Origin of the sequence: Hymenobacter sp. BT491 (assembly GCF_014349165.1) — a bacterium.
Lineage (GTDB): Bacteria > Bacteroidota > Bacteroidia > Cytophagales > Hymenobacteraceae > Hymenobacter > Hymenobacter jejuensis.
In genome coordinates this window covers 574,498-632,168 of sequence record NZ_JACSJJ010000003.1, presented here as the reverse complement: position 1 = coordinate 632,168, position 57,671 = coordinate 574,498, and the positions used below count along the sequence as shown (strand labels likewise).

Annotated in this window: 51 protein-coding genes (2 of these 51 only partly in view); 44 read left to right on the top strand and 7 right to left on the bottom strand. The window is 56.0% G+C overall.

Going from position 1 to position 57,671, the window contains the following annotated elements; genetic code table 11:
* The 11 genes from map to H9I52_RS14180 form a co-directional block, all read left to right on the top strand.
* Positions 1-91: the 3' end of a type I methionyl aminopeptidase gene (gene map / locus H9I52_RS14230; protein WP_139515923.1), read on the top strand. The gene continues 680 nt to the left of window position 1, outside the view; only the last 91 of its 771 coding nucleotides appear in the window; its start codon lies beyond the left edge, outside the window; it ends in the stop codon at positions 89-91.
* Positions 92-95: 4 nt separating this feature from the next.
* On the top strand, positions 96-314 hold the full coding sequence (infA, locus tag H9I52_RS14225) for a translation initiation factor IF-1 (RefSeq protein WP_059072189.1): 219 nt from the start codon (positions 96-98) through the stop codon (positions 312-314).
* Positions 315-323: 9 nt separating this feature from the next.
* Positions 324-440 (top strand): 50S ribosomal protein L36, encoded by a 117-nt coding sequence (rpmJ, locus tag H9I52_RS14220; protein ID WP_071890035.1) that lies wholly within the window; start codon positions 324-326, stop codon positions 438-440.
* A 25-nt stretch (positions 441-465) separates the two neighbouring features.
* Positions 466-843, top strand: coding sequence for a 30S ribosomal protein S13 (gene rpsM, locus H9I52_RS14215; protein ID WP_187454401.1), 378 nt, complete (start codon positions 466-468; stop codon positions 841-843).
* A 68-nt stretch (positions 844-911) separates the two neighbouring features.
* Positions 912-1,304, top strand: a complete 393-nt coding sequence (rpsK, locus tag H9I52_RS14210) for a 30S ribosomal protein S11 (RefSeq protein WP_139515926.1) — start codon at positions 912-914, stop codon at positions 1,302-1,304.
* 144 nt (positions 1,305-1,448) lie between these two features.
* Positions 1,449-2,054, top strand: a complete 606-nt coding sequence (gene rpsD / locus H9I52_RS14205) for a 30S ribosomal protein S4 (RefSeq protein WP_139515927.1) — start codon at positions 1,449-1,451, stop codon at positions 2,052-2,054.
* Positions 2,055-2,121: 67 nt separating this feature from the next.
* Positions 2,122-3,111, top strand: a complete 990-nt coding sequence (locus H9I52_RS14200; RefSeq protein WP_139515928.1) for a DNA-directed RNA polymerase subunit alpha — start codon at positions 2,122-2,124, stop codon at positions 3,109-3,111.
* Positions 3,112-3,299: 188 nt separating this feature from the next.
* Positions 3,300-3,887 carry a 50S ribosomal protein L17 gene (rplQ, locus tag H9I52_RS14195; protein ID WP_187454400.1) on the top strand — a complete coding sequence of 196 codons (588 nt, stop codon included), beginning with the start codon at positions 3,300-3,302 and terminating at the stop codon, positions 3,885-3,887.
* Positions 3,888-4,095: 208 nt separating this feature from the next.
* Entirely contained in the window at positions 4,096-5,367 is a 1,272-nt protein-coding gene (gene eno / locus H9I52_RS14190) for a phosphopyruvate hydratase (RefSeq protein WP_187454399.1), read from the top strand.
* Between the two features lie 74 nt (positions 5,368-5,441).
* Positions 5,442-5,756 (top strand): FtsB family cell division protein, encoded by a 315-nt coding sequence (locus tag H9I52_RS14185; protein WP_139515931.1) that lies wholly within the window; start codon positions 5,442-5,444, stop codon positions 5,754-5,756.
* 70 nt (positions 5,757-5,826) lie between these two features.
* Positions 5,827-6,297 (top strand): hypothetical protein, encoded by a 471-nt coding sequence (locus tag H9I52_RS14180; protein ID WP_187454398.1) that lies wholly within the window; start codon positions 5,827-5,829, stop codon positions 6,295-6,297.
* 85 nt (positions 6,298-6,382) lie between these two features.
* Here H9I52_RS14180 and hscA read toward each other — a convergent pair whose 3' ends face one another.
* Positions 6,383-8,242, bottom strand: a complete 1,860-nt coding sequence (gene hscA / locus H9I52_RS14175) for a Fe-S protein assembly chaperone HscA (protein WP_187454397.1) — start codon at positions 8,240-8,242, stop codon at positions 6,383-6,385.
* Positions 8,243-8,843: 601 nt separating this feature from the next.
* On the opposite strand from hscA, the gene H9I52_RS14170 reads away from it, so the two are divergent.
* Entirely contained in the window at positions 8,844-9,581 is a 738-nt protein-coding gene (locus H9I52_RS14170; RefSeq protein WP_262386079.1) for a murein L,D-transpeptidase catalytic domain family protein, read from the top strand.
* 84 nt (positions 9,582-9,665) lie between these two features.
* On the opposite strand, the gene H9I52_RS14165 is transcribed toward H9I52_RS14170, so the two are convergent.
* The 3 genes from H9I52_RS14165 to H9I52_RS14155 all read right to left on the bottom strand — a co-directional run bounded on the left by H9I52_RS14165 (position 9,666) and on the right by H9I52_RS14155 (position 12,798).
* On the bottom strand, positions 9,666-10,727 hold the full coding sequence (locus H9I52_RS14165) for an Ldh family oxidoreductase (protein WP_139515938.1): 1,062 nt from the start codon (positions 10,725-10,727) through the stop codon (positions 9,666-9,668).
* Between the two features lie 72 nt (positions 10,728-10,799).
* Positions 10,800-11,756 carry a phosphatase gene (locus H9I52_RS14160; RefSeq protein ID WP_187454395.1) on the bottom strand — a complete coding sequence of 319 codons (957 nt, stop codon included), beginning with the start codon at positions 11,754-11,756 and terminating at the stop codon, positions 10,800-10,802.
* A 154-nt stretch (positions 11,757-11,910) separates the two neighbouring features.
* Positions 11,911-12,798, bottom strand: coding sequence for a class I SAM-dependent methyltransferase (locus H9I52_RS14155; RefSeq protein WP_187454394.1), 888 nt, complete (start codon positions 12,796-12,798; stop codon positions 11,911-11,913).
* 109 nt (positions 12,799-12,907) lie between these two features.
* On the opposite strand from H9I52_RS14155, the gene H9I52_RS14150 reads away from it, so the two are divergent.
* From H9I52_RS14150 to H9I52_RS14040, 24 genes are all read left to right on the top strand, one after another.
* Positions 12,908-13,396: a DinB family protein gene (locus tag H9I52_RS14150; RefSeq protein WP_187454393.1), complete on the top strand. Its 489-nt coding sequence runs from the start codon at positions 12,908-12,910 to the stop codon at positions 13,394-13,396.
* A 57-nt stretch (positions 13,397-13,453) separates the two neighbouring features.
* Positions 13,454-14,248 carry a diaminopimelate epimerase gene (dapF, locus tag H9I52_RS14145; RefSeq protein WP_187454392.1) on the top strand — a complete coding sequence of 265 codons (795 nt, stop codon included), beginning with the start codon at positions 13,454-13,456 and terminating at the stop codon, positions 14,246-14,248.
* 75 nt (positions 14,249-14,323) lie between these two features.
* Entirely contained in the window at positions 14,324-14,839 is a 516-nt protein-coding gene (locus H9I52_RS14140) for a GNAT family N-acetyltransferase (RefSeq protein WP_187454391.1), read from the top strand.
* A gap of 211 nt (positions 14,840-15,050) precedes the next feature.
* A complete protein-coding gene (locus tag H9I52_RS22860; protein ID WP_222940506.1) occupies positions 15,051-16,313 on the top strand; it encodes a glycosyltransferase family 1 protein in 1,263 nt (420 codons plus the stop codon).
* Positions 16,314-16,361: 48 nt separating this feature from the next.
* Positions 16,362-17,537, top strand: coding sequence for a UDP-galactopyranose mutase (gene glf, locus H9I52_RS22855; protein WP_139515945.1), 1,176 nt, complete (start codon positions 16,362-16,364; stop codon positions 17,535-17,537).
* 338 nt (positions 17,538-17,875) lie between these two features.
* The gene (gene secA, locus H9I52_RS14130) at positions 17,876-21,274 is read left to right on the top strand and encodes a preprotein translocase subunit SecA (RefSeq protein ID WP_187454390.1); all 3,399 of its coding nucleotides are present in this window, start codon (positions 17,876-17,878) and stop codon (positions 21,272-21,274) included.
* Positions 21,275-21,449: 175 nt separating this feature from the next.
* Positions 21,450-22,130 (top strand): deoxyribose-phosphate aldolase, encoded by a 681-nt coding sequence (deoC, locus tag H9I52_RS14125; RefSeq protein ID WP_187454389.1) that lies wholly within the window; start codon positions 21,450-21,452, stop codon positions 22,128-22,130.
* Positions 22,111-22,668, top strand: a complete 558-nt coding sequence (locus H9I52_RS14120) for a sporulation protein (RefSeq protein ID WP_187454388.1) — start codon at positions 22,111-22,113, stop codon at positions 22,666-22,668. The genes deoC and H9I52_RS14120 overlap by 20 nt, the downstream gene beginning before the upstream one ends.
* 20 nt (positions 22,669-22,688) lie before the next feature.
* Positions 22,689-23,921 carry a M20 family metallopeptidase gene (locus tag H9I52_RS14115; RefSeq protein ID WP_187454387.1) on the top strand — a complete coding sequence of 411 codons (1,233 nt, stop codon included), beginning with the start codon at positions 22,689-22,691 and terminating at the stop codon, positions 23,919-23,921.
* A gap of 21 nt (positions 23,922-23,942) precedes the next feature.
* On the top strand, positions 23,943-24,755 hold the full coding sequence (locus tag H9I52_RS14110) for a hypothetical protein (RefSeq protein WP_187454386.1): 813 nt from the start codon (positions 23,943-23,945) through the stop codon (positions 24,753-24,755).
* Positions 24,756-24,981: 226 nt separating this feature from the next.
* Positions 24,982-25,425, top strand: coding sequence for an Hsp20/alpha crystallin family protein (locus H9I52_RS14105; RefSeq protein WP_187454385.1), 444 nt, complete (start codon positions 24,982-24,984; stop codon positions 25,423-25,425).
* A gap of 186 nt (positions 25,426-25,611) precedes the next feature.
* Positions 25,612-27,114, top strand: coding sequence for a Do family serine endopeptidase (locus H9I52_RS14100; RefSeq protein ID WP_262386078.1), 1,503 nt, complete (start codon positions 25,612-25,614; stop codon positions 27,112-27,114).
* 137 nt (positions 27,115-27,251) lie between these two features.
* Positions 27,252-28,850, top strand: coding sequence for an aldehyde dehydrogenase family protein (locus H9I52_RS14095; protein WP_187454384.1), 1,599 nt, complete (start codon positions 27,252-27,254; stop codon positions 28,848-28,850).
* 132 nt (positions 28,851-28,982) lie between these two features.
* Positions 28,983-30,923, top strand: a complete 1,941-nt coding sequence (locus H9I52_RS14090; protein ID WP_187454383.1) for an LIC_10190 family membrane protein — start codon at positions 28,983-28,985, stop codon at positions 30,921-30,923.
* A 337-nt stretch (positions 30,924-31,260) separates the two neighbouring features.
* A complete protein-coding gene (locus H9I52_RS14085; RefSeq protein ID WP_187454382.1) occupies positions 31,261-31,827 on the top strand; it encodes an RNA polymerase sigma factor in 567 nt (188 codons plus the stop codon).
* 92 nt (positions 31,828-31,919) lie between these two features.
* Positions 31,920-32,660 carry a hypothetical protein gene (locus tag H9I52_RS14080; RefSeq protein ID WP_187454381.1) on the top strand — a complete coding sequence of 247 codons (741 nt, stop codon included), beginning with the start codon at positions 31,920-31,922 and terminating at the stop codon, positions 32,658-32,660.
* 5 nt (positions 32,661-32,665) lie between these two features.
* Entirely contained in the window at positions 32,666-33,928 is a 1,263-nt protein-coding gene (locus H9I52_RS14075; RefSeq protein ID WP_187454380.1) for a hypothetical protein, read from the top strand.
* A 244-nt stretch (positions 33,929-34,172) separates the two neighbouring features.
* A complete protein-coding gene (locus H9I52_RS14070) occupies positions 34,173-34,643 on the top strand; it encodes a PPC domain-containing DNA-binding protein (protein ID WP_262386077.1) in 471 nt (156 codons plus the stop codon).
* Positions 34,644-34,704: 61 nt separating this feature from the next.
* Positions 34,705-35,202, top strand: coding sequence for a PaaI family thioesterase (locus tag H9I52_RS14065; RefSeq protein ID WP_262386076.1), 498 nt, complete (start codon positions 34,705-34,707; stop codon positions 35,200-35,202).
* Between the two features lie 26 nt (positions 35,203-35,228).
* Entirely contained in the window at positions 35,229-36,656 is a 1,428-nt protein-coding gene (locus H9I52_RS14060) for a glycoside hydrolase family 125 protein (RefSeq protein ID WP_187454379.1), read from the top strand.
* Between the two features lie 131 nt (positions 36,657-36,787).
* Positions 36,788-38,287: an NADP-dependent phosphogluconate dehydrogenase gene (gndA, locus tag H9I52_RS14055; RefSeq protein ID WP_187454378.1), complete on the top strand. Its 1,500-nt coding sequence runs from the start codon at positions 36,788-36,790 to the stop codon at positions 38,285-38,287.
* A 38-nt stretch (positions 38,288-38,325) separates the two neighbouring features.
* Positions 38,326-39,834 (top strand): glucose-6-phosphate dehydrogenase, encoded by a 1,509-nt coding sequence (gene zwf, locus H9I52_RS14050; RefSeq protein ID WP_187454377.1) that lies wholly within the window; start codon positions 38,326-38,328, stop codon positions 39,832-39,834.
* Between the two features lie 6 nt (positions 39,835-39,840).
* A complete protein-coding gene (gene pgl, locus H9I52_RS14045) occupies positions 39,841-40,578 on the top strand; it encodes a 6-phosphogluconolactonase (protein ID WP_187454376.1) in 738 nt (245 codons plus the stop codon).
* Positions 40,579-40,646: 68 nt separating this feature from the next.
* The gene (locus H9I52_RS14040; RefSeq protein ID WP_187454375.1) at positions 40,647-41,705 is read left to right on the top strand and encodes an NAD(P)H-dependent flavin oxidoreductase; all 1,059 of its coding nucleotides are present in this window, start codon (positions 40,647-40,649) and stop codon (positions 41,703-41,705) included.
* Positions 41,706-41,743: 38 nt separating this feature from the next.
* Here H9I52_RS14040 and H9I52_RS14035 read toward each other — a convergent pair whose 3' ends face one another.
* Both H9I52_RS14035 and H9I52_RS14030 read right to left on the bottom strand, forming a co-directional pair.
* Entirely contained in the window at positions 41,744-43,312 is a 1,569-nt protein-coding gene (locus H9I52_RS14035; protein WP_187454374.1) for a DNA integrity scanning protein DisA nucleotide-binding domain protein, read from the bottom strand.
* 147 nt (positions 43,313-43,459) lie between these two features.
* Positions 43,460-44,251 carry an energy transducer TonB gene (locus H9I52_RS14030; RefSeq protein ID WP_187454373.1) on the bottom strand — a complete coding sequence of 264 codons (792 nt, stop codon included), beginning with the start codon at positions 44,249-44,251 and terminating at the stop codon, positions 43,460-43,462.
* Positions 44,252-44,377: 126 nt separating this feature from the next.
* On the opposite strand from H9I52_RS14030, the gene H9I52_RS14025 reads away from it, so the two are divergent.
* The 8 genes from H9I52_RS14025 to H9I52_RS13990 all read left to right on the top strand — a co-directional run bounded on the left by H9I52_RS14025 (position 44,378) and on the right by H9I52_RS13990 (position 55,636).
* Entirely contained in the window at positions 44,378-44,812 is a 435-nt protein-coding gene (locus H9I52_RS14025; RefSeq protein ID WP_187454372.1) for a RidA family protein, read from the top strand.
* A gap of 70 nt (positions 44,813-44,882) precedes the next feature.
* On the top strand, positions 44,883-46,718 hold the full coding sequence (locus H9I52_RS23260; RefSeq protein WP_187454371.1) for a MutS-related protein: 1,836 nt from the start codon (positions 44,883-44,885) through the stop codon (positions 46,716-46,718).
* Between the two features lie 84 nt (positions 46,719-46,802).
* Positions 46,803-48,014, top strand: coding sequence for a vWA domain-containing protein (locus H9I52_RS14015; RefSeq protein WP_187454370.1), 1,212 nt, complete (start codon positions 46,803-46,805; stop codon positions 48,012-48,014).
* A gap of 155 nt (positions 48,015-48,169) precedes the next feature.
* Positions 48,170-49,138 (top strand): bestrophin family protein, encoded by a 969-nt coding sequence (locus H9I52_RS14010; RefSeq protein WP_187454369.1) that lies wholly within the window; start codon positions 48,170-48,172, stop codon positions 49,136-49,138.
* Between the two features lie 200 nt (positions 49,139-49,338).
* Positions 49,339-50,910, top strand: a complete 1,572-nt coding sequence (locus H9I52_RS14005; RefSeq protein WP_187454368.1) for an FAD-dependent oxidoreductase — start codon at positions 49,339-49,341, stop codon at positions 50,908-50,910.
* 76 nt (positions 50,911-50,986) lie between these two features.
* Positions 50,987-51,877 carry a cyanophycinase gene (locus H9I52_RS14000; protein ID WP_187454367.1) on the top strand — a complete coding sequence of 297 codons (891 nt, stop codon included), beginning with the start codon at positions 50,987-50,989 and terminating at the stop codon, positions 51,875-51,877.
* Positions 51,878-52,131: 254 nt separating this feature from the next.
* Entirely contained in the window at positions 52,132-54,276 is a 2,145-nt protein-coding gene (locus H9I52_RS13995) for an FUSC family membrane protein (RefSeq protein WP_187454366.1), read from the top strand.
* 79 nt (positions 54,277-54,355) lie between these two features.
* Entirely contained in the window at positions 54,356-55,636 is a 1,281-nt protein-coding gene (locus H9I52_RS13990) for an MFS transporter (protein ID WP_316248040.1), read from the top strand.
* 54 nt (positions 55,637-55,690) lie between these two features.
* Here the strand turns inward: H9I52_RS13990 and H9I52_RS13985 are convergent, their stop codons facing one another.
* Positions 55,691-57,671, bottom strand: the 3' portion of a protein-coding gene (locus H9I52_RS13985) for a prolyl oligopeptidase family serine peptidase (RefSeq protein ID WP_187454364.1). 80 nt of this gene lie beyond the right edge of the window; 1,981 of the gene's 2,061 nt are visible here — the last part of the coding sequence; its start codon lies off the right edge, out of view; it ends in the stop codon at positions 55,691-55,693.

Sequence of the window (57,671 nt, the reverse complement as noted above, 5' to 3'; positions counted from 1 at the left end):
TTCAGCTCACTTTGAACATACAGTAGTAGTACGTAAAGACAAAGCTGAAATTCTGACGTCTTTCGAATACATAGAAAAAGCCTTACAGTAGCCATATGGCAAAACAATCCTCCATTGAGCAGGACGGTACGATTCTAGAAGCCCTTTCTAATGCGATGTTTCGTGTTGAACTGGAAAATGGACACCAAGTCATTGCTCACATTTCAGGCAAGATGCGAATGCATTATATCAAAATCCTGCCGGGGGACAAGGTGAAGCTAGAAATGTCGCCCTATGACTTGTCAAAAGGCCGAATTGTTTATCGTTACAAATAACCCGACGACATGAAAGTCAAAGCGTCCGTAAAGAAGCGCAGCGTTGACTGTAAAGTAATTCGCCGCAAAGGCAAGCTTTACGTCATCAACAAAAAGAACCCACGTTATAAGCAACGTCAGGGTTAGTAGCACCAGACTTTTTAAAAAGCACATGGCTCGTATTGCAGGGGTAGACATCCCAGATAACAAGCGCGGTGAAATCGCGTTAACCTACATTTTCGGCATCGGTCGTTCTGCAGCTCAGAAAATTCTGAATCAAGCTGACGTTGATCTGAACAAGAAAGTGAAAGACTGGACGGAAGCTGAGGCTGGTGAAATCCGTAGCATAATTGCTGCAGAACACAAGACTGAAGGCGTTTTGCGTTCGGAAGTACAATTGAACATCAAACGTTTGATGGACATTGGTTGCTACCGTGGTTTGCGTCACCGCAAAGGCCTCCCCGTTCGTGGCCAGCGTACTAAGAATAATTCTCGTACGCGCAAAGGCAAACGGAAAACCGTTGCCAATAAGAAGAAGGCTACTAAATAAACTGTAGCGGAAATCGGCTCTTGTTAATAACATGGAGCCAACAACTTCCGTGGTTTCGCGATAACTAAATGGCACAAAAAAGAAAAGACAAAGCCAAAAAGCGCGTTGTTGTAGTTGAGCAAGTAGGTCAAGTACACATCAAGGCTTCATTCAATAATATTATTATCTCTATTACCAACAACAATGGCCAAGTAATTTCTTGGGCCTCTGCTGGTAAGATGGGATTCCGGGGTTCTAAAAAGAATACCCCATATGCAGCTCAGATGGCTGCTACAGATTGCGCGAAAGTGGCCCATGACCTGGGCATGCGGAAGGCTGAAGTATTTGTAAAAGGTCCAGGTGCTGGCCGTGAGTCAGCAATCCGTACACTTCAAAACGTGGGCATTGAGGTAACTACCATCCGCGACGTAACGCCGTTGCCACACAACGGCTGCCGCCCACCTAAGCGTCGTCGCGTCTGATATAATGAACTGGTGAACTACCTGCTGAGCAGGTGGGTTTGCCCAAGGTGTCGGGTTTCTGATGTGGCTTACATTAAATTGTATGTTACATCCAAGAGGCCCGACACGTCTAGTTCAACCCCTTCAAAACTCAATATCCCTGAAATGGCACGTTATACCGGTCCAAAAACCAAAATCGCTCGTCGCTTCGCAGAGCCGATTTTCGGTCCAAGCAAAGCGCTTAACAAAAAGAATTATCCTCCGGGTCAACATGGCCGTGGCCGCCGTAAAAAGCAGTCGGAGTATGCTATCCAGTTGATGGAGAAGCAAAAAGTGAAGTACATGTATGGTGTGCTTGAAAAACAGTTTGAAAACCTGTTCCATAAAGCAGCAACTTTACCTGGCATTACAGGTGACAACTTGCTGGCTTTGCTAGAGTCACGTCTTGATAATACGGTTTATCGTCTTGGCGTAGCTCCTACTCGCCGTGCAGCCCGTCAACTTGTATTGCACAAGCATATCACGGTTAACGGTGAGGTAGTTAATATTGCCTCTTATAAGCTGCGCGCTGGCGATATAGTCGGCGTACGTGAGAAGTCGAAGTCGCTTGAAGCTATCACTACGAGCTTAAGCGCTCGCAATGCGCGTGCTTTCTCTTGGTTAGAGTGGGATGGCAAGGAAATGATAGGCAAGTTCTTGAACGCTCCCTCACGCGAACTGATCCCTGAGAAAATCACGGAACAGCTCATCGTAGAGCTTTACTCGAAGTAATAACGAGCCCAATAGATATTGGGCCGTTTCTTCGTTTTTTCCTTGTTGAATATTTAACGCCCCACTTATGTCAATCTTAGCTTTTCAGATGCCGGAGAAAGTTGTGATGGAGAAATCCGACGACTTCTACGGAACATTTGAATTTAAACCGCTGGAGAAAGGCTACGGCGTCACGATCGGCAATGCATTACGCCGAATCCTGCTGTCGTCGCTGGAGGGCTACGCCATTACGTCTGTCCGCACGCCTAGCGTATTGCACGAATTTTCGACCATCGAAGGGGTGATCGAGGATATGTCCGAAATCATTCTGAACCTGAAGATGGTTCGCTTCAAGAAAGTAAGCGATGCTATCGAAGATAAGATCACGGTTCGCGTTAAAGGTCAGGAGACATTCACAGCCGGTGATATCGATAAGTTTACCAACGGGTTTCAGGTTTTGAACCCAGAATTGGTAATCTGTAATGTAGATCCCAGCATCGAACTGGAATTTGAATTTACTCTTCAGAAGGGACGTGGTTACGTACCTGCAGAAGAAAATAAGCCTGCCGATCAGGTTTTCGGCCAGATTGCAATTGATGCCATCTTCACGCCTATAAAGAATGTGAAGTACAGCATTGAAAATACTCGGGTAGAACAGAAGACCGACTATGAAAAGCTGCTGATTGAAATTCAGACTGATGGTTCAATTCATCCTGAAGAGGCACTAAAAGGCGCTGCTAACATTCTTATCCAACACTTCATGTTGTTTTCGGACAACACGATGACCTTCGAAACAGCCAAGGCTGAAGAAGAGGAGACGGTAGATGAGGAGACGCTACACATGCGCAAAGTCCTAAAGACGCCTCTTGCGGATATGGATTTGTCAGTGCGTGCTTACAATTGCCTCAAAGCTGCTGATATCAAGACCCTTGGGGACTTAGTACAGTTGGATATGAGCGACATGATGAAGTTCCGCAACTTTGGTAAGAAGTCTTTGACTGAACTAGAAAATCTAGTGGAAGAAAAGGGTTTGACCTTTGGAATGGATTTGGGCAAATACAAGCTCGAAGAGGATTAATATTATGTGCTGATTATCAGTTGGTTGATACAGCTTAATACCAGCAACCAACTGATAATCAGCGCTTTGTTTTTTAGCATTTCTTAATCGTTATGCCCAAGATGTTGCGGTTCTAATGTGACGACATCGCTTTGTCATCCGCCGTGGTCGCAACATGCAAGCATACATTTTACATTTAGTACAACATCATGAGACACGGTAAAACAATTAACCACTTAGGCCGCACCGCTGCACACCGCAACGCTATGCTGTCGAATATGGCTTCTTCGTTGATTCTGCACAAGCGTATTTCAACGACAGTAGCAAAAGCTAAAGCTTTGCGCAAGTTTGTAGAGCCTTTGCTTACTAAATCGAAAAACGACACTACGCATTCGCGTCGTTTAGTATTCTCGACTCTTCAGAACAAAGAGTCGATAAAAGAGCTGTTTGGTAACGTAGCTGCTAAAATTGCTAATCGCCCGGGTGGCTATACGCGTATTTTGAAGCTAAGCGAGAATCGTCTTGGTGACAACGCCGAGATGTGCATCATTGAGTTGGTTGATTACAACGAAACGATGTTGGAAGCAAAAACTGCGAGCGAAGCTAAGGCTACTACTCGCCGTTCACGTGGTCGTAAGAAGGCCTCAGCTTCTACCGAAGCTGCTCCAGTTGGTGAAGCAGTAGCTCCTGCTGCAGTAATTGAAACTTCTGCTCCAGAAGATACAGCTACCACCACTCTGCATAACGAGGAAACTCGTGACGAAGCGAAGGCTGCCGACGAAGAAGCTGCTTCTTAGTCTACAAATTGTATCCAAACAAAAAGGACGTGCTGTGAGGCACGTCCTTTTTGTTTTTACTGGTTCTCAAACTGCGATTTTACGTTATACAAAGGGTGGCAAATCGGAAATGAGTACCTTGCTGCCCTCGAAACGGCAGTTTCTAGCTAACCAGAAACCAATGCTGTCTGAACTATAACATTCATCTTTCACCTCATTCTTTCTCAACATGAGCATTATCTCAGCCATCCATGCCCGGCAAATTTTTGATTCACGCGGTAATCCTACTGTGGAAGTGGATGTAACCACTGAAAACGGCGTAGTAGGACGTGCAGCAGTGCCATCAGGCGCTTCTACTGGCAAACACGAAGCCGTTGAGTTGCGGGATGACGATAAGTCGAAATTCATGGGCAAGGGCGTTCTCAACGCTGTAGAGAACGTGAACAGCAAAATCGCCGAGGAACTTGTTGGTTTTTCGGTATTTGAGCAAGGATTGCTTGATAAGATAATGCTGGAGTTGGATGGTACTCCCAACAAAGCTAACCTCGGGGCCAATGCTATTCTGGGAGCTTCATTAGCGATAGCTCGTGCGGCAGCCCAAGAAGCGGGTATGCCTTTATACCGTTATGTAGGGGGCGTGGGTGCTACTACTATGCCGGTACCGATGATGAACATTCTCAACGGTGGTTCGCATGCCGATAACTCCATTGATTTCCAGGAATTCATGATCATGCCCGTAGGGGCACCTTCTTTTTCAGAAGCGTTGCGTTGGGGTACGGAAATTTTTCACCACCTCAAAAACGTACTCAAGAAGCAAGGGCTTAGCACCAACGTAGGTGACGAAGGTGGCTTTGCCCCCAACATTAAGTCGAACGAGGAAGCTATTAAGGTGGTATTGCAGGCTATCGAAACGGCTGGGTACAAGCCGGGCGATGATGTGATGATCGCTATGGATGCTGCCACATCGGAGTTCTATGAAAATGGTCATTACCACTTCAAAAAGAGCACTGGTGACAAGCTGACCTCTTCGGAGATGGCTTCTTTCTGGCAGGACTGGGCCAAAAAATACCCCATCATCAGCATTGAAGATGGCATGGACGAAGACGACTGGAGCGGTTGGAAACAACTCACCGATAGCATTGGCTCGAAGGTACAGCTGGTAGGCGATGACCTGTTTGTGACGAACGTAACCCGCTTGCAGCGTGGCATCGACGAGAAGATTGCCAATGCCATCCTAATCAAAGTAAACCAGATCGGTACGCTGACCGAAACCATCGACGCCGTTAACCTAGGCCGTCGCAATGGGTACAAGAGCATCATGTCGCACCGCTCGGGCGAAACGGAAGACAATACCATTGCTGACTTAGCAGTGGCTTTGAATACGGGACAGATTAAGACGGGCTCCGCATCGCGCTCCGACCGTATGGCTAAGTACAACCAGCTTCTTCGCATCGAAGAAGAGCTGGGCGAGGTAGCTTACTTTCCCGGCAAGAAAATGTAGGCAATAGTTGCCTGCACTATGAAAAAGGGCCGACTCTGCTACGCAGGGCCGGCCCTTTTGCTATCTTTGGCATTATGCGAGCAGTTGATGTCTTTGATCGTATTCCCCGCTTTCTGCGCAGTTTCTACTTCCTGACCGGAGCTGGTTTCCTGTTGTGGATGTTTGTGTTCGATGCCAACGACTTCGTGAAGCAGTACGACATGTACGACAAGTGGCATGAACTGCAAGGACAGAAAGAATATTACCTGCAAGAAATTGAGAAGGTAAAAAAGGACCGCGCCGAACTGCTGAGCAGTCCGGAACTCCTCGAAAAATTTGCCCGCGAGAAATATATCATGAAACGGCCTGGCGAAGATGTATTCGTCTTAGTGCCGAAAGAAGCCGAATAACGGCTTACTCACCATAATTACGAAAGCCACGGACAGCCGTCCGTGGCTTTGTTTTTGATACAGACTGCCAATGACTACGACGTCACACACGCCCCGCGGAGTATTATGCAAACGCCACAAAGCTCTGATGCTCACGGCCTTGCTATGCATTTTGCTAGTACTGCCTGTTGCGGCTTCGCAGCCCTCGCAAGTGCAAGTAGCTCGGCAGTTCCTGATAGCCATTTTGCGCGGGGATTATCCCAAGGCGTATGCCTTGCTCGCACCTGAAGTAGTTGCAGCGGTATCTCCAGCGCAGTTTCGGTCGGCGGCTTTGCCTTTGCACGAACAGGGACGTCGCTACGGACAGCCTATTGATCTCTACAAGCTGGGCGTACGGATCGAAGACAGCGGCAACACACGCTTTTTCTACTCCTTCCTGTTCAAAAGCGATACGCTGAAGCCCGTGCCCAAAGTACAGCTCGACGTAACGTTCCGCGATTCGACCGCTACGCGCGTGCTTAGCTTCGGCATGATTCCCGCGTTACAGACAACAAGCAAGTAGGCTGCAAGCGCAAGTCCCGTATACAAGTGATTTATTGTCAATCACTTGTATACGGGACTTGCGCTTGCTATCAAATCAAAAGTACCTACTCGATTTTCTTGCCGGCCATAGCTTGCTTGATGGAAATATTCATCACGCGCTCGGCAAAAGGACGAGTGAGTTCCTCAAGCTCATCGACAGCTTTCAAGATGGTATCCTTGTCGTTGCTCGCGAGGGCGTCCTTTAAGTTTTGCGAGTAAGCCGCAGTCTGGGTGATTTCGTCTTCGGTGAGGTACTGAGAATTCTTATCGACAAAGCGCTCCACCTGATACACCATCTGCTCGGCTACGGTGCGGGCTTCCACTACCATACGGGCTGCTACGTCTTCCTTGGCGTGTATCAGCGAATCCATGAGCATCTGCTCTACTTGCTCGTCGGTGAGGCCGTATTGGGGCTTGATTTCAACGGCCTGCTGCGTATTGGAGCGCAACTCGATCGCTTCAACTTTCAGAATGCCGTCGGCATTGAGAATGAAGTTCACGTCTACTTTGGGCAAGCCCGCCGGCATGGCCGGAATGCCGCGCAGATCAAACTCGGCCAGCTTGCGGTTCTCTTTTACCAAATCTCGTTCGCCCTGATAAACCGAGATTTTCAGATTGACTTGTCCGTCGACGCTCGTCGTGTATTGGCGCCCGGCTTTGGTAGGAATCTTGGAATTACGCGGGATGATAGGGTCCATTAGGCCCCCCATGGTTTCGATGCCGAGCGTGAGCGGCGTTACGTCCAAGAGAAGAACGTCGCGGCGATTGCCCGCCAAAATATCGGCCTGAATAGCCGCTCCCAGGGCCACTACTTCGTCGGGGTTGAGGGAGTTGTTAGCGGGTTGTTGAAAGAATGCCGAAACGCTGTCGTACACAAGCGGCACGCGAGTAGAACCGCCTACTAGCAGCACAGCATCCAGGTCTTGGGCGGTGAGCTTGGCATCGGCCAGCGCTTGGCGGCACGAAGCAATGGTGCGATCGACCAAGGGCTGAATCAGGGCGTTAAACTTCTCCTTTGTGAGCGGAAGCTCATTGCCGTTGAGTACCGCCAGAAAATCGTCGTGCTCGCTTAAGTGCCGCTTGGCTTGCTCAGCCAGCAAGCGAAGCTGTTGCTGACCAGCCTGATTATCGTGGAGAGCAGTGGCTAATCCATAATCGCTTGTCCAGTAGTCAATTATGGCTCGGTCGAGGTCGTCGCCACCCAGAAACGTGTCGCCGTTTGTACTGAGGACTTCAAAAATCCCCTGCTGAATGCGCAGAATACTGATGTCGAAAGTGCCGCCGCCGAGGTCGTATACCGCCACGGTTTTCTCTTCATCCGGACTAAGGCCGATGCCATAGGCCAGCGCGGCGGCAGTGGGTTCGTTAACGATGCGGAGCACTTCAAGGCCCGCCAGCCGGCCGGCGTCGCGGGTAGCTTGGCGCTGCGAATCGTTAAAATACGCCGGCACCGTAATAACAGCGCGGTTGACGGGCGTTTTGAGCGCATGCTCGGCCCGGGCCCGCAGTTCCTTCAGGATTTCTGCTGAAAGCTCAATAGGGGAGTAGAAGCGGTCGCCAACCCGGATTTTGACCAAGCCTTCCGTGTTGTCGTCGATGATCTTATAGCCAAACTGCTCGGCGTGCGTGCCCAAGTCCTTGTAGGATTTGCCCAGCAGGCGCTTCACCGAGTAAATGGTGTTGTGCGGATCGGTCAGGAGGTATTCTTTGGCGTCGTTGCCTACAAGGGGCTCATTGCCGTCGGGCGAGAAGTACACCACGGAAGGCACGATCGTGCCCCGGCCCTGATCGTTGATCGCGACTGGGTACCGGCCATCCGGATGGATGTAAGCGACCAGGCTGTTGGTGGTGCCCAAGTCGATGCCCACAATGATTTCTTCCTGCTGAATGCTCCCGGTGGAGAGGTTGATTGCGACTTTAGCCATGGTAAGTAACTAGCTGCGCCAGCGCAGCGCAACGGGGTGTAGAACAGTGCATACGGCTAGTAACAGCCAAACCGTCCGGAAAGCGCAAAAATAGCGAAGAAAAGCCGGTCAGCCGGACCTGCCCCTGTGCGACCCCACAAGGAAGGCCGACACACAGGCGCGCGTTTTGAGAGATGACGCGCTGGTGCGCCGGATAAAGTTGTTACTGTGGATAAGGTCTGTATAAATTATTGTCAATCAGATGATTGTAAAAGAGGCCTTTGGCCGCTCAAAAAGCTCTTGGACAAGAGCAAAGCAGGAGGAAAGCAAAAAAAATTCTAGGATCATATCAGGGAGAAAACGTTCAGGAGGCTTCATGGTTAGGGAATTAATTATACATTGTAAATGTTGAATGCTTTCCTACCCGTCAGGATTGCATCATCTGACATTTGAGTTACGTATAGTCGTTCAGCGGTTTAAGTCTGCGCGGCCAACCGTATTTTCTTACGCCTTGAAACATTCGTGATAGATGGAAAAGCCAAATGTAGTTCACCGTCAGCGCCTCAAGCGCCGTGCCCGTCGAGCCATGCGGCGTCTTCTGCCTTTTGTAGCCTCCTTGTTTATGGCAACGCCCCTGGCGACGCCCGTGGGCAAGACGATGGCCAACACGACAGGAGTGGAGATGAAGATGCCGACGGCGAAGCAAATGCAGGAGTCGTTTTTCGACCAGCGCATGCACGATCTTTACCGCAACCTCAATGTAGAAGCCCAAGGCTTACGGTACGAGGTGTTTGCAAAAGCCGTGACTGGCTACCTCAACCTGAAGCAGGACAACAAGCTGGGTGACAAGCAGTTGCTGACAGTTGTTGACTTTGAGCTGCCTTCCACCGAAAAGCGTCTGTGGGTCTTGGACCTTGCCCAAAAGCAAGTGCTCTTCCACACGCTGGTTGCCCACGGGCACAACTCAGGCGAAAATGTAGCGACTAACTTCTCAAACGAGAACGAGTCGAACATGAGCAGCCTGGGCTTTTACGTGACGCGCGACGAGTATCGTGGCAAGCACGGCCGTTCGCTTAAGCTGGACGGTGTTGACGAAGGATTCAATACCAACGCGCTAGAGCGGTCGGTGGTCATGCACGGCGCCGATTACGTGAGCGAAGATTTTATTCGTCAGTACGGACGTTTGGGTCGTAGCCTCGGCTGCCCAGCGCTGCCCATGGACCAGTACGAGCAGATCATCGATACCGTAAACGGCGGTACCTGTTTGTATCTCAACGGTTCGAACCCAGAGTATTCTTCGAAATACCTGAACGAAGACGTGGCCATGACGGCTGTGTTGGGTAGTAACCAACTGATCTAGACATACATAACACCCAGTAAAAAGCCCGGCCGCAACATAGCGGCCGGGCTTTTTACTTTATCCGGCGGGCAGTTTTGATGCCGACTAGAGCGACAAACCAAATTTCTTTCCTACAGTTTCCAGATCCTTCACTACCGGCTCCAGCAACGGAATGCCATCGAGCAAGCGGTGTTGCGACGTCTCGCGTTCCGGATCACCGGGAATCAGCACCCGATGGCCCTCGATGGCGTTGGCGTTGCGGAACGTGGTGATCCAGTTGTCCATGTGAGCTTTGAACTCGGCGGCGGGGCGGAAGGCATCGACCCGCATCGCGCCGAAGAAGTGACCAATGCCCTGCCCCACCGGATCGGCAGGCGGCTGCAAAAAAGCCACGAAAGGCGGCACCCACGGCCCATAGTTTGCTCCTGACAGCACGGCCGAGAAAATATCGACGATGCTGCCCAAGCAATAGCCTTTGTGAGAGCCGGTTTCGCCGCCCAGCGGCAGCAGCGCCCCGCCGTCTTTCAACTCATTGGGGTTGGTCGAAACGTTGCCGTCGCGGTCCTGAATCCAGCCGATGGGAGCGGGTAGTTGCTTGCGCTGCAACATTTCCAGCTTGCCATTGGCTGCCGTAGTCGTGGCAAAGTCAGCCACAAAATCGGGTTGATCGCCGGCCGGCACTGCTACCGCAATGGGATTGGTACCCAGCAAGCGATCGAGCGAGTAAGTGGGCGCCACCAGCGGACTGGCGTTGGTCATGGCCATTCCGATCATGTCGTGGGCCAGCGCTTTCATGGCGTGGTAGCCTGCAATACCGAAGTGGTTGGAGTTCTTCACCGAAACCCACCCGGTACCCGCCACTCGGGCTTTCTCGATGGCTACGTTCATGGCTTTGGGTGCCACGACTAGGCCCAGCCCGCCATCGCCGTCCACGACGGCCGTACTCGGCGTTTCGTACACCACGCCTACGCGCGGGGTGGGGTTGATGCGCCCCGCTTCCCACAGCCGCACGTAGCCGATGAGCCGGGCCACACCATGCGAATCGATGCCCCGCAGATCGGCCGCAAGCAGGGTTTCTGTTGCGAGGGTGGCGTCGGCATCGGGGCAGCCGATGCTTTTAAACACAGACTCCGTGAAGGCGAATAAGGTATTGTAGGGAAAAAGCACGCAGCAAAATGTTAAATGGTTATTACATAAATACTTTATAATCAAGTTTTTATGTAATTGGCTGATTCTTCATTAACTGTTGTTCCTAGTCAGAATTTCAGCCAGTAGGCCTTCCTTCAAGGCAAAAGCCGAAGCGCGGATGCTCGTAAAGCCATAAGCCTTTAGCACGTAGTCGATCAGGACGCAGGCCACCACAATCATATCCGCCCGCAGTGGCGTCATGCCGGGCATGCTTAGGCGTTGCTCGTGGGTACTGTGCAGCAGTTGCTCGTAGCTCAGGTAAAAGCTCTCGACCGTGATGGTGGTTTCGGGCGGAATATTGGGGCCGCGCTCGGCGCCGGCGCGAGCCGCCTGCAAGTCGCCAAGCGTATCGAAGGTGCCCGATGCCCCGACTAGTCCAACCGGCTTGTACTGCTTCACCGCCGCCGCAAGCGGCTCCAGCACCGTGGCCAGGTATTCTTGTTCGGCCTGTACATCGGCGGGCAGGAGCGGATCTTGGTGGAAAAACATATCCAGCAAGCGCTGCGCCCCGATCTCAAAGCTTCGCTTCCAGAAGATGGTAGCCTCGTCGGCAATGATAAACTCCACGCTGCCGCCCCCAATGTCCATGAGCAGATGGGGCTGCGGGCCCAGCGGCACGGCCGTCCGAATGCCTTGGCAGATCAATTCGGCTTCGCGCTCGCCCGGAATGACATCGACCTTGATGCCCGTTTGCTCAAAAATATCCTTCACCAGCTCCGGCCCGTTGCTGGCGCTGCGTACGGCGCTGGTGGCCGTGGCGCGCACTTCCGTTGCCTGATGCAGCTCGATTTCCTCCTGAAAAGCCGCCAGCGTGTGCAGCGCCCGTGTGTAGGCCTCTGGCGCGATCTCGCCCCGACTGATGCCGCCTTCGCCCAGCTTTACCCCAATTTTGGTACGCAGCAGCACCGCCGGCTCGGTGTGCCGGGCTTCTGGCAGCTCCACAATCAGCAGGTGGAACGTATTGGTACCCATGTCGATGAGGGCGAGGCGTTTATGTTTCGTCGTCATAGCTGGGAGGCGAGGCTTATGGCAGTAGATAAGAACCTACAATATGGAAAGGATATGAAGCTTAACAAGTGTTGGTTGCGGGCAACGTAACGGGCTTATAATCAATGCATTGATTATAAGCCCGTTACGTCCGGTCAAAAGTTGCTGAGCGGCGCTACCCGCCCGTGCTGAACCGGCAGAAGGTGCCCAGCGGCAACTTGCGCTGCCCTTGGTCGTGCAGGTATATCTCGCCGATTTCGCGCTGGCCTTGGCTTTGAGGGAAGATTTCGGAAACGAGGTTTTCCAGGATCAGCGCCGAGAAACCAAGCGAATACAGGTTGATCAGGAAGAAATGATCCTCGGGGTCGAGTAGCTCTTTGCAAAGTTTGAGCATTTCGTTTAGCTCATCTTCCAGCTGCCATTTCTCGCCGTTGGGACCGCGGCCGTAAGCGGGCGGATCGAGGATGAGGCCTTGGTATTTGCTGCCGCGCTTTACTTCGCGCCGCACGTATTTCATGGCGTCTTCCACAAGCCAACGCACGCCGTCGAGGTTGCTGGCTTCCATGTTGTCGCGGGCCCAGAAGTTGACTTGCTTCACCGAATCGAGGTGCGTTACGTCGGCGCCGGCGGCTCGGGCCGCCAGCGTGGCGGCGCCCGTATAGGCAAACAGGTTTAGCACGCGCGGGGCGGTGGCTTGGCGTCGTTTGGTTTGCTCGTAAATAAACTGCCAGTTGGGGTCTTGCTCTGGAAACAGCCCGACGTGCTTAAACGACGACAGCCCTAGCCGGAAGCGCAGGCGCAGGCCGGCTTGGTCGTAGTTGATGAGCCATTGCTCGGGCATGCCGGGCTTCAGCTTCCATTGGCCACGCTCCTGGCTGCCTTTCTCGCGGGTGAAGGTGGCGTGGGCGCGCTGCCATTCGCTGGCGGGCAGGTGCGGGTCCCAAATGGCTTGGGGCTCGGGCCGGGCCAAGATGTAGCGACCAAAACGTTCGAGCTTTTCAAAATTGCCGGCATCCAACAACTCGTAATCGGGCCAGTTTCCGGTGGTCAGGAAGGAATACATAACTTTCAGAAAAACCGCCGCCGGGCGGGCAGCCAAAGGTAGGACATTGAAGCTGAACGCGGCGCGCCTGCTTAGGGCAAGGTAGTAAGCGTCACATAACCAATTGTTTATGCACGAGATAGAGATTACCCGCATGCTCGATCAGCTCCGGCGCGCCTTCGATGGCGAAGCGTGGTCGGGGCCTTCTCTGATGGATACGCTCGCCGATATTAAGGCTGAGCAGGCTGCCGCCCGGCCCATTCCGCAGGCCCACAGCATTTGGGAGATCGTGCTGCACGTTACGGCTTGGGTCCGGACGGTGGAGCGCCGCATTGCTCAAAATGAGAAGATCGATTTGCCCGCTTCCGAAAACTGGCCGCCGGTGCCGAGTCCGGCCGACGATGCTGCTTGGCAACAGACGCTCGAACACCTGCAAGAAGCCCACCGCGAGCTAACCGGCACCGTAGCCGGCCTCTACGACAACGACCTGAACCGTCAGCTCGCTTCCGACTGGGATCGGCCGCAAGGCCCGTCGTATTACGTTCTGATTCATGGGGTTGTGCAGCACAACCTTTACCACGTCGGACAAATTTCGCTGCTCAAAAAAGCGTTTACCTAATTGGCTGGCCGCCGCAAAAGCGGCGGCGCGGCGTACCTTTGTGCTTTCGTTACTTCCATGAGGCTTCCTTTTCACAAATACCAAGGCACCGGCAACGATTTCGTCATGATCGACGATCGCGCGCACCAGTTCGATGCTACGAATCACGCGTTGGTGCGCTTTCTCTGCGACCGCCGCCGCGGCATCGGCGCCGACGGCCTGATTCTGCTGCGCAAGCACGCCGATTTCGATTTCGAGATGGTGTATTTCAACGCCGATGGCTATTTAGGCTCAATGTGCGGCAACGGCGGGCGGTGCACCGTAGCGTTTGCGCATCGGCTGGGGGCAATTCAGGCAGAAACCAAGTTTCTGGCCGCCGATGGTCCCCACGAAGCCCATATCGAAGCCGACGGCACCGTGCACCTGCGGATGCAGGACGTGGCGGGCCAGCAAGAGATCGAAAAGGACGACATCTTCCTCGACACGGGCTCGCCGCACTTGGTGCGCTTTCTGCCGTCGAGCCGATTGGCCGAGCTCAACGTGTTTGCCGAAGGCCGTGCCGTGCGCTACAGCGAGCGCTTTCGCGAAAAAGGCACCAACGTCAATTTCGTCGAGATACCGCTCGTGGCCGGACAGCCTTGGCAGGTGCGCACCTACGAGCGCGGAGTAGAAGACGAAACACTGTCGTGCGGCACCGGCGTCACGGCCGTGGCACTGGCGGCCTCGCGCCGTGGCGCGGCCAGCCCCGTGCAGCTGCGCACGCCCGGCGGTGACTTGCAAGTGGCCTTTAAGGTACGCCCCGACGGCTCTTTCACCCAAGTATATCTGAGCGGCCCGGCTACCAAAGTCTTCGAAGGAAATATTGAGTTGTAAGCTGTTTATTCTATTTCATAAATAATTGATTATCAATTGTTTATGAAATAGAATCGTTGTTAATTATTTTAAAATTTGCTTCAATCCGACACCATTCTGCTCAGAGCGCTCGAAGACACCGATCTGGAGTTTTTGTATGCGCTGGAGAATGACCCCGCCATCTGGGGGGTGTCGGATACGATGGCGCCCATTTCGCGCTACACGCTGCGGCAATATCTGGATCATGCCGGGGCCGATTTGCAGGAAGTGCGGCAACTGCGCTTGGTTATCTGCGCCACCCACGACGGGCACCCGGTCGGCACCATCGACTTATTTAACTACGAGCCGCTGCATCAGCGAGCAGGCGTGGGCATCACCGTGCTAGCGAGCGAGCAACGACGCGGCTACGCCCGCGCTGCGCTGGCACTTCTGCTACAGTACGGCCGCGACCACCTGCGTTTGCACCAGCTCTACTGCACAGTAGCAAGCCGTAACGAAGCCAGCGCCCGGCTTTTTCGGGCGGCGGGGTTTCGGCGGGTCGGTACGCGCCGCCAATGGCTGCGCACGGCCTCCGGCTGGGATGATGCCATTGAATTCCAGTGCTTGCTGTGAGTTGAGCGCCGAATAGCAAGTTTTTGGAAAAGAGGCATTTATCTCTTATTTTAGCTTGCTTCCGACCTGCTGGGTATGCGCTGCATGTCGTGATCTGAGGCGCTCAGTATCCTTTTCAGGGCAACCTGCGTATACAATAAGCGCTGCGGAACCGGAAGCCTGCCTAAACGGGTGTTTTCCGGTTCAGACCTTACTTTCTACCTTCTTTGATATGCCGCTCTCCAACTCGGCGGAGGCACCACCGCGTACCTCCTCCAGCACTACAGCCAAAGACCTACTCTCTACTACGACCGATTCTACTACCGCAGCACCTATTCATAACCTGCCCGATTTGGTGTGTTTCGCACACTTGCATTGGGACTTCGTGTGGCAGCGTCCACAGCACTTATTATCCCGCTTTGCGCAGCAAGGCCGCGTATTTTACGTTGAAGAGCCCTTTATCCACCACGACCAGACGGCACCTGATTTCGCCCACATCGAAGTCAAAAACCGTCAGCACGATCTGAAAGTAGTGGTGGCCCATTTGCCGGCAGGCTTGTCGGAAGACGACGCCAACCAGTTGCAGGCCGAATTGCTGTCGCGGTATTTTGCCGAGAATAAAATTGACCAGTTCGTAGCATGGTACTATACGCCCATGGCATTGCCCAAATCGCGGCATTTGCGGGCGGCGGTCACCGTCTATGATTGCATGGATGAGTTGGCAAACTTCAAGTTTGCCCCGCCCAAGCTGCGCGAACTGGAGCAAGAGTTGTTTGAACGTGCCGATCTCGTGTTTACGGGAGGCCAGAGCTTGTACGAAGCCAAAAGCAAGCAGCACAACGATGCGCACGCTTTCCCGAGTAGCATCGACAAAGATCATTTTGGCTTAGCGCGCACCGAAATCGCCGAGCCCGCCGATCAGGCTTCCATTCCAAGCCCGCGCGTGGGATTCTTTGGAGTAGTCGACGAACGCCTTGATATTGAGTTGCTTGGCCAGCTAGCTGAGGCGCACCCCGAGTGGCAGTTTGTGGTAATTGGGCCTGTCGTTAAGATTGATCCGGCTACTTTGCCCAGTTTCACCAACATCCATTATCTGGGTGGCAAGGATTATAAGGAACTGCCTTCGTACTTACGGGGTTGGGATGTAGCAACGTTGCTATTCGCTGATAACGAGAGCACTAAGTTTATCTCGCCCACCAAGACGCCGGAGTATCTGGCAGCCGGCAAGCCCGTAGTGAGCACACCCATTCGGGACGTAGTGCGGCCCTACGGCGACCTGAATTTGGTGCAGATAGCAGCAACCGCCGAGGAGTTTGGCAAGGCCATCGAAAAGGCCTTGGAGCAGCGCCACGATACCGACTGGCGTAGTCGCACCGACGCCTACTTGGATACCATTTCATGGGATCTGACGTGGCAGGGAATGGTGGACTTGATGCAGAAGAAGTTGAATTCTAACCCCAGCGGCCTGAACGGAGCCGGTGCGGACCAGGCTTAACATATCCGTTCGGATCGCTCTTTTCTCACTACCAAGACAGGCTTAGCTATGTTTGATTATCTCATCGTCGGAGCCGGGTTTGCCGGCAGCGTACTGGCCGAGCGTTTGGCCACCCGCTCTAATAAGAAAGTCCTCATTGTGGACAAGCGTAACCACATCGCTGGCAACGCCTACGACCATTACAACGAAGAAGGCGTGCTCGTACACAAGTACGGTCCGCATATTTTCCACACCAACTCCAAAGACGTATTCGAATACCTCTCCAATTTTACCGACTGGCGCCCTTACGAGCACCGCGTACTGGCATCCGTCGATGGCCAATATTTGCCCATTCCTATTAATCTGGATACCATCAACAAACTCTACGGCCTGAGCCTGAACAGCTTTGAGGTAGAGCAGTTTCTGGAGTCGTTGGCCGAAGAAATTCCGGTTATTAAAACTTCTGAGGATGTGGTAGTTAGCAAAGTAGGCCGCGAATTGTACGAGAAATTCTTCCGCAACTACACGCGCAAGCAGTGGGGCCTCGACCCGTCGGAGCTGGATAAGTCGGTGACCTCGCGCGTGCCTACCCGCACCAACCGCGACGGTCGCTACTTCACCGATACCTACCAAGCCATGCCGCTGCACGGCTACACGCGTATGTTTGAGCGCATGCTGGACCATCCCAACATCAGCATCATGCTCAATACCGACTACCACGACATCATGGATTTCATTCCGTTCAAGGAAATGATCTTCACGGGTCCGGTTGACGAGTATTTTGATTTCAAATTTGGCAAGCTGCCATACCGCTCGCTCGAGTTTAAGCACGAAACGCTTAATACCGAGCAGTTTCTGCCGGCCCCGGTAGTCAACTACCCCAACGAGCATTTGTACACTCGCATCACGGAGTTTAAAGCCCTGACCGGCCAGCAACACCCCAAAACGAGCATCGTGTACGAATATCCCAAAGCCGAAGGCGATCCGTACTATCCAGTGCCGCAGCCCGAAAACGCGGAACTCTACAACAAGTACAAAAAGCTGGCGGATTCCACCCCCAACGTTCATTTTGTAGGCCGTTTGGCTACCTACAAGTATTACAACATGGACCAAGTGGTGGCGCAAGCCCTGACTTTGTACAAAAAACTGACCGACAAAGTGGAGAAGGCTGCCGAAAAACCTTCAATTACGGGTTCTACCTCCATCATGGAGAAACTCGTGCCGCGCGATCCGGCTAAAGAATAATTATCAAGCATAACTATCGGTATTACTGATGGTTATGTTAGGTGCTGATCTTGGGCTTGTGCTCTGCTTGCTAAATGGTAACGCCTTCGTGCCAACATCCTACAAAAGGCGTTACGGCTTGGAATGACAGAAAAAAATTTAGCCGTGAGAGCTTGTTCATTCTGGCTCCAACTTCTCCGCTGACCTGTCAATAGGTCTTATTTGCGAAACCCTGCACACTCTTTGAGGTAGCAGGGTTTCGTCGTTTCGGGGGCCGGGGCGTCGATATGGCCGGGAGTTTCCCGAAAAACGCCGTAAATTTGAGGTGCGCCCCGGCGTTTCAATTAAGAAAGACCAGCATGTTTGATTTTCTAGGGAAGACCGTCGCCAAGATCTTCGGCTCCAAATCGGAGCGGGACTTGAAGGAGATTATCCCGTACGTGGCGCTCATAAACGCCGAATATGCCAAACTGGCACAACTCTCCGATGATGAGTTGCGCCAGCGCACAGAGGAAGTACGTGGCCGCATTGATGCCCATTTGAAAGGCATCGACGACCAGATTGCGAGCCTGCACCAGCAGATCACCGATCAGCCGAATCTGGATGTAACGCAGAAAGAGAAGATTTTCGATCAGATCGACGAGCTTGAAAAGCAGCGCAACAAAGATCTCGAAGTTGTGCTGCTGGAAGTGCTGCCGGTGTCTTTTGCAATCGTGAAAGAAACGGCTCGTCGCTACAAAGAGAACGGCCAGTTGGTCGTGAGGGCTACGGACTACGACCGTGCGTATGCTGCCACCAAGCCCAACGTTCGCATCGAAGGCGACAAAGCTATTTGGGCCAACAAGTGGATCGCCGGCGGTGCCGAAATCACTTGGGACATGGTGCATTACGACGTGCAACTAATTGGCGGCGTTGTGCTCCACCAAGGCAAAATTGCGGAGATGGCCACGGGTGAGGGCAAAACGTTGGTATCGACGTTGCCTGCCTTCCTCAACGCTTTATCGCGGCGGGGTGTACACGTAGTAACCGTCAACGATTACTTGGCCAAGCGTGACTCGGAGTGGAATGCTCCGTTGTTCGAGTTTCACGGCATCAGCGTCGATTGCATCGACAAGCACCAGCCCAACACGGATGCTCGGCGCAAGGCCTACTTGGCCGATATCACCTACGGCACCAACAACGAGTTCGGCTTCGACTACCTGCGCGACAACATGGCGCGCGACCCCGAAGAGTTGGTGCAGCGCAAGCACCACTACGCCATGGTCGACGAGGTGGACTCCGTGCTCATCGACGATGCCCGGACGCCGTTGATCATTTCCGGCCCGGTACCGCGCGGCGACATCCACGAGTTTTATCAGCTGAAGCCCCGCATCCAGATGCTGGTCGATGCCCAGAAAAAGCTGGTGCAGGACTACTTGGTGCAAGCGCGTAAGCTCATCAAAGAGGGAAAAGATGGTCCGAAAGAAGGCGAAGGCGGCTTGATGCTGTTCCGTGCTTATCGGGGTTTGCCCAAGAGCAAGCCACTGATCAAATTCCTGTCGGAAACAGGGATGCGTGCCATTCTGCAGAAGACGGAGAACTACTATTTGCAGGACAACTCGCGGCAGATGCCCGAAGCCGATATGCCGTTGTACTTCACCATCGACGAGAAGAACAACCAAATCGAGCTTACCGAAAAAGGCATTGACCTGATTACGGCACAGGGCGAAGATCCGCACCTGTTCATCATGCCCGATATTGGGGCCGAGATTGCTAACATCGAGAACAGCAAGACGTTAGGTAACGAAGACAAGCTGCATCAGAAAGAACATCTAATGCAGGAATACCAGGAGAAGTCGGAGCGGGTGCACACCGTAAACCAGCTCCTGAAAGCGTATACGCTGTTTGAACGCGACGACCAATACATCCTGACCGACGACGGCAAGGTGAAGATCGTGGACGAGCAAACGGGGCGCGTGATGGAAGGCCGGCGGTATTCCGACGGTTTGCACCAAGCCATCGAAGCCAAGGAAAACGTGCGCGTCGAAGACGCTACGCAAACCTACGCTACCGTAACGCTGCAAAACTACTTCCGCATGTACCACAAGCTGTCCGGCATGACCGGTACGGCCGAAACGGAAGCGGGCGAATTCTGGGAAATCTATAAGCTCGACGTGGTGGTAATTCCCACGAACAGGAACATTTCCCGCAAGGACGAGCACGATAAGGTATACAAGACGGTGCGTGAGAAATACAACGCCGTGGCTGAAGAAATCCAGACGCTGGTGCAAGCCGGTCGGCCAGTACTCGTCGGTACGACGTCGGTAGAAATCTCCGAGCTGGTGAGCCGCATGCTGAAGCTGCGCGGCATCCAACACCAAGTCCTGAATGCCAAGCAAAACCAGCGGGAAGCCGAAATCGTGGCCAACGCCGGCTACCCCGGCACCGTAACCATTGCTACCAACATGGCTGGTCGGGGTACTGACATCAAGCTGAAGGAAACTTCGCGCGAGTCGGGTGGTCTGGCCATCATTGGTACCGAGCGCCACGAATCGCGCCGCGTCGACCGCCAGTTGCGTGGTCGTGCCGGTCGCCAGGGCGACCCAGGTTCTTCCCAGTTCTTTGTGTCGCTGGAAGACAACCTGATGCGTTTGTTCGGTTCTGATCGCATCGCCAAGCTCATGGACCGCATGGGTCTGGAAGAAGGCGAAGTGATTCAGCACTCCATGATTACTTCGTCCATCGAGCGGGCGCAGAAGAAAGTGGAAGAGAACAACTTCGGCACCCGGAAGCGTCTGCTGGAGTACGATGACGTGATGAACGCCCAGCGCGAAGTAGTGTACAAGCGCCGCCGCAATGCCCTGTTTGGCGAGCGTCTGGAGCTGGACATCTGGAACATGATCTATGACGTGTGCGAAGACATCGCAACGGGTCATAAGCTCACCAACGACTTCGAGGACTTCAAGCTGGCTGTGATTCGTGTGTTCGGCTACGATACGCACCTCACGGCACAGGATCTCAGCAACTTACAAGCGCCTGCGCTCACGCAAAGACTTTATGATGAGGCACTTGGCTATTACGAAAGTAAAAACGACCACATCGCTGGCAACACGCTGCCGCTCGTCAACGATTTGCTCTCGCAGAATGCCCCGTACGAGAACATCGCCATTCCTTTCACAGATGGTCGCAAGCAGGTAACGGCCGTAGCCAATTTGCGCAAAGCGCAGGCCAACGGTGGTCACGAGGCGCTGCGGGCGATGGAAAAGGTTGTGGTTCTGTCGGTTATCGATCAGGCCTGGACGCAGCACCTGCGCTCCATGGACGACCTGAAGCAAGTGGTACAGAATGCCGTGTACGAGCAGAAAGACCCGCTTTTGGTGTACAAGTTCGAGTCGTTTGAGCTGTTCAAAAACATGATTGGCAAGGTGAACGAGGAAACGGTTTCGTTCCTGTTTCACGCCGATATTCCGGTGCAGCAAAGCCAGGACGGCTACGCTGAGCCCGAATACTTTATGGAAGATGAAATGCCCAAGCCTGCGCCGGCTCCCAAGCTGAAAGCGCAAAAGGAAGTCTCTTCGGTATCACTTGGGGCGGGCCCTGAAGACATAGCGCCGGAAGCGCCGGTGCTGGAAAAGCAAGTGCCCATCCGAGCTCATAAAATTGCCAACCGCAATGAAAAAGTGAGCGTGCAGTACATGGACGGCCGTATCGTGCGCGATGTGAAGTACAAAACCGTGGAAGACGACGTGCTTAACAACCGTTGCGTGCTGGTAGACTAGCATTTTGGCTTCGCGAGAAACCAACTTTTAAAGGTGGCAGGCAGATTCCTCAGGATTTCTGCCTGCCACTACTAGTTTTAAAACGATTGATTAGCGTATAAGCCTGAGCTTACGTAGGTTGGGAAATTATTGCTCACGCTCTCCTGGCCACCTTATTGCTAACCACCCTCTTCCCATGATTCCATCGTTTACGGACCTCGCCTCGCGCATCGACCACACGCTACTACGACCTGATGCCACCCGCTCGCAGATCGTGCAGTTGTGCGCCGAAGCCGCTTCCGCCCAGTTTGCTACGGTATGCGTGCCGCCTTGCTACGTACGCTTCGCCGCCGACGAACTCCGCGAAACGAGCGTGCTGGTGTGTACGGTAGTTGGGTTTCCGCTAGGGTATCAGATCACGAAAGTGAAGTTCTTCGAGGCTCACCAAGCGCTGACGGACGGAGCCAAAGAGCTGGACATGGTCATGAACATTGCCGCGTTCAAATCGGGACGGCTGGAGGAAGTAGAGGAGGAGATCGGGCAGTTGGCGGAGCTTTGTCATTTCAAGAATGCCCTTCTCAAGGTCATCATCGAAACGGCTCTGCTGAGTGAAGAAGAAATTGTAACGGCCTGTAAACTATGCGCTTCGGCCGGCGCCGATTTCGTGAAAACGTCCACGGGCTTTGCCAGTCGGGGTGCGTCGCTGGCCGACATCGAGCTGATGCGCCGCAGCTTGCCCTCCAACATTCGTATCAAAGCGGCCGGGGGCATCCGTACCCGCGTGGCCGCGCTGGCCTTGCTGGCGGCCGGTGCCGACCGTCTGGGTTCGTCCAATAGCCTAGCTTTGCTGGAAGAAAATGAAACACCTGCTTTGTAAATTGCTGACTATCTGCATATTGTATTCTTTGTCGGCCTGCGCGGCATCCGCTCCGAGTGCTTCTTCGCGTAGCACTGCATCCGGCGATACCACCAAAAGCCGCCCAGCCCAGCAAGCGGCACCCGCGGAGGATCTGAGCCGTTACCGGCCTGTGTTTACGCAGCCGAAAACTACGGTTGCGGCGAGCGCCGCTGCCAAACCATTGGTGGTGCCCACCAACCACGTAAACGCCCAGATTGAGCAGCGTCTGCGCGACCAAGCCTACACCAATCAGAACGTGAAGTATGCCCGGGGTTTCCGTATTCTGGCGTATGTAGGGCTGGAGCGCGAGCAGGCTATGGCGACGCGCCGGGCCATCATTAGTCGGTACCCGGAAGAGACTGATTATATGACGTTTAAGCAACCCGTGTTTCGCCTGTGGATTGGCGATTACCTAACCCGCCTCGAAGCCGAGCAAGCCATGGTGCGCATCCGGCCGTTTGCACCCAAAGCCGAGCTGCAACCGGCGCAGGTAGTATTAAACAAAACGACGTTTTAGCGTCCGATTCCCCTAATTTCGTGGAGCACCTCATTCCTCGCATTCACCAATTGGCTACCCAGGTGGCGGCCGATGTTGTGGCGTTGCGCCACCACCTGCACGCGCACCCCGAGCTTTCGTTTCAGGAATTTCAAACGGCTGCTTTCGTCACGGAACAACTTCAGAATCTTGGGCTTAAGCCGCAAGCTATGGCCACAACCGGCGTGGTGGCCCTGATTGAAGGGCGCAACCCCGAAAGCCGCGTGGTGGCCTTGCGCGCCGACATGGATGCGCTGCCCATTCAGGAGCAAAATGAAGTGCCGTACCGGTCGCAAAACGCCGGGGTGATGCACGCCTGCGGCCACGACGTACACACGTCGTCGTTGCTGGGCACGGCGCGCATCCTGTCGCAGCTACGCGACGAATTTGAAGGCACGGTGAAGCTTATTTTTCAGCCCGGCGAAGAAATCGTGCCCGGTGGCGCTTCCATCATGATCAAGGAGGGCGTGCTGGAAAATCCGGTGCCAGACAGCGTGTTCGGGCAACACGTATTTCCGATGCTGCCTGCTGGCAAAATCGGCTTGCGCAGTGGCCGCTACATGGCCAGCGCCGACGAACTGTACCTGACCATTCGCGGCAAAGGCGGCCACGGCGCCATGCCCGACATCAACATCGATCCGGTATTGGTCACGGCCCACCTGATCGTGGCCATGCAACAGATTGTCAGCCGGCGCGCCAATCCCAAAATTGCGTCGGTGCTGTCGTTTGGAAAAGTGATTGCCAACGGCGCTACCAACGTGATTCCCAACGAGGTATACGTAGAAGGTACCTTCCGCACGCTCGATGAGAAATGGCGTGAAGAAGCCCATGTGCACCTTCGCAAGCTGGCCGAAGGCTTGGCTGAATCGATGGGCGCTACCTGCGAGCTCGAAATCCGGCGCGGTTACCCGTGCCTCGACAACGAGCCCGAGTTGACGGCCCGCGTAAAAGCCGCTGCCGAGGAATATCTGGGTGCCGAAAATGTCATCGAGATTGATCAGTGGATGGCAGCCGAAGACTTCGCATATTATTCGCAAAGCGCCAATTCGTGCTTCTACCGTCTCGGCACCCGCGCCGACGACGGTCGCTTTGCCTCATCGGTGCATACACCCACCTTCGACGTCGACAGCAAGGCCTTGGAAACCGGGCCGGGCCTGATGGCGTGGCTGGCTGTGCGCGAACTGGCGGCTCCAGCCCAAGTAGAGCCAAGTAACGCCGAAAAGGCTTCTTTATAAGTATTTGTATATCAATTGGTTGTGAATTATTCGTTTCTAATTCCGTTTCTCGTTATTGGCAGCTGTTTCACTTGCGTTGAGCGCAGCCAGGCGCAAACCCGGCGAGCTGTAAACGAAACGCAACTCCAACCGGAAGCACAGGCAGAAATAGCGCTGGAAGGCGACGATTATGTGTACGGCGCAGTAAACCTGTTGCACTCGACCGGCAACAACGCCTCCAATAAGTTCGAGCAAGCGCAGTTGCACTTTGGCTACGAGCACTTTTGGAACGACCGCTGGAGCTGGGGCGCTACGCTACGCGGCGTGTCCTATGGTAGCGGAAGCAACGGATTGGATGGTGCAGTACTACCCGAGTTGCTGATCCGACACTGGAACGCCTTGGGTGGCTTTAACTTCCGCCAGCGGCTGGGGCTGCGTTATCTGGTGCCTTTTCAATCGGGATCGAGTCGGGCACAAACGGCACTGCGCTTCGACCTGGATCGGCTGGTGCCCTTGGGGGAGCACGTGGCATTACGGCCCCGGCTGGCATATGAAGGAGTCGTGTACCTGCGTTTGCAGCGCGACCTCGACGTGCCCAAGGAACGCTTCATCGACTTCTCAAACTGGCGGGCCGAACTGGGCGTGCGGCTATCCGATCACGTTGATTTTACGCCTTGGTTTGGCCACCAAACCACCTACGCCTTCGCCCTGCCCCAAACCGACGGCACCGGCAAAGTAGTGGTTCCCGGCGGCCGCCTGAATCTGGTAACACCAGTCGTGGGCCTGGATGCGCGTTTTACTATTTTCTCGGGTGCGCTAAACGCAGAACGACGTCAGTTACCTACCCAACACTAACAGTATACGCCATTTTGACATAGATGTGAGGTGGTGAAATATGGCGTTTAAAGATAATGGGCTGACAAAATCGCGCTTGAGGTTGTTAGTCTAATTTCGCAATTTGAAATTTTAAGACTTAATGGCAGTTGTTAGAGTCTGTTTTTGCCTTGGTACAGATTTTATAGAAGTAGGGCGTACCGACAACGGTACACTCAACTTCTGACTTTGAAATCTGCTTATCACCATGGCAACTCTTCTGTATAACAACCGTCCTGCTCTTCGCCCTTCGCGCGCTTTCAATTCTGTGCTAAACGAGCTACTCCGCGACACCTTACCAGCCGTCAACGAACCCGACAAAAGCTTTGTGCCACAAGCCGACGTACTCGAATCGGCTCAAGGTTTTGAACTGCAATTAGCTGTGCCCGGCGTAGCTAAAGAAGACGTTAAAATCGACTTTCAGGAAGGCCGCCTCGTTATCAGCGGCGAGCGCAAGGCGTCTGCAGCCGATGAAAATGCTCCCAAATTCCGCCGCGTAGAAACGGCCTACGGCACCTTCACGCGCTCCTTCCGCCTGCCTGAAACGGTGGACGTATCGGCCATCAACGCCGAACTCACCGACGGCATCCTGCGTGTAAGCCTGCCCTTCGATACCAACAAAGTAACAAAGCACCACATTGAAGTGCGCTAAGCGCCTTCGGAAGTGAAAAAAAGGCACCGCTTTGGGTGCCTTTTTTATTCGCTCCGTTGTTGTACGCATGCAACCATATACTAGTCTTTTAGGCTCTTGCGTTAGTGAAGTACGAATTCATTCGGAATTCACGATTGTATTGTAACTTAAGGCGACTTCTTTCTAAATAAACCATCATTATTACCCATGCAAGCAAAACAAATGATGCTCGGCCTGCTCGGTTCCGCTATACTGGGCGGCGGTGTGGCCGTAGGTGGGTACAAGCTGCTGGAACCCGAGCGCATCAACGCGCCACAGGTGATAGCTGCTGACCCCAACGTTCGGTATACCAGCGAGTTGCGCAGTAGCAACTACGTAGTGCCCGAAGGCCTGAACTTTACGGCGGCGGCGGCCTCCGTGACGCCGGCCGTAGTGCACGTGATGACAGAGTATGCGCCCAAGATGGGTGACAACAGCACTGCCCGCATGGACCCCTTCCTGCGGCAATTCTTTGGTGACGACATTGAGCAATACCACGGCCGTTCGCAAGGCGCGCAGATGGGCTCCGGCTCGGGCGTTATCATTGCCGCAAACGGCTATATCGTTACTAACAACCACGTTATCGACAAAGCCGACAAAATTGAGGTGGTGCTCGACGACAAGCGCAAGTTCAAAGCCGAACTGGTCGGCACGGACCCCAACACCGATTTGGCGCTGCTGAAAGTGCAGGCCGACAACCTCCCTTTCGTGCGTTACGGCAACTCCGACGACGTGAAAGTAGGGCAGTGGGTACTGGCCGTCGGCAACCCTTTCAATCTGAACTCTACCGTAACTGCAGGCATTATTTCTGCTAAAGGCCGGAATATCAACATCTTGCGTCGTGAAGATAACATGGGCATCGAGTCGTTCTTGCAGACCGATGCTGTCGTGAACCCTGGCAACTCGGGCGGGGCGCTCGTCAACCTCAACGGCGATCTGATTGGCATCAACTCGGCCATCGCTTCGCAAACCGGTGTGTTTGAAGGCTACTCGTTTGCCGTGCCTTCTTCGATCGTGAGCAAGGTGGTCGACGACCTCTTGAAATACAAGGTGGTACAGCGGGCGTTGCTCGGCGTAAACATCCGCGAAGTCGACGCTACGCTGGCTTCGGAGAAGAAGCTGAAAAACCTCAACGGCGTGTATGTGGTAGGCCTGGGCAAAAACAGCGCGGCTGCCGACGCTGGCTTGCAGGAAGGCGATATCATCACCGAAATCAACGGTGTGAAAGTAAACACGGCCTCGCAATTGCAAGAGCAAGTGGCCCGCTTCCGTCCCGGCGATAAGATCAAAGTAGCATTCCTGCGCGACGAGAAAGCCCGCACCGTGAGTGCAACCCTGCGCAATGCCACCGGCACAACCGAAGTCGTGCGCGAGGAAGTCGCCAAGCCCATCAAGTACGAAGGCGCGACGCTGGCCCCAGTTAGCCGTCAGGAAATGAACAAGTTGGGTTTGGAAGGCGGCGCTAAAATCAGCGGTGTGAAAGACAGCAACTTCCGCGAAACCGGCATCGACGAAGGCTTCATCATCACCCGTATCGATAAGAACAAGGTGACCAAGCCTCAGGATGTGCAACGCTACCTCGAAGCCGCCAAGGACAATCAAGGCGCCCTGGTAGAAGGCATTTACCCCGACGGCCGGAAAGCCTACTATCCAATTGGCCAATCTGAGTAACTGATTAATAATCAGGTATTTGCAAATAAAAGCCTTCGCCAGCCAGCGAAGGCTTTTTTGTTAGCTTTGTTTGACCAAAACGATCGGCCTTTGGCCTTGTTGGAGCGAAACAGGGCATTTTACAAACCAACCACCCCATGAAACAAGCACTCGAAGAAGCTACCGCTACCGGCGACGCGCCTGCACACGCCGATCCGCACGGCATCCAAACCATTCTGCGCGAACTCGGCATTCGGGCGGAAAATCCGGCTTACAGCACCGGCCTGAACTGGGGCGGCGAACACGACCGGCAGCAACGCACCATCACGTCGCCAGCCGATGGCAAGCGCATCGCCACCATCAACCTGGCCACCACCGAAGATTACGACCAAGTGGTGCAGACGGCGCAGGAAGCTTTCAAAACCTGGCGCTTGGTGCCCGCCCCGAAGCGCGGCGAAATTGTGCGCCAAATCGGCAACAAGCTGCGCGAATTCAAGGAGCCACTGGGCAAGCTGGTGAGCTACGAAATGGGCAAAATCCTGCAGGAAGGCCTAGGCGAAGTACAGGAAATGATCGACATCTGCGACTTCGCCGTGGGGCTTTCGCGGCAGCTGCACGGCTTCACGATGCACTCCGAGCGCCCCGCGCACCGCATGTACGAGCAGTACCATCCGCTGGGCGTGGTCGGCATTATTTCGGCCTTCAACTTCCCGGTGGCTGTGTGGAGCTGGAACGCCATGCTGGCCGCCGTATGCGGCGATGTCAGCATTTGGAAGCCCTCGGAAAAAACGCCGCTGTCCGCAGTAGCAGTGCAGAACATTATTCGTAATGTGTTGCAGGAGAATGAGATACCTGAAGGCGTATTCAGCCTTGTGCTGGGCGATGCTACCGTAGGCGCAGCCATGGCTGCCGACGGACGGGTGCCGCTGGTATCGGCAACGGGCTCTACGCGCATGGGCAAAAAAGTAGGCGAAGTGGTCGGGGGCCGATTGGGCCGGGCGCTGCTGGAGTTGGGCGGCAACAATGCCATTATTCTCACCGAGCACGCCGACCTGGAAATTGCGATTCGGGCCGTAGTATTTGGTGCGGTGGGCACGGCCGGCCAGCGTTGCACTACTACGCGCCGCCTCATCATCCACGACTCGATTTATGAGGAGGTAAAGCAACGTTTGTTGGCTATTTACCCGAAGCTGCCCATCGGCAATCCGTTGCAGGAAGGCACGTTGGTCGGCCCGCTGATTGATCAGGAGGCGGTAGCCGGCTTCACCAAGGCGCTGGAAGCCGTGCAGCAGGAAGGCGGTAAGGTGCTAATCGGCGGTGAAGTGCTCGCTGGCGATGCTTATCCTAGCCCCACATACGTGCGGCCCGCGCTGGTAGAGGCCGAAAATCATTACCACACAGTGCAGGAAGAGACATTTGCTCCAATTCTGTATCTCATTAAATATCAAGGAGATGTAGAAGCCGCCATTGCGCTGCAAAACGGTGTGCGCCAGGGTCTTTCGTCGGCTATTTTTTCACTGAACATGCGCGAAACCGAGACTTACCTCAGCCATGTCGGCTCCGATTGCGGCATTGCCAACGTAAACATCGGGACGTCCGGGGCTGAAATCGGCGGGGCATTTGGTGGTGAGAAGGAAACAGGCGGTGGCCGCGAGTCGGGCTCCGATGCTTGGCGCATCTACATGCGCCGCCAGACAAACACTATCAATTACTCTACGCAATTGCCTCTCGCACAGGGGATTAAATTTGACGTATAAACTCAGTGACTACTTCGAGCGCTTGCCTTTGGGTGAGCGCTCGAATTGTTTATTGGGTGGACTCTTGTTATATTGAAAATTAAAATTAGATTTATACTGTCCCTATAACCTATTGCAATTGCTCAGAGCGGTATGATCTTGCTGTTGCTGGCAGGCATGTATGCGACGTTAGTGCCGTTAGGATGGGGCGTGTGGTTTGTGCAAGCCATTCGCCTAATCTTTCGTGGCCGCTTGCCCGATACACCCGTTTCGGCCCTGACAACCTGGTTGGGCGGGCTGGCGTTGCTGACCGTGCTGCTACAGCTGTGGTCGGTGGCAGGGCCTATCCATACCGGCGCCCACATTGTTGCCAGCCTGCTTGGGGTCGCCGGACTACTTCATTCGGCTGGCCGGCACCTGCTTCAACAGCTCGTGACCCGCGTGCAGGAAATGCACAGACTAGTACAGGGTTTGAGTATATTATTGATATTCAGTGCGTTGCTGGTGAGCAGCATGCCACCCCTCAACGTCGATACTGGCCTGTACCATGCCCAAGCGGTGCGGTGGCTGGAAGAAGTAGGGGTAGTGCCCGGTCTGGCCAACATCGACATTCACATCGGCTACAATCCCGCGTGGTTTGTGCCCGAGGCTCTGTTTAGCTGGGGGCGCTACGTGGGCTACCCCTTGCACCTGCTGGATATGGTGCTGTTCTGCTTGTTCGGCGTGTACGGGCTGCTGGGCTTGGAGGGGCTAATTCGGGGGCAGTTCCGACCGGTGGATGTGCTGCGCGTGGCCCTAACGGCCACCATGACGCTCTGGCTGTTAGAGGAGTTGCCTTCGCTGTCGCCCGACCCGCCCGCGGCCATCATCGTGTTCTTTTTGCTACTGCAAGCTATTCTGCTGCCGCTGCCTGCGAAAGGCGACCTAACCATAGCGCACGTCGCCGTCATGCTGCTGTGCGTATTTGCGGTTACGCTGAAGCTGTCGGTGGTTCCGGTATTGCTGTTGCCGGCGTGGTGGCTTTTTCGCTCCCGGCAGGGTAGGTCGGGCTACTTTCTGGCGATGATGGCGGCGCTGTCGCTCGTGCTTGTGGCGCCGTGGTGCCTTCGCAACGTACTCATTAGCGGCTATCTGATTTTCCCGCTGGCGGCCATCGACCTGTTTAATCCCGACTGGAAATTTCCGGTGGCCGAGCTGGAAAAGCACGTCGTATATATCCGCGAGTTTGCTCGCAACGAGCAGTTTTACAGCGAGATAAGCATTCACGGCAAACCCATGAGCTTCTGGCTGCCCTTGTGGTGGGTACGCCAGAGCTTACACAATAAGCTGCTGGCTGTGGCTCTACCGCTGCTGTTGGTGATTGCCGTACCGTTTGGTGTTCGGCAATACCGACAAGGGCGTTTTCCGCAGGCCAAGGCGCACTTGGGCATGTTGGCGATTGCAGTAGGCGGAATTGTTTTTTGGGCGATCTCAGCGCCTTCGTTCCGCTTTGGTTACGGCTTTTTGCTGTCTACACTGTGCCTGCTGCTACTGCCTTTCATCTGGGAAATCGCGTTGCGCAACAGCCGGCTGCTGGTCAAAATGTTCTCCGGGGCCTTGGTGAGCATCATCGTCGTGATTGTATTCAGCATCGAATACCGCAATTTTCTGCTGCCCAAAACCCTAACGCCGCGCGAATACACCACTTTGCTCAGAGGCATTGTGCCCACCCCCGACCGTACCTTTATTCAAACGCACTACCTCTACGTTCCGGCCAACCACCTGTTTGTGCTTGATGCCTTGCCCATCCGGACGAAAATGCACAGCATCGGTATTCTCATTAATAGCGGTAAGATCCACAATACCAAGGGGTTAATGAGTATGGCGAATTATTGGTTTCGGCCCGCGCCGTATTCGGTCAATGAGTTTCGGCCCTTGCAACTGGGCTCGTTGCACCTGTGGCAAGTCAAAATAGACGACATTCCCTGGTATGCGCCGTTTCCGTACGTGGCGCGCCCGCAACTGTGCTATCCTAGAGGCAATAGTGTTGCGGCAGGGTTTGGCCCGCGCGTGAAGCCCAACATCCGAAACTGGCAATTTGAATGCAATTGGTAACCGGCTAAAGTGAGCTCGTAAGCTGAACAGTAAGCAAAAAAGACATTTTGCTGCGCAAAGTCGAAGCTGATTAGGCCGCCATGATGCACCGAGCAGTCCGGATGCTATAAATGGGTTTTACAAAATCTTAACACGCTTTAAGTGTTGAGTACTAAAACGTTATAAAATACCAAAGAAAGCCGTGAGATAGCGCTCTTCTGGAAGAAGTGCGCGCCGGGGTGCAACCTTGCCGAGCGGTGGGTTGTCTTTTCGTTGCTTACTCGCCTAGGTTAGCAGCTTCACCCGAAAAGCGGTAATTTACCGTTCCTCATTCTCTCTTACCGCAACCACGTATTGCATGGAAGCAGTTGCGTACACCGACATCAATGCCCCCCTGGTGGAGCGCTGCCGCCTAGGCGACCGGCGCGCCCAGGCCGAGATCTATAAACGCTACTCTAAGGCCATGTTCAACGCGAGCCTGCGCATCACGGGCGACTACGCCGAGGCCGAAGACGTGTTGCAGGAGTCGTTTTTGAGTGCCTTTCGGGAGCTGCACAGCTACAAAGGCGATTCGTCGTTTGGGAGTTGGCTGAAGCGCATCGTTATCAACAAGAGTATCAACTGCTTACGCAACCGGCGTCTGCAACTGGTGCCTTTAGCCGAGCAGCACGACGGCGTAGCGAGCAGCGACGAAACCTTCGGCGGCCCCGATGCGGAAGAAATCAGCTGGCGGGCCGATGTACTGCGCCGCTGCGTGCAGGAACTCCCAGATGGCTACCGCGTTGTGTTGTCGCTGTACCTGCTGGAAGGCTACGACCATGCCGAAATCGCCGACATTTTAAACATTACCGAGTCTACTTCTAAATCGCAGTACAGCCGTGCGCGTAAGAAGCTCTTGGAACTCGCTCGCCAACACGGATTGTAACCTTGCCATTTGCCGGGCCTCGCTCACTGCCCGCCCCACCTCCTCGACGGTGAGCGAGTGACCTGATACCAACTGCGCGTTTGACCACCTATATGAACGAGAAGAAAACCGGACTTGAAGCCTTTGTCGAGCGCCAGCGCGCCGACTTCGATGCTTTTGAGCCGCGCCCGAATTTGTGGGATGAAATTGAGAGTCAGCTTGCGGCCCCCGAGGCGCAGGACGAGGAATCGGTGCGTATTGTAAAGCTCGAACCCGAAATTGCTGCCCCAGAGAAAGGTGCTAAGCAGGGCTTCCGCTACCGGATTGCGGCCGCCGCAGCCGTGTTGTTGCTGGCTGGCGGTGGCTTCTGGTTGCAGCGCGAAGCACCGTTGCAGCAAGTAGGGGCCATCTGGACCAAGAGCAAAACGGTGCCTGTGGTGAAAACCCCGCGTGCTGACGAGCCCGAATCCTTCCTGTATCTGGGGTCGTCGCCTGTTGCCACGCAAGCTACCGAAGGCCCGGCCCAGCGCCTCACTTCGGCGGTACAGCGCATGGAAACCTACTACGCCAACCAAATCACAGAGCGGCAAAGCGAACTGCGGCAACTGGACAAAGAAGCCGCGCTGACGCCCGGCGCCGACTGGCGCAACGAGCTGGCCGAGCTAGATTCGACGTATCGGCAGCTCAAAGTTGAGCTCTACCGCAACCCCGAGCCTGACGTGGTGCTGGATGCCATGAACCGCAACTTGCAAATCCGGCTCGACATTCTGAATCAGCAATTGCGCACCCGCGAGCGTATTCAGGATTATCATTCTCCTGCCACCGAACCGGCGGCTACCGCTGCTGCCCGCTAAACTATATGAACTCCTTGCTCATCAAGTGTAAATTCTGGGCTATAGCGGTGGTAGTGCTGCTGGCTTCTGCTACTGCGGGCAAGGCGCAAGGGCAGGAGGTAACCCCGGCTCTTTCGAACGCCACCCAGATTCAGTATTACTGCGACCCCAGTCCGGAAGGCCCTACGCTGATCTTGACGGAGCAACCGCATGCGATTCAAAGCGACAACCAACAACCCAGTACCGAAGGCCCCGACCAAGATGGCGCCGGAACGGTGCCGGCTGTAGAGAAATCACGCCACCTGAGCCGCACGTTTCCGGCGGTGGCCGGCCGGCTCTACGCCTTGGATACGCGTTACGGTCGGGTTCAGATTAACACTTGGGGCCGTAACGAGATCCGGACCGATGTGGAAATCATCACCCGGGCCGATACCGACGAGAAAGCCCAGCAGCTGCAGGATATGATTCAGGTGCTGCTGGTCGCCAACGACCCCGCTACCGGCGGCATTTCGGCCAAGTCGCGCTTCGGCCTGATGCCCCGCGCGTGCTGGAGCCGGCTGCGGCTATACGAAGTGAATTATACCATCTGGATGCCCAAAAACACACCGTTGCGGGCATATAACAGCTTCGGCGAGATCAGCATCAACGGCGACCTAACCGGCCCTACGGAGCTAGCCGTGGAATACGGTGTGCTCCACACCGACCGTCTCGAAGGCGCCCAAAACCTGGTGCGCGTGGGCAACGGCCAAGGCACCATCGCCTACGCCCGCAAAGCCGGCATCGATGCCTCGTACTCCAAGCTGCATTTAGAAGCGGGTCAAACCGTGGATTTGCGCAACAACTACTCTGATATTGACATTGGTTCGGTGCAGAACCTGACTGTGCACAGCAAGTACGGCGAAGTCGCGCTGGGCACCGTGCACAACCTGAGTGGCACTTCCGGGTACAGCAAGTTCAGCATCGACAAGCTGCGCAATCAGCTGGACATGACCCTGCAATACTGCCCCGCCTTTGAAGTGCGCAACACCGGCAAAAACTTCCAGCGCATCAACCTAGCCGGCGGTTTCAGCACCATACTGCTCAATTTTCCCGACGACGCCGGCTTCAACTTCGACGTGAACACCGAACACGGCAAAGTGGACATCGATAAGCGGTGGGTACAGTTGCAGCCCACGGCCATCAGCGCCTCCGCCAGCGACCTGCAAGGCAAATACGGCGCTGCCCTGACCAAAAACTCTGGTAACGTCAACATCAAAGTACACAACGGTACGGTAAGCTTTAATAGGTAATTTATTGATAATCAATAGATTATGTGTTTGTTATAGTATAATGTTTTCTCTAAAAAGGCCGGTTACAACCGACCTTTTTCGTTATGGGGCGGCTCGCGCTACAGTTAAAAAGCGCTATGTTTAGGCAGCCGGAAGCGTACGGTATTCCTGCGTTTCTGAGCCCGAAACTGATTGTATGCGTTGTTTCTTTCTGGTAGTATGTTGGCTGGGGCTCGGTGCTCCGGCTGTTTTGGCTCAAAAACCCATGTCTACGCCTGCTACTGCAGTTGCCTTGCCTTCGTCGATGCGCACGTTTTCCCTGCGTTTGCAGCCGGGGCAGGATTTGCAGAAGGAGCTAATGGCTTTCGTGGAGGGCCATCAGGTGAGGGCCGGGGCCATTGTAACGTGCGTGGGCAGCCTTACCACTACCACCCTGCGGCTAGCTAACCAACAGGGCCCCAGTGTGTACCGCGGGCATTTTGAAATTGTCTCGTTGGTGGGCACGCTCTCCGTAAACGGCAGCCACCTGCACCTGGCCGTATCCGATTCGACGGGGCGCACCATCGGCGGGCACCTGTTGCCGGGCAACATCATCTATACCACCGCCGAGCTGGTGATTGGTGTGCTGGGCGAAGTAGATTTTCGGCGCGAGCTCGATCCGGTCTCGACGTATAAAGAGTTGAAGATCTATCCGTTGCCGGATAAAAAACGTGCGGCCAAAAAAGGTACTCCGTAGACTCGCTAGGAGCCGAGGGAGTCAGGAGCAAGTAATTGAGAATCAAGCGGTACCTTATTGTATGACTACCACCGATACTCCCCAGGCCGTTGCTTTCCGGCGGACCATCCAGAATCCGACCAAGCTGCGGCTATTTATGCTGCGCAGCTTGCCGATGGCGTACCTGGCTGGGCTGCGCGTGAAGGATATGACGCCTGAGCACGCCGTTGTTACGGTGCCCTTTAAGTACTTGACTAAGAATCCGTTCCGCAGCATTTATTTTGCGTGCCTCGCTATGGCGGCCGAGTTGGCCAGCGGCGTGCTTTCGATGATGTACGTGAGCAGCGGCTCGCCCGTATCGATGCTGGTGGTGAAGATGGAAGCTGAGTTTAGCAAAAAAGCCGTCGGCCTGATTTCCTTTACCAGCTCCGACGGAGCTGCCATCGGGCAGGCCATCGCCGAAAGTCGGGCCACAGGCGAAGGCCGCACTGTGGTGTGCACCAGCACCGGCACCGACGAAGCCGGCGACGTGGTGGCCGTCTTCCGGATTACGTGGTCGTATCGGGCCAAGAAAGGATAAATCTGTTCTACTCTGGGCTTGCTCTTATGGCCACTCGCCGCCACTTTTTGCACACCGCCAGCCTGGCTACGGCTAGTCTCATCCTGGGCCTGCCCGCTGTGAAAAGCATGGCCAAGGAGAATTTCACGAGTCGGCGGCCCGCCCCGCCGGATCGTAATTTCACCAGCGAAGCGGTTGAAAGCACCATCCGGCGCGTTCGCAAAGACATCAAAAACGAAGAGATAGCCTGGCTTTTCGAAAACTGCTTCCCTAATACCCTGGACACGACCGTGCGCACGGGCACCCGCGCCGGCAAGCCTGATACCTTCGTCATTACCGGCGATATCGACGCGATGTGGCTGCGCGACTCGTCGGCGCAGGTGTGGCCGTATCTGCCTCTGGCTAAGCAGGATAAGAAACTCCGGACTTTGCTGCAAGGCGTGATTCACCGGCAGGCCGCTTGCATCCTGCTCGATCCGTATGCCAATGCTTTCTATGCCGATGCCACCAAGGTAAGCGAGTGGAAAGACGACGAAACCACCATGAAGCCCGGCGTACACGAGCGCAAATGGGAGGTCGATTCGCTTTGCTACCCCATCCGGCTGGCCTACGGCTACTGGAAAGCCACCGGCGATACGTCGCCCTTCGATTCCGAATGGCAAAGCGCCATGCAGCTAGTACTGCAAACCTTCCGGGAGCAGCAGCGCAAAACCGACCGCGGGCCTTATAAATTTGGCCGGCGCACGAGCTGGCAAACCGATACGTTGGCCGGGGGCGGCTACGGCAATCCCGTGCGCCCCGTTGGCCTGATTTGCTCGATGTTTCGCCCTTCCGATGACGCGACGCAGTACGCTTTTCTTATTCCCAGCAACCTATTTGCGGCGGTGAGTTTGCGGCAGCTTGCCGAGCTGTTTGGGCAGCTGAAGGAGGCCCCGGCATTTGCCGCCGATTGCGTAGCACTGGCTCAGGAAGTAGAAAATGCAGCCCGCCAACATGCCCAAACCGAGCACCTGCGCTACGGCCGGGTATACGCCTACGAAGCGGATGGTTTTGGTAATCAATCGTTTATGGACGACGCCAACGTGCCTAGTCTGTTGGCGTTGCCGTACCTAGGGGCCGTCGCCGCTTCGGACCCCGTCTATCAGGCTACGCGCCGCCTTGTGCTCTCGCCCGACAATCCCTATTTCTACCGTGGCAAGGCGGCCGAAGGCGTCGGCGGGCCCCACGTCGGGGCCGGGCAAATCTGGCCGTTGGGCATCATCATGCGGGCGCTCACCAGCCAAGACGCGGCCGAAATTCAGCAGTGCCTGACGTGGCTGCGCACCACGCACGCCGGCACGGGCTTCATGCACGAGAGCTTCGATCAGGACAACCCCAGCAAGTTCAGCCGAAAGTGGTTTGCGTGGGCCAACACGTTATTTGGCGAATTGATCTTGAAAGTGCACGCCAACCAGCCCCACTTGTTGCAGGCCTAAGCACTGGATGCAGGGAAATTATCGGCTTTATAACACCCGGAGGCGCAATCCTGCGTACACCGGAGCTTGTTAGAAGCAATCGGCCGTGGAGAAAGCCAAGGCTTCGCCTTACACCTATAACTGCACTGATAATGAGCGCAAAGCCAACTGAGTACACGTTCGGCATGATCGGCCTGGGAACCATGGGCCGCAACCTGTTGCTGAACATGGCCGATCATGATTTTGCCGTAGCCGGCTACGACAAAGACGCCAGCAAAATCCAGCTGCTGGCCGACGAAGGGCAGGGCAAGCGGGTACAGGGCTTCACGGCACTACCCGAGTTTATCCAGAGCCTGCACGTGCCGCGGGCCATCATGATGCTGGTGCCGGCGGGCGCCATCGTGGACAGTGTAATCAACGAGCTGCTTCCGTTGCTCACCCCCGGGGACATTCTCATCGACGGCGGCAACTCCCACTTTACCGACACCAACCGTCGGGCCGCTGACTTGGAGTCGAAGGGCTTCCACTTCTTCGGAATGGGCATTTCGGGTGGAGAAGAAGGCGCTCGTCGTGGCCCCAGCATGATGCCGGGCGGCGACAAAGAAGCCTACCAAATCATGAAGCCTACGTTGGAGGCCATCGCCGCCCGCGTCGACGGCGTGCCGTGCGTGACCTACATTGGGCCGGGAGCCGCGGGGCACTTCGTCAAGATGGTCCACAACGGCATCGAGTACGGCCTCATGCAGCTCATTGCCGAAACCTATGAAATCCTGAAAAAAGGCTTAGGTCTTGATAATGACGCTATTGGCAAAGTGTTCTGCAGTTGGAACGAAGGCCGCTTGCAGTCTTTCCTGCTCGACATCACCAAGGACATTTTTGCCTTCGTCGCCCCCAACACCGATCACCTGCTGCTCGACGACATCAAGGACGAAGCCCGCGCCAAAGGCACCGGCAAATGGACTTCGCAGGTGGCCATGGACTTAGAGCTGCCCATCCCGACCATCGACTCGGCAGTTGAAATGCGCGACTTGTCGAAATACAAAGCGCTCCGCGAAAAGCTCGCCGCCCTGTACAGCCCCGAAGAGCCGCATCTGGAAGTTGATAAAGATGCTTTCCTAACTAACTTGGAGCAAGCCTTTTACTTCAATATGATCATCAGCTATGCCCAGGGCATGCATTTGCTTTTGAAGGCGTCGAAGGATTACGAATATGGGTTGCAGCTAGGCGAGATTGCCAAAATATGGCGCGGCGGCTGCATCATCCGCTCGAGTTTTCTCAACGATATTTTTAACGCCTACCAGCAGACACCCGATTTGGATCATCTGCTGCTCGACGAACGCGTGATGGCGCTCGTGACCGAGGCCGTACCCGGCGCGCGCGCGGTGGTGTCGCAGGCCATAGCGGCGGGCCTTGCAGTGCCGGCATATGCGGCTTCGCTGGGTTATTTCGACGCGTTCCGCAGCGCGCGCATGCCTTCCAACCTCATTCAGGCGCAGCGCGACTACTTCGGGGCGCACACCTACGAGCTGGTCGGTCATGAGGGCGTATTTCACACCCAGTGGACGCCGGAGCACGAAGATGCGACCCACAAAATGGATACGCACGAAACGTCGAGCACCGGCAACGAGAAGAAAGTCATTCCGAACAAGTAGGCTTCTGGCCCTTACCCATCTTCTGCCCCAACCCGCGCATGATTACCAACAAGCAAATCGCGCCCACCATCTTCGTCATTTTTGGTGGTACCGGCGACCTGAATGCCCGTAAGCTGGCCCCGGCGCTGTACAATCTGTATCTGGAAGGCTGGTTGCCCGAGCAGTTTTCCATCATCGGCACAGGCCGCACGCAGCTTCAGGACGAGGATTTTCGCAAGAAGCTCCTGGAAGATATCAACCAGTTTTCGCGCAGCGGCAAAGCCGAAAAAGAGAAGTGGGAAGCGTTTTCGCAGCACCTTTTCTACCAGGTTTCCGACCTGAACGACTTCAAAACCTACAAGGAGTTTGGTACCCGCATCAAGCACTTGGAAACGGAGTGGGACACCAAAGCCAACGTGATTTACTACTTGGCGGTGGCTCCCAACTTCTTTCCCGTCATTGCCGAAAATTTGGCCAAGAGTAAACTGGCCGACGATTCGCAACGGGTGCGCATTGTGATTGAGAAGCCGTTTGGGCACGATCTGGAGTCGGCGAAGGAGCTGAACCAGTTGCTGATGCGCACCTTCGACGAGCGCCAGATATACCGCATCGACCACTATTTGGGCAAGGAGACCGTGCAGAACATCATGGCCTTCCGGTTTGCCAACTCCTTGCTCGAACCGACCTGGAACCGCAACTACATCGAGCACGTGCAGATTTCGGTGACCGAGCAGCTGGGCGCGGGCGAGCGCGCCGGGTATTACGACGGTTCCGGCGCCCTGCGCGACATGATTCAGAACCACTTGCTACAGCTGCTGTGCTTGGTGGCAATGGAGCCGCCCATCAGCTTCAACGCCGACGAAGTGCGCAACCGCAAAGTGGACGTGCTGCGCGCTATGCGTCGCTTCTCACCCGACGACGTGCGCCTTTCTACGGTGCGCGGGCAGTATGGCAACGGGTGGCTGGAAGGCAAAGAAGTGCCCGGCTACCGCGAGGAGCTGAAAGCTGAGTCGAACACCGAGACCTTCGCGGCCGTGAAGTTTTTCGTCGACAATTGGCGCTGGCAGGGGGTGCCGTTTTACCTGCGTACGGGCAAGCGCATGCACCAATCGGCTTCCGTGATCAGCATTCAGTTTAAGGAAGTGCCGCACTTCATGTTTCCGCCCGAAACGGCCGATAGCATTCACAATAACCGTTTGATTATCAGCATACAACCAGAAATGAGCATTCGGCTGCAGGTGCAAGCCAAGCGGCCGGGTCTGGATATGATTTTGAACACCGTAGACATGGTGTTTGACTACAAAGGCACCTATTCCAGCGAAGCGCCCGAAGCTTACGAAACGCTGTTACTCGATACGATGCTGGGCGACCAAACGCTGTTTATGCGCGGCGACCAGGTAGAGGAGGCTTGGGATCTGATTATGCCCATCCTGACCACGTGGCAAGGGCGCAAGAGCCTCAACTTCCCCAATTATTCCGCCGATTCGTGGGGGCCCGAAACGGCCGAAGCCCTCATTGCCCGCGATGGCTTTCACTGGTTTACGCTGCCGCTCAACGGCAAAAAATAATCGCCGATGAAGCTTACTATTTTTGCTACGGTCGAGGCGCTGCTGCAAGGCTTCGCGGAATATTTTGTGGCTACGGCCAACCAAGCCATCGCCGAGCGCGGCCAGTTTTCGGTGGCGCTTTCGGGGGGCAACTCGCCCAAAAAGCTGTTTGAGCTGCTGGCCTCAGATGCGTTCAGGGCGCAGGTAGCGTGGGAGAAGGTGTATTTCTTCTTCGGCGACGAGCGCTACGTGCCGCATACGTCGCCCGACAGCAACTACCTGATGGCCAAGAAGGCCCTGCTGGACCCGCTAAACATCGACTCGTCGCATATTTTTCCCGTCGATACCAGCGTACCGCCCGTGCAGGCGGCGCAGCGCTACGAAGCGACCATCGACCAGTTTTTTCGGGGGCAGCCGGCGCGCTTCGATTTGCTCTTGATGGGGCTGGGCGACAATGCGCACACGGCGTCGTTGTTTCCGCACACGCCCGTGCTGCACGAAGAAGCCGCAGGCATTCGGGAGGTGTATCTGGAAGACAAGAAGGTGTACCGCATCACCATGACGGCCCCTCTGATCAACCAAGGCCGCAACGTGGCTTTTTTGGTGTACGGCGCCGACAAAGCCGCTGCGCTACGGCGGGTGCTGGAAGAAGCGCGCAACATTGAGGAATATCCGGCGCAGCTCATCGCGCCCACCGACGGCGACTTGCACTGGTTCGTAGACCAAGCCATCGCTTCGGAGTTGAAAAATAGCTATAATACATAAATCATTGATAACCAGGTATTTATTATTATACATTACCTAAATTCCGCAGTGCTTAACGACTGAAGCAGATGGTGACGCTTGCTCCGAATCTCCGTTTTGAGCATCCCATTATCCAAGCGCCGATGGCGAGCGTCTCTACGCCGGCGCTTGCAGCAGCGGTTTCGCAGGCGGGTGGGCTTGGCTCTATTGCAGGCGGTATGTCGTCGGTGGAAGCGCTACAACAGGCGATTGCGGCCGTTCGGGAAGCCACTGACCGGGCGTTCAACGTGAATTTGTTTTGCCACCGGCCCGCCTCCCCCGATCCGGCGCGCGAAGCTGCGTGGCTGGAGTATCTGCGACCCTTCTTCGCGGAGTTTGGCAGTACGCCGCCTGCCGTCTTGCAGGAAGCCTACCCCAGTTTCGTTGCCAACGATGACATGCTGGCCATGTTGCTCGAAACGCGCCCGCCGGTTATTAGCTTTCATTTTGGTTTGCCGCCCACTGATAAGCTTGCTGCCTTGCGGGCTACCGGCGCTACGTTACTGGCCTGCGCCACCAGCCTTGCCGAAGCACAACAGCTAGAAGAAGCAGGGGTGGACGCCATCGTGGCGCAAGGCGTGGAAGCGGGCGGTCACCGCGGGTTATTTGAGCCCGAACAAGGCGATGCCGGCCTTTCAACCTTCGCGCTCACGCGCCTGTTGGTCCGCCGGTTGCGCACGCCCATCATCTCCGCTGGCGGCATCATGGACGGCGCCGGAATAGCCGCTGTAGTGCGCCTCGGGGCAGTGGCGGCTCAAATGGGCACTGCTTTCGTCGCATGCCCGGAATCGGCGGCCGATGCGGCTTACCGGGCCGCGTTGTTAAGCGATCCGCCCGCGGCTACGGCTATTACGGCCGTTATTTCCGGGCGTCCGGCGCGCGGGCTGGTCAACCGGTTCGTGCGTGAAGTAGACCAGCCTGGCCGGCCGCCTGTAGCTCCATATCCGCGCGCTTACGATGCCGCGAAGGCCTTGATTATGAGTGCCAAACAGCACGGAAATCTTGGCTTTGCCGCGCAATGGGCCGGGCAAGGTGCGCCGTTGGCTCGCGCGTTGCCTGCTGCCGAACTTGTGCAAGTGCTTGTCAGCGAAATGCAAGCGGTTATTTAGCTTATAACAGTCTGTATAAAAGAGGTTTATAGCGAAAGCTAATCGCCTCCTTCCAAGCTTTCTTTCGTAATCACATCCACCAAGCCGTCTTCACTGACCACGATGGCCATGCACGGATACGGGCTGCTCTCGACGTAGCGAATGGCCGAGTTGTAGCGGGCGCCGCGGGTGCTGGTGCCCCGGCCCGAAGCCTTGCCATCGAGAATGACGCCAATGGAATAGCAGTACGATTCGGGATCGACGAGCACGGCCCCGTCGATGGACGTGACCAACCGCGTGATGAGCGGCGTAAGTGGAACGGGCTCAATCAGTGTGCATTGCAGTTTGAGCCGGTCGGCTTCGGCGAGGGCTTCCGTAGTCACCACCACCAAGGTGCCGTGGGGCTGGCGGCTGGCTTCCACCATCACGTCCCAGAGCCGCTCTACTTTGGCCGGGTCGGTGAGGTTGAAGGTAGTGCGCAGGTCCTTGCGGAATTTGGTCCGGTTGAGGCGAGCGCGCGACAAACTGGGCAGCCCGTACACGGCGCGCATCAATACCTTGCTGTCGTGCTGAAACTCCCAGGCGTAGTGGTTGATGAAATTAACCACGAACAAGTCTTCCCGCGCTGGGTCGTAAGAGCCAATCTGACGGCCGAGCGCATACACGTTTTCGCCATCGGCGAGCAAGCTCACGTCGGCCGTGGTCATCTCGAGCAGCTTGCGCACGGCGCGGTAATCGGTAAGCGGGGTAGGGCAGGTGAGGGCAAAAACTTCCTCCAGATTGGGGTGCCGCCGCCGGGCCAATATCAGCTTGCCCACGCCCTCGGCGCCCTCGTAGCGCAACGAAGAAATGGTGTTGCAGGTCGCAAACAGCTTGGCTGTGGCCGGGTCCATGCCCAGGGCCTGCGCCGGCGTATCCATAAACAGCTTGCCCGCCGCCCGGATGAGTTCGTCGGTTTCGCGGGGGCGCAGCATGAGTCCGGAGCCCGGTTCGGGCTCCGTCAGTGATTTCATGCACTCCTCGTGAAAGCGTGCTGCCGCCGCCACCAGCAGCGACGAGGCCAAGGGCTTGCCATTGGTGTAGTAGCGGTTGGGTTGAAGAGAATTATGGGCCTTCAGAACCTTCCGATAGAGGCGAAGCACCGTCACGACGTAATATGAACCAACCTGAATGGGCCAGCCTGCAAAAGAAAGAATCTTGCCTTTCGGGGCATCCAGCGTATCCAGAACCTCCTGCACGGCCAGGCGCAGCCCTAAGCTGTGCAAGCGACGGTGCAGCACCTCCTCCGGAATCTGGTCGCGGTCCCAAGTGGGGGTCCATAACTGCAAACGCTGCAATTCCTTGCCGCGGGCTAGCACGTTGCTGAAATGCGAAAAATCGAGGCCGCAGTCGGCTGGTTCGAGGCACACGGCCGGTGGCTCGGCGTGGTCATGCGCTTCAACCGGAATGCCCAACAGCAGCACCGAGGGTTGCAAGTCATCGTCGAGCGCATCAAACAGGCTTACCGCAATGGCGTGCGCCGCCTGCTGGAAGCGCGTTTGGTAAGGCCAGATTACCTGTTCAGTTACCGGAAAAGGCAACGTAGGCGCTACGGGTGGCGCAGAGAGCAGGGGCAGCGGAGTAAGCATAGCTGGAAAGGGAAAGGCGGAAAGAAAGGAGGTGCGCAGCAACAGATCGGGGAGAGGCGGCAACAGGCCTCACAAAAGCAGACCCTCTAAAGAGGCAGACGGATGAGCGGCGGTTGCACTTTAAAAATTCTTCCGCGCTGCCAAAAATTACAGCTGAAAAACCACTGGTAGAACCATCTTCTGCCGCATTGGTTGTCCCTGATACTGAGCAGGTTGCCATTTGGGCGCTGCTTTGAGCAAGCGAATGGCTTCTTCGTCGCAGCCCGAACCCAGGCGCTTGGTAGGTTTTATGTCGGTGAGCGTGCCGTCTTTCTGCACGATGAACTCCATCATCACGCGGCCTTCTACCTTGCGTTGGCGGGCCAAGGCTGGGTAACGCTGGTTTTTCTGAATCCACTCAAAAAATGCGTCCGTGCCACCCACGGGCCGGGCGGGCTGGTCGGGCTTTACGGTCTGGGTTTGGGGCTGATCGGAGGTTCCGGCGGTGGCCGGGGCGCTGGCAGCATCGCCCGCACCCGCCGGAATGGCGAAGGTAACGGGCACCGTCACGCGTTGGCGCACATTGGCATTGCGGTGCTGAGCGGGCTTCCACTTCGGGCCGCCTTTAATCAGGCGAATGGCTTCGGCGTCCAGCTCCGGCGCCAATGGCTTGTCGACGGTAACGTTGGAGATCACGCCTGTTTTCTCCACCACAAACGTAACGGGCACTGTACCCTGTACGCCTTTTTGCAGAGCAGCAGTCGGATATTGCTGATGATCAGCCAGATACTGGGCATAGGCCTCGACGCCGCCCAAGGGCACGGCGGGCTTCTCTACGGCGTCAAAAATCTCGTCGGCCTGGGGTTTAGGGTATTTCAATTTTTGTTGGGCCTGAGCGGTGGTCAGGCCGGCAGCGCTGAGGGCGAGGAACAAGGCCAGTCGGCGGGCAGTAGAACGCATACGAAACAAGATAGAGAGGAAGAGCGGGAGCCAGAAACAGCAGGCTGCCTAGGCACAACAACCGCACCAGCGGACGCGCAAGTTCAGTAGCAGCACGATGCGTCCGAATTGGGTAGATTTGGCACCATGGCAACTGACGAAACGGCAACCCACTTTCATTCTTCCCGCGCTCCCGAACCGGTGGGGCTGTATCCGCACGCCCGGCGCGTGGGCAATCTGTTGTTCTTGTCGGGGGTGGGGCCGCGCCAACGGGGCCAGAAGCAAGTGCCCGGCGTAGCGCTGAATGCCGATGGCAGCATCCAAAGTTATAACTTCGAGCAGCAGTGCCACGCCGTGTTTCAGAATGTGCGCTACATACTGGAAGAAGCCGGCGCCCGCTGGGAAGATCTGGTGGATGTGACTGTCTTTCTGACGAATATGAAAGACAACTTTCCCACGTACAATCGGCTCTACGCCGAGTATTTCCAACGCAATCAGCCGTGCCGCACCACGGTCGAGGTCAACTCCCTGCCCACGCCCATTGCCATCGAGCTAAAGTGCATTGCGGCGCTAAGCGCCTAGGCGAGAGCTTGGGTGCGGGCCGCAGCGGCTGCAGCGTTATATCTTTGACGGAAACCTGCTGTTATTGTCTGTGCCCAACGCTACCGCTTTTCGTCCGCTCAGCATCGCCCCCGCTGAAATCTTTGCTGAAAATCTGGCTGCCCATTCGACCCAGGAAAAGCAGTACGCCGCTCGGCATCAGGCTGTGGCCTGGCTACGCATCGTGGTGTTTGGCGTCACGATTGCCGGCGGGTACGGGCTCTTCAGCCGCGGGCATTACGAGTTGGGCTTTGGCTTGCTTTTCCTGGCGTACCTAGCTTTTCTGCTGCTGGTGCGCTGGCACAGCAAAGTAGGCTACCTGCGCGAGCATTACCGCCTCCTGGCCCAGCTCAACCGCGACGAGCTGGCCCGCCTGGAAGGTAAGCTCACCCAATTCGACGCCGGCACTCGCTACCTCACCGTCGAGCACCCATACGCTGCCGACCTCGACGTGTTTGGGTCGCATTCGCTGTACCAGTTGCTCAACCGCGCTACCTCGCGCCTGGGCCACGATTGGCTGGCTGGCTGGCTGCTGGCTGCTACACCGCCAGCGGGTATCGTGGAGCGGCAGGCTGCCGTTGCTGAGCTGGCCCCCGACTTGGCGTGGCAACAGGAATGGCAGACCCGCGCCCGTCACTTTCCCAAGCAAGATGCCGACCCGCGCCACTTCACGGCTTGGCTTCAGCAACCCGATTTTTTCATTGGCAAAGGCTGGCTGAAAATCTGTTTGCTCGTGCTGCCGCCTTTGATTGCGGTGAGCCTGGGGCTGTGGTTATTGGGCTTTTCGGCTTGGCCGGTGTTGGTGCCGATTTTGCTGATCAACGCCATCAACTACACGTTTCGGCAGAGCATTCAGGAATACTCACAGCACAGCGCGGCCATGCGCGATGCCCTGCGCGCTTACCACGACCAATTGGCGCTGTTCGAAGCCCGCACGTGGCAATCGTCTTTGCTGCTGCGCCTGCACCGCACGCTGCACGCTGCCGCAGGCTCGTCGGCTTCGCTGCTGATCGGGCAGCTATCGCGCATTGCGGGGCAGTTTTCCTTGCAACACAGTCCGTTGGTGGGAGTTGTGGCTAACAATCTGATATTGTGGGACTTGCATTGCATGTGGCGATTGGAGCGCTGGAAAAGCCGCTTGCAGGGCCGCCTCGACGTGATGCTGGAAGTAGGGGCCGAGGTAGAAGCCTTGGTTAGTCTGGCTGGCTTTCAGTTTGCTAACCCCGCGTACGTGGTGCCCGAAATCAGCACGGCGGCTCTGGAAGTGACGGCCGAAGCGCTGGCTCACCCGTTGATCTTTGCTTCCGAGCGCATCAGCAACAATTTCAGCACGATAGGGGTGGGGCGCACGGCCGTAGTAACGGGCTCCAACATGTCGGGCAAAAGCACTTTCCTGCGCACCGTCGGGCTGAATATGGTATTGGCGCAAGCGGGCGCCGTGGTCAGTGCCCATCGGATGCGGGTGAGCCCAGCGCAGGTGTACACGGCCATGCGCACCCAGGATAATCTGGCCGAAAGCACGTCGTCGTTTTATGCCGAGCTCAAGCGCCTGCGCCTCTTGCTCGAACTCACGGCTACGGGGCAACCGGTGTTTTACATGCTCGACGAAATCCTGAAAGGCACTAACTCCCGCGACCGCCACCGTGGTGCCCGCGCCCTCATCCGCCAGCTGCACCAGCGCCCCGCCAGTGGCCTTATCAGCACCCACGACCTGGAGTTGGCCGCCATGGAAACCGAACTGCCCGGTTTCGTGACCAACTTTAGCTTCAACAGCACCATCGAAGGCGACGAAATCCTCTTCGATTATCGCCTTACGCCCGGCGTGTGCCGCAGCTTCAATGCCAGCAAGCTGATGCAGCTCATGGGGATTGTAATTGAGGAAAACTAAGTACCTCGCCTCGTTGCAACCTTTCGGCGCGCCGGAATCTCTTGAGAACAGTACGTATTGTTTGTCAAGTAAATACCTCCGCGTATGCTGCGAAAATTACTCTTGCCGGCGCTGCTTTTGCTCGCACCGCTTTTGCAAAACTGTGAAACCAGTTCGGACGAAACCGCGCCGGCTTCTGGCGGCGCAATGTATTCGGCCGCGCCATGCCCAAGTTGCGGGGGCACCACCGGTTCGTCGGCGCCCGGCGGCACGGGCTCACCAGCGCCGGGCGGCTCACAGGCGACCGCGGGCGTGCTGACGGCCGGCGAATGGAACGACTTGGCAAACTGGAGTTTCTGGCAAGGCCTCCAGAAGAATACGGAGTGGGAGGGCTACCAGAACAAATGGGGCCTGTATACGGCGGCGCATTACAGCGTCACGCTTACGGATGAGGCCGGCTTGCCTCTGTCCGACGCGCGCGTGATCGCTAGCACTTCGCCTACCGGAACGCCTTTGTATGAAACGCGCACCGATCAGGAAGGACAAGCCGACTTGTTTCCGGTGCTGTTCCAGAAGGAAGCTGCGCCACCCTGTTTTCTGCGGGTCGAATACCAAAACCGGAGCTTCGATTTGGGCGCGGCCTCGGTTGGGCAAGCGGGAAAGCACCAACTGCCCGTGCAAAGCACTGCGCTATCGGCCGTGGACCTGATGTTTGTAGTGGATGCGACCGGCTCGATGACCGACGAAATTAATTACCTGAAAGCCGAGCTGCGCGATGTTATTGCGCGGGCACACGCCCAATTGCCCAACGCGCAGTTACGCATGAGCAGCGTGTTTTACCGCGATAAGCAGGACGAGTACCTAACGCGGGTGCAACCCTTCAGCAACGACGTGGACGCACTGCTGAACTTCGTAAATGCGCAACGCGCCGATGGCGGCGGCGACTTCCCCGAAGCTGTGGAAATTGCCTTGCAGGAAGCCCTAAAACAATCGTGGAGTAGTTCGGCCCGCTGCCGGTTGCTGTTTTTGGTGCTCGATGCGCCGCCCCACGACGAGGCCAAAGCACAAATGCAGGAGCTTACGCAAAAGGCTGCTAAACAAGGTGTTAGAATTATTCCCGTGGTCGCCAGCGGCATCGACCGCAACACCGAATTTCTCATGCGCGCCACGGCGATAGCCACCAACGGCACCTATGTATTCCTGACCAACCACAGCGGCATTGGCGATTCGCACCTCGAGCCGACAATCGGCAGCTACCAGGTAGAATTTCTGAACAATCTGCTTGTGCGTCTGATACTTAAGTACAGCAAGTCCTGAGTCCAGTGTTTCCCCTAGTGTGTGCCCGGAGATTGCCGAACGCGGCAACCTCCGGGCTTTTTGCGGTTACGGAAGGGCCGCTGTCCGCAAATTTTCGGCGCTACCGGCAGCTTCTTGGGCAGGTCAACCGTAGGTAAAGACCTAATACGGTCTTTATGTATGTTCGGAATAATCTTCGCTGGCGGGTCGTCTGGAAATATGCCTGGCGCAACGTCCTGATTTTCACTGCCTATTCTTTGCTGATTTGTCTTGTGTATGGGCCTATCGGTTTCAGGTCACTCTCGATTCCGTGGCAGCCGGTGGCCACGCTCGGCATCGCGGTTTCGTTTTATGTAGGGTTTAAAAACAACGGTTCTTACGATCGTTTCTGGGAAGGCCGACAGCTGTGGGGCGGCATCGTCAACTACAGCCGCACGTGGGCCGTGCAGTCGCTCGAATTCATCACTTCCCGCGTGGATGCTCCCGACGTGGAGGCGCCTGCCGCTTCCGCTTCGGAGCTGAGCGACCGCCACCGCCGCCTGCTCTACCGCCACATTGCCTGGATAAATGCGTTGCGCCTAAACCTGCGCCGCCAGCCCGACCAATGGGATGCTGCCGTTGCGCCGTTTCTGGACCCGGACGAGTCGGAAAAGATGCGTGCCCGGCAAAATCCGCCCGCGCATTTGCTGCGCCAACAAGCCGCCGAGTTGCGCAAGCTGCGCGAGGAGCGCGGCCTGCTCAACGACTTTCAGCACGTAAACATGATGCAGACCATCGAGCAGCTTTTCAACCTGCAAGGCGGTTGCGAACGCATCAAAAACACGCCATTTCCACGGCAATACGCGTTTTTTAGCTTTGTCTTTGTGTGGCTTTTTGCCGGGTTGCTGCCGCTGGGTCTGATCGGCGAATTCGAGAAAATGGGCCCCGATCACATTTGGCTGACAGTGCCGTTTTCGGTGTTGGTCTCGTGGGTGTTCAACACCATCGAGATTGTGGGCCACACCAGCGAAAACCCGTTTGAAAACGAGATGAACGACATCCCCATGACGGCGCTGTGCCGCAGCATCGAAATTGACCTGCGCGAGATGTTGGGCGAAACGCAGCTGCCACCCAAGCTGGAGCCGGTGGACGATATCCTGTATTGATGCTGTAGGCAGCGCTCTTTGGGCTATTTGGGCCCTAGTTGGAAGGCTGAAAAGCGCATTTTAGCAGGCATTTGTGAAAGCAAATAAGCAGAAATACGGAGGCGCTTTGGCGGTAAACACGGATTTGCTTGGCCTAACTACACGGCCTTGCCGGGCGTACACGAAACAGCTACAACTCCGTCTTTCTACACCCATCCGCTATGTCCAAAAGCCTCACGCCCAACCAGTCTTCCGGTACCACCCCAACGTCGTGGTTTGCTACTGCACCCAGCCTTCCGGTTTTCGGGGTATTGGAGAAAGATATGTCGGCCGACGTAGTCGTAATCGGGGCCGGTATCGCGGGCCTGACCACAGCTTATTTGCTTGGGCGTGAGGGTAAAAAGGTGATTGTGCTGGAAGATGGCGAAATAGCCAGCGGCGAAAGCGGCCGCACCACGGCTCACCTGTCCAACGCCCTCGACGACCGCTATACCACGCTCGAACAGTTGTTTGGTAAAGAAGGCGCAAAACTGGCGGCCGAAAGCCACGGCGCAGCCATCGACCAGATCGAAAAGATTGTGCTGGAGGAAAAAATCGACTGCGACTTCACGCGCCTCGACGGCTACTTGTTTTTGCCCCAAAACGGTACCGAGAAAGAGCTGGTCGACGAGCGAGAAGCCGCCCACCGCGCCGGCCTCACCGATGTGCGCCTGATGCCCGATGCCGGCGTGATTGGATTTGAAACCGGCCCTTGCTTGGTATTCCCGAACCAGGGTCAATTTCATATCCTCAAGTACCTGAGTGGGTTAGCAGAGGCTATTGGGCGGCAAGGCGGCCAGATTTTTACCCGCACGCACGCCATCGAAGTGCACGGCGGCAGCCCGGCGCGCGTCACGACGGCCAAGGGCCATGAAGTAACGGCCAAAGCCGTTGTAGTGGCCACGAACACGCCGTTCAACGACCGCGTTGTCATGCATACCAAGCAGGGGCCTTACCGCACCTACGTGATCGCGGCGAAGGTGCCGAAAGGCTCGGTTACCAAAGCCCTGTACTGGGATACGGCCGATCCGTATCACTACATCCGGGTGCAGGAAGTGACAGAGGGCCCGCGCGGCGGCCAAACCGATTATGACCTGCTCATCGTGGGCGGCGAAGACCACAAAACCGGACAGGAAGACAACCCCGAAGAGCGCCTGCGGTGCCTGGAAGAATGGGCGCGCGCGCGTTTTAAGGCCATCAAAAGCATTGAGTACCGCTGGTCGGGGCAGGTGATGGAACCCGTTGACGGTCTGGCGTATGCGGGCCGCAACCCCCTGGACGACGACAACGTGTACATCATCACCGGCGACTCGGGCCACGGCATGACGCACGGTACCTTGGGGCCCATGATCATCACCGATCTCATCCAGGGGCGGTCCAATCCGTGGGCGAAGCTCTACGATCCGGGCCGGGTCACGGTCAAGCCCGAATCGGCCAAGGAATTCATCCGCGAAAACCTCAACGTGGCCAGCGAATACACCGATTTGCTTACCGGCGGAGATGTGTCGAAGGAAGCGGAAATCGAGCCGGGTACCGGTGCGGTACTGCGGCGCGGCATCACGAAAGTAGCCGTGTACCGCGACGAAAAGGGCGCTACCCACGAGTGCTCGGCCATTTGCCCGCACTTGGGCTGCGTGGTGCATTGGAACAAGCTGGAAACCAGCTGGGACTGCCCTTGCCACGGCTCGCGCTTCGATGCTTTCGGCAAGCTGCTGAATGGGCCTGCTAACTCGGATTTAGTGCCCGTTAAGTAAATGCTTGATTTTCAAGTATTTAGCAAAATACCCTTTTCCGGCTAATCCACCCACTTTCCTCTGCTGAGGTATTTGTATGCCAAACAAAAAGAAAAGCGCCGACCCCCTCACCGACACGCACTGTCCGCAGCCCAAGGGCACACTGATTGCCATTGGCGGACACGAAGAAAAAGAACGCACTCAACAAGACGACGGCAAGAGCCAGACCGATGAAATGGCGAACGACGCCATTCTGCGCCGCTTCGTCGACGAGCTGCGAAAAAAGGATCTGGTGGTCGTCATTCCCACGGCTTCCAGCGAACCGGAAGAAGCAGCCAAAGACTACGTGAATGTATTCACCGACCTGGGCGTGAAGCGCGTGGAAGTGCTTAACATCAAGACGCGCAACGAAGCCGAAAGCATGGAATGCATCGGTCTGATCAAGGAAGCCGACGGCTTTATGTTTACGGGCGGCGACCAGTTGCGGCTAACGGCGCTGCTGGGTGGTACGGCTATGCTCATGTGCCTGAAGCAGCGCTACGCCAACGAGCGCATCGTGATTGCGGGCACCAGCGCGGGTGCCACGGCCATGTCGACGCCGATGGTGTACCAGGGCCGCGACGATGCCGGCATTCGGAAAGGCGAAATTCACATCACCACGGGCTTGCAGTTTATGCACGACGTGGCCATTGATACGCATTTTGTGGCCCGCGGCCGCATCGTGCGCATGGCCCAAATCATTTCTACCAATCCCGGCTGTTTGGGCCTGGGCCTGGAAGAAGATACCGGCGTCGTCGTGACGCAGGGGTGCGAGCTGGAAGTCATTGGCAGCGGCATCGTTGTCATCGTCGATGGCACGCACAGCACCTACACCAACATCCACGAAATCGCGCCGGAAACGCCCTTCACCATCCGCGATCTGCGGGTGCACCTGCTCAGCTGCGGCGAGCGCTACACGCTTCCCATTCAGGAGCAGCTATACCTGTAGCGCCGCCGCTCTTTTCTGCCCAGTGCTTCAAGCCTCAGCCCGCAAGTGCTGGGGTTTCTTTTTGGGTGGGTTTTTGTCAGCACTGAGCCCGGCTGGTAGCGCCAAAATGCCTTACTTAAAGCAACTATTCCGGGCCGAACAGCTCAGCCGGCACCGCGTATAGCTGAAACAAAGTTGGCACCGATGCCCGGCGCTTTTCTACCGTTAAACACTCCATTTTGTCAATCCGAACTTTTGAGTATCCGAACGCGGAGATGAAAGAGCAGACGCGAAAAATCCAGTATTTCCTCTTTAGTCAGGACTTTTCGGATGGTTTGCGCATCACACTTTCGGTCCTGATTCCGGCGCTGTTGTTCGCGCAGTTCGGTCAGCTCGAAACCGGCCTTACACTTTCCGAAGGCGCTCTGTGCGTGAGCATTATCGATACGCCGGGCCCGGTGCTGCACAAGCGCAACGGGATGCTGCTGGGCAACCTCTGCATTTTTGTGGTGGCCTTGCTCACGGGCTTTGCGCGCCTCCACGTCGTCACGATGGGATTGGAGGTGCTGGCGCTTAGCTTCTTGTTTACGATGGTGCAGGTCTACGGCAACCGGGCCTCGGCCCTGGGCTCGGCGGCACTGCTAATCATGATTCTGACGATGGACAAGCCGCTGGAAGCGCCTCAGGTGCTAACGCATGCCTTGCTGGTGCTGGCTGGCGGCGTGTGGTACATGCTGCTGGCCTTGGCGTTTTTCGAAGTGCGGCCCTACCGGCCGGCGCAACAGGCGCTGGGCGAGTGCATTCACGCCATTGCCCAGTTTATGAAAGTCAAGGCGGCGTTTTACCGCACCGATACCGATCTGGAGGAAGACTACCGGCGGTTGGTGGCCCAGCAAGTTATCGTAAACGAAAAGCAGGACGCCGTGCGCGAAGTGCTGTTTAAGAGCCGGCAGGTAATAAAAGAATCGACGAATACCAGCCGCCGGCTGGTGCTCACGTTTGTGGACGTGGTGGATCTGTACGAGCACATTACGGCCACCTACTACGATTATGCCGCCCTGCGCGAACGCTTCGGCCGGTCGGGCGTGCTCGACGACGTAGCCGAGCTTATTCAGGTGATGGCCAACGAGTTGGATCACATCGGCGTAGCCATCCAGTCCAATCGCCCCTACAAAACCCAGATCAACCTGAGCACCCCGTTGGAGCGGTTCAAAGCTCGTATTGATGCCACAGCCGACGAGGATGGTAACAACCTCGTGCTCAAGAAGATACTCATCAACCTGCGCAACCTGACCCAGCGCGTCAATGATATTCTTAACTACTTCAATGCCAAGGAGGTAGCCAAAGAAATCGGCAGCTACGATCTCGAGTATTCGCGGTTTGTGTCGCACCAAGATTACAGCCCGAAGGTGCTGGCCGACAACTTCACGTTCAGCTCGGCCGTGTTTCGGCACTCCATCCGGATGGTGCTGGCTTGCGGCGTGGGGTTTCTGGTGGCCAAATTGCTTTTTGCCGGCCACCACAGCTACTGGATCGTGATGACGGTGGCCTACATGCTGAAACCGGCCTTCAGCTTCACCAAACAGCGCAATTACGAGCGCGTAATTGGTACGCTCGGCGGCGGGGCCATCGCCATTTTCTTTCTGGTATTGGTGCACGACAAAACCGTGCAATTCATTGTGTTGCTGTTCTTTATGGTGATGGCGTATAGCTTTCAGCGCAAGAACTACATTGTGTACGTCACCTTCATGACGCCCTTCATCCTGATCCTGTTCAGCTTCCTGGGCGTGGGCTACCTCACCATCGCGGAAGAGCGGGTGAAGGACACGGTGATCGGTTGCGTCATTGCGTTTGCGGCCGGATACCTACTGTTTCCGAAGTGGGAATCGGAGCACCTGACGGACTTTATGCGCGACGTAATCCGGGCCAACGTCAAGTACTTACAGAAACTGGCGGAAACGCTGGCCGGCAAAAGCATCCACATCACCGATTACAAGCTGGCCCGCAAGGAAGTGTATGTGAGTTCGGCCAACCTTGCTGCGGCTTTCCAGCGCATGCTTTCCGAGCCCAAAAGCAAGCAGCGCAACAGCAAAGAAGTGCATCAGTTTGTGGTGCTCAACCACATTCTCTCGTCTAACATCGCCACCATCACGTCCACGATGATGGCGAAAAACGCCCCGTCGGCTTACCCCACCGAGGATTTGCGTGCGGTGCGGCGCTCGCTCAAATCCCTGAACAACAGCCTCAAAAAGCTCGACCCCCAGTACGCCGAACCCGCTGCTGAAGCTGCGGCGTCTGCTTCGGAGGGCCGCCAAAAAACCGAGCCCTCCGCCGACGACCGCCTGCTGATGGAACAGCTGGAGTTCATCCAAAAAGTAAGCAGCGACATCGGGAAGGTGACGGAAGCAGTAGTGGCGTAAGTCATTAGATTTCAGCGCGAAGCACAGCCAACGCCCAGGGTTTTTTGTTACACATATTCCAGCGAAAAACCTGCTCCGCGTGCGTGTTCCTGTACTCAAAGAAAGTGTCGGGCTGCGATACTTCACGTTTTTCTATCTCTATGTCATGCAAGGCATTCCCGCGGGGTTTGCCCTAACTGCAGTATATAACTATTTGATAGGCAATGGGTTATCTGCAAAGGCGGTTGGCTCCTTCGCAGCTGTTGTGGGTATTCCCTGGACGTTTCAGTTTGTGTGGGGGCCGTTGATTGACAAATTCCAATACTCCATCATTGGGCACCGCAAGCAGTGGGTGGTACTCACGCAAACGGTAGCGTTTCTGGCGTCGCTGTCGCTGTTGTCGGTACGCAATCCGGTGGCGCAGCTGTCCCTTATGGGGCTGGTATTTTTTGTGCACAGTGTGTTTGCCTCCATTCAAGATGCCAGCGTCGATGCCATCGCCATTGCCACCGTGCCGGAGGCCGAGCGCGGGCGCGTGAATGCGTTTATGCGCGGCGGCTTTTTGCTGGGCTGGGCAGCTGGCGGCGCGGTTTTGGCTTATATGCTGCACCACGGCGGCTTTTTCAGGGCGGCTTTGTTGCAGTCGCTGGCCTTGCTGGTGTTTACGGTGCTTACGTTCTTCATTAAGCTCGATCGCCACGACCGCTTGCTGCCTTCCTTTGGCCGGCATCCGCGCCCGGTGGTGCCAGGCACCGATCCTGATGAGAATCCGTCGTTGGGCTGGCTGTTTCGAGAGCTCTACCGCGCCATGACCGAGCGCTACAGCCTGCGGGCTTTCGGCATCATTCTGCTGGCTTATTTGAGCAGCTACGTGTTCGGGGCGGCCTATTCTTTCCATTTGATTCACAATCTGCACTGGCCCGACCGCGACGTGTCCATTTTGCAGGGGAGCTGGAGCAGCCTGGCCTCGTTTGGTCTGCTGCTGGGCGGCGGATTCTTGGTCGACCGTTTAGGGACGGCCCGCCTACAACGCTGGATTATGGTAGGCTTGGGCGTTTTTTTGCTGATGTTCAGTTGCTTAGCTCCGTTCTGGCACTACAAGCCGTTGGCCTTTGGCGGGTTAGTGCTGCTGAACATGGCCGATCCGCTCATCAGCGTAGCGGCTATGCCGGCCTTGATGGCGTTCTGCCAGCCCAAAATCGAAGGTTCGCAGTTTACAACTTACATGGCTATGGTCAACTTATGCGGCGTGACCAGCAGCTACCTCAACGGCTGGCTGCTGGAATTGACCACAGCGCCCATGATCGGCTTGGCTTGCGGCACGCTGGTGTTGGGCTTGCTGATCGTGTTGCGACTTCAGCCGCAGCGACAACTGGCGTAAAAGCATGAGATTAAAAAACGGCTCGTTCAAGCTAAACGAGCCGTTTTCAGGTAGTTATTTTGCCGTTTCCGGTTTCAGATACCGCGCCAGCCAATCGTAAAATACCCGGTTCCAGAGCACCGAGTTTTGCGGCTTGAGTACCCAGTGGCCTTCGTTGGGGAAATACAAGAACCGACTCGGAATGCCGCGCATCTGGGCCGTGCCGAAAGCTTCCATGCCTTGCTCCATGGGCACTCGAAAATCGACGCCACCGTGGATGACGAGAATGGGCGTGTCCCAGTTTTTAGCGAACAGACGTGGGTCGAACTCGGTGTAGGTTTTGTTCAGCGTGGCGTCCCAGGGCGTGCCGCCCATGTCGTGGGTGGCAAAGAACATTTCTTCCGTCGTCGGGTACCAGCTGGCCAAGTCGTAGAGTCCGTCGTGCGAGATGAAGGTTTTGAAGCGGCCCTGATGATGCCCGGCCAGATAATACACCGAATAGCCGCCGTAAGAAGCGCCCACGCAGCCGCGCCGGTCTTTGTCCACGAAAGGCTCTTGGCTCACCGCATCAATGGCCGAAAGGTAGTCGCGGATGGGCTGGCCACCCCAGTCGCCGGAGATGCTGTTGTTCCACTCCGTGCCGAAGCCCGGCAAGCCCCGGCGATTTGGTGCCACAATAATGTAGCCGTTCGCCGCCATCAGCTGAAAATTCCACCGATAGCTAAATGCTTGTGTGATAGGCGATTGTGGGCCGCCTTGGCAATACAGCAGGGTAGGGTACTTCTTGCTCGGGTCGAAGTCGGGCGGGTAGATGACGTACACCTGCATCTGTTTGTTGTCGGTGGTAGTCACGCGACGATCTTCGACTTTTCCCATTTTGATGCCCGCCAATTCCTGCTGGTTGAGGGTAGTCAAAGGCGTAGCGCGGCCGGTTTTGAGGTCGACGCGCACCAAGTCGGCGGGGCTGCTGATGGTGGTGCGGTTGCAGATGGCCAGGTTGGGGCCGGCCAGCTCAAACGAGTTGTAGTTCTGCTGCCCTTTGGTCAGTTGCTTGAGTTTGCCGCCCTTGCTCGGCACCGAAAACAGCTGCTCAGTGCCTTGCAGCACGCTCACAAAGTAGATTGTCTTGCCGTCGGGGCTCCAGCGAATGTTGCTGGCCGTTTGCTCCGAACCTGCCGTGATGTCCGCCCGCTTCTTGGTTTTGAAGTCGTAAACCACAATGCCGTTGCGGTCCGACTCGAAGCCCGGCGTGGCCATACTCAGCCACGCAACTTGCGTACCATCGGGAGAGAACGCCGGCTCGGTGTCGTAGCCGCCCAAGCCTTCGGAAAGGTTCTGGGTTTGGCCCGTCCGGATGTCGTATAGGTAGATGTCGGAGTTGGTGCTTTCCGCTTCGGCCTTGCCGGTGAGCTTGCGCGAGGTGTAAGCCAGCTTGTAGCCATCGGGCGCAAAAGCCAACTGCTCGGCACCGCCCAGCGGCTGCAACGGCGAATCGAATTTCTCGCCCGCCATCACGTCCTTGCCGTAGCCGGTGAGCGAGCCGTTGTCGGCGACGGGCTGGAAGAAAACGTGACTGGCTTTAAAGTCGTCCCAAGTGTTCCAATGGCGGTAATTCAGGTCGTCGATGATGCGGGCGTCGGCTTTGGGCAGGTCGGGGTAGAGGTCCTGCACCGATTTGCCCACTTTCACGTCCTGCGAGTAGAGGACAAACTTTCCCGTCGGCGCGTACTTCAGGTTGGCAAAACCGGCCTCCGAAAACTCACTGATTTTCTGCTTTCCCGATCCGTCGGGGTTTATTTCGTAGAGCTGATCGGTGCCGCTTTCGCCCGATACGAACGTGAGCTTTTTGCCGTCGGGGCGCCAGTTGATCGTGTTTTCGCTGCCGGGCGTGGTGGTTAGCTGCTTTACTGCGCCACCCGCCACCGGTACGGTGTAAATGTCGGCGTTGCCTTTGTTGGCGGCTAAATCATAGCGCGTGACGGTGAAAGCCACGGTTTTGCGGTCGGGCGACACCTGGGTTTCGCCCAGCCGCCCCAGCTTCCAGAGCAATTCCGGC

What these genes read in the sequence shown, in the direction of transcription:
- H9I52_RS14085 (WP_187454382.1), top strand. Translation starts at nt 31,261, where the DNA reads ATGGAAGCAGTTGCGTACACCGACATCAATGCCCCCCTGGTGGAGCGC.
- H9I52_RS14155 (WP_187454394.1), bottom strand. Translation starts at nt 12,798, where the DNA reads ATGTATTCCTTCCTGACCACCGGAAACTGGCCCGATTACGAGTTGTTG.
- rpsK (WP_139515926.1), top strand. Translation starts at nt 912, where the DNA reads ATGGCACAAAAAAGAAAAGACAAAGCCAAAAAGCGCGTTGTTGTAGTT.
- H9I52_RS14010 (WP_187454369.1), top strand. Translation starts at nt 48,170, where the DNA reads ATGTATGTTCGGAATAATCTTCGCTGGCGGGTCGTCTGGAAATATGCC.
- deoC (WP_187454389.1), top strand. Translation starts at nt 21,450, where the DNA reads ATGATTCCATCGTTTACGGACCTCGCCTCGCGCATCGACCACACGCTA.
- secA (WP_187454390.1), top strand. Translation starts at nt 17,876, where the DNA reads ATGTTTGATTTTCTAGGGAAGACCGTCGCCAAGATCTTCGGCTCCAAA.
- rpsD (WP_139515927.1), top strand. Translation starts at nt 1,449, where the DNA reads ATGGCACGTTATACCGGTCCAAAAACCAAAATCGCTCGTCGCTTCGCA.
- H9I52_RS14185 (WP_139515931.1), top strand. Translation starts at nt 5,442, where the DNA reads ATGCGAGCAGTTGATGTCTTTGATCGTATTCCCCGCTTTCTGCGCAGT.
- H9I52_RS14035 (WP_187454374.1), bottom strand. Translation starts at nt 43,312, where the DNA reads ATGCTTACTCCGCTGCCCCTGCTCTCTGCGCCACCCGTAGCGCCTACG.
- dapF (WP_187454392.1), top strand. Translation starts at nt 13,454, where the DNA reads ATGAGGCTTCCTTTTCACAAATACCAAGGCACCGGCAACGATTTCGTC.
- H9I52_RS14200 (WP_139515928.1), top strand. Translation starts at nt 2,122, where the DNA reads ATGTCAATCTTAGCTTTTCAGATGCCGGAGAAAGTTGTGATGGAGAAA.
- H9I52_RS14080 (WP_187454381.1), top strand. Translation starts at nt 31,920, where the DNA reads ATGAACGAGAAGAAAACCGGACTTGAAGCCTTTGTCGAGCGCCAGCGC.
- H9I52_RS14070 (WP_262386077.1), top strand. Translation starts at nt 34,173, where the DNA reads ATGTCTACGCCTGCTACTGCAGTTGCCTTGCCTTCGTCGATGCGCACG.
- H9I52_RS14075 (WP_187454380.1), top strand. Translation starts at nt 32,666, where the DNA reads ATGAACTCCTTGCTCATCAAGTGTAAATTCTGGGCTATAGCGGTGGTA.
- glf (WP_139515945.1), top strand. Translation starts at nt 16,362, where the DNA reads ATGTTTGATTATCTCATCGTCGGAGCCGGGTTTGCCGGCAGCGTACTG.
- zwf (WP_187454377.1), top strand. Translation starts at nt 38,326, where the DNA reads ATGATTACCAACAAGCAAATCGCGCCCACCATCTTCGTCATTTTTGGT.
- H9I52_RS13995 (WP_187454366.1), top strand. Translation starts at nt 52,132, where the DNA reads ATGAAAGAGCAGACGCGAAAAATCCAGTATTTCCTCTTTAGTCAGGAC.
- rpmJ (WP_071890035.1), top strand. Translation starts at nt 324, where the DNA reads ATGAAAGTCAAAGCGTCCGTAAAGAAGCGCAGCGTTGACTGTAAAGTA.
- pgl (WP_187454376.1), top strand. Translation starts at nt 39,841, where the DNA reads ATGAAGCTTACTATTTTTGCTACGGTCGAGGCGCTGCTGCAAGGCTTC.
- H9I52_RS14040 (WP_187454375.1), top strand. Translation starts at nt 40,647, where the DNA reads ATGGTGACGCTTGCTCCGAATCTCCGTTTTGAGCATCCCATTATCCAA.
- eno (WP_187454399.1), top strand. Translation starts at nt 4,096, where the DNA reads ATGAGCATTATCTCAGCCATCCATGCCCGGCAAATTTTTGATTCACGC.
- rplQ (WP_187454400.1), top strand. Translation starts at nt 3,300, where the DNA reads ATGAGACACGGTAAAACAATTAACCACTTAGGCCGCACCGCTGCACAC.
- H9I52_RS14150 (WP_187454393.1), top strand. Translation starts at nt 12,908, where the DNA reads ATGCACGAGATAGAGATTACCCGCATGCTCGATCAGCTCCGGCGCGCC.
- H9I52_RS14170 (WP_262386079.1), top strand. Translation starts at nt 8,844, where the DNA reads ATGGCAACGCCCCTGGCGACGCCCGTGGGCAAGACGATGGCCAACACG.
- H9I52_RS14000 (WP_187454367.1), top strand. Translation starts at nt 50,987, where the DNA reads ATGCCAAACAAAAAGAAAAGCGCCGACCCCCTCACCGACACGCACTGT.
- H9I52_RS14030 (WP_187454373.1), bottom strand. Translation starts at nt 44,251, where the DNA reads ATGCGTTCTACTGCCCGCCGACTGGCCTTGTTCCTCGCCCTCAGCGCT.
- H9I52_RS14160 (WP_187454395.1), bottom strand. Translation starts at nt 11,756, where the DNA reads ATGACGACGAAACATAAACGCCTCGCCCTCATCGACATGGGTACCAAT.
- H9I52_RS14105 (WP_187454385.1), top strand. Translation starts at nt 24,982, where the DNA reads ATGGCAACTCTTCTGTATAACAACCGTCCTGCTCTTCGCCCTTCGCGC.
- rpsM (WP_187454401.1), top strand. Translation starts at nt 466, where the DNA reads ATGGCTCGTATTGCAGGGGTAGACATCCCAGATAACAAGCGCGGTGAA.
- H9I52_RS14180 (WP_187454398.1), top strand. Translation starts at nt 5,827, where the DNA reads ATGACTACGACGTCACACACGCCCCGCGGAGTATTATGCAAACGCCAC.
- H9I52_RS14100 (WP_262386078.1), top strand. Translation starts at nt 25,612, where the DNA reads ATGCAAGCAAAACAAATGATGCTCGGCCTGCTCGGTTCCGCTATACTG.
- H9I52_RS14120 (WP_187454388.1), top strand. Translation starts at nt 22,111, where the DNA reads ATGAAACACCTGCTTTGTAAATTGCTGACTATCTGCATATTGTATTCT.
- hscA (WP_187454397.1), bottom strand. Translation starts at nt 8,242, where the DNA reads ATGGCTAAAGTCGCAATCAACCTCTCCACCGGGAGCATTCAGCAGGAA.
- H9I52_RS14005 (WP_187454368.1), top strand. Translation starts at nt 49,339, where the DNA reads ATGTCCAAAAGCCTCACGCCCAACCAGTCTTCCGGTACCACCCCAACG.
- H9I52_RS14065 (WP_262386076.1), top strand. Translation starts at nt 34,705, where the DNA reads ATGACTACCACCGATACTCCCCAGGCCGTTGCTTTCCGGCGGACCATC.
- H9I52_RS22860 (WP_222940506.1), top strand. Translation starts at nt 15,051, where the DNA reads ATGCCGCTCTCCAACTCGGCGGAGGCACCACCGCGTACCTCCTCCAGC.
- gndA (WP_187454378.1), top strand. Translation starts at nt 36,788, where the DNA reads ATGAGCGCAAAGCCAACTGAGTACACGTTCGGCATGATCGGCCTGGGA.
- H9I52_RS14015 (WP_187454370.1), top strand. Translation starts at nt 46,803, where the DNA reads ATGCTGCGAAAATTACTCTTGCCGGCGCTGCTTTTGCTCGCACCGCTT.
- H9I52_RS14090 (WP_187454383.1), top strand. Translation starts at nt 28,983, where the DNA reads ATGATCTTGCTGTTGCTGGCAGGCATGTATGCGACGTTAGTGCCGTTA.
- H9I52_RS14060 (WP_187454379.1), top strand. Translation starts at nt 35,229, where the DNA reads ATGGCCACTCGCCGCCACTTTTTGCACACCGCCAGCCTGGCTACGGCT.
- infA (WP_059072189.1), top strand. Translation starts at nt 96, where the DNA reads ATGGCAAAACAATCCTCCATTGAGCAGGACGGTACGATTCTAGAAGCC.
- H9I52_RS14025 (WP_187454372.1), top strand. Translation starts at nt 44,378, where the DNA reads ATGGCAACTGACGAAACGGCAACCCACTTTCATTCTTCCCGCGCTCCC.
- H9I52_RS14095 (WP_187454384.1), top strand. Translation starts at nt 27,252, where the DNA reads ATGAAACAAGCACTCGAAGAAGCTACCGCTACCGGCGACGCGCCTGCA.